Here is a 57530-nt window from a genome sequence, read left to right on the forward strand (position 1 = left end):
GAAAGCTTGTTGTCCTGACGCATTCCCATCTTCCTTTCAGCTCAGCATATTCTCGTATCTTACAATGATACGAAAGATTGACAACGGCGAATATCACGTGCTTTTATAGGTTACATGAAATAACCGGCGTTCTCTTGGGCGCTGAAAACCCATTGCACCATGACCTCGTAAGGAATAATGATGACTCCCGTATCGGCTTCAGATCTCTCGGTATGCCTGATGATCGCGCTGGCGTCGGCCAGTATTTCCATGACCCTGACACAAACCGAACTCTTCACGGCGCTGCGGGCCTGGGCGGCGCGCAAAAATGCCCTGCTGGGCCATTTGTTCCAATGCTTTTACTGCATGAGCCACTGGGTGGTGATTGCAGGAATGCTGGTTTACCGCCCGGCGCTGTTGCACAGCGGCATCGGCCCGATCGATTGGGTGATGACCGCCTTCATCGTGCTCACCGTCACCACCTTTATCAACGGCCTGCTGTTTAAAGTATTTCAGGCGGCTGTGCGCACTCATGTGATGAAACACGAGGCGCAGCACATGTTGAATTCGCATGAGCAGTGATGAGGCCGCGCATGAACCAGAACACCAATGACATTTTCAACGGCGAATTCTCCCGCCGGTATGACGCCGGCAACGCGCGCTTCAATACGATTAGTGACAATCTTCACTTTTTGATTGTGCTGCTATTGAAGGATTTGCCCGTCAATGCTCACATCCTGTGTGTTGGCGTAGGAACCGGTACCGAGATGATCCATTTGGCCCGCCAGAACCCGAGCTGGCGTTTCACCGGCGTGGATCCTTCCGCCGACATGCTGGCGGTGTGCGCTGCCAAGCTACGGCAGGCGGAGATTGGCGAACGCTGCACGTTGGTGGAGGGCTATCTGCAGGATCTGCCGAGCGTGCCAGATTACGACGCCGTACTGTGTCTGCTAGTGACCCATTTTATTCTCGATGACGCGCGTGGCGACCTCTATCGCCATATGGCGTCACGGTTAAATACCGCAGGCCGGGTGGTGATTGCGGAAATTTCCGGTGATACGACGGCGGCGGATTTTGACCAGCACCTGGCCAGCTGGGCCGCCATGCAGTCTCTTGACGGTCAAACTCCGCGCACGCCGGTTGAGCTCCGAGCCCAGTTGCAGCAACGGCTGTTGCTGCTGCCGCCGGAACGCACCGAACGGTTGATCGCCGAAGCCGGATTTTCTCCGCCGCAGCGTTTCTTCCAGTCGTTGCTGATCCACGCTTGGACGGCCCGTAAATCGGCATAAAAAAACCCCGCCTAAGCGGGGTTTTTCGCGATCTTTTCCAGGCGAACCTTAGAACGGAATATCGTCGTCGAAATCCATTGGCGGTTCGTTGCTGGTCGCCGGAGCGCTGTTCTGCGCCGGGCGAGACTGCTGCTGGCCGCCGCTGAACTGGTTGCCGCCCTGTGGCTGCTGAGGCTGGCCCCAACCGCCCTGGCCGCCGGCAGATTGACCGGCCGGTGCGCCGCCGCCCTGACGGCCGCCCAGCATCTGCATGGTACCGCCAACGTTAACCACGATCTCGGTGGTGTAGCGATCCTGGCCGCTCTGATCCTGCCATTTACGCGTCTGCAGGGAGCCTTCGATGTAGACCTGAGAGCCTTTACGCAGGTATTCGCCCGCCACTTCGGCCAGTTTGCCGAACAGCACGACGCGGTGCCACTCGGTCTTTTCTTTCTGTTCGCCGGTCGCCTTGTCACGCCAGCTTTCGGAGGTCGCCAGGGTAATGTTGGCCACTGCGCCGCCGTTCGGCATGTAACGGACTTCTGGATCCTGACCCAGATTCCCGACCAGAATTACTTTGTTTACGCCTCTGCTGGCCATGAGCACTTCTCCCGATGATTGATTTCTACACAGTATAAACGCGTCAGTTTACCACGCTGAGTACGAAACCACACCCGTGTTGATAAGTGCGAATTGCATTCCAGAATTGTCTTTTCGATCGACCTTGTTGCATTCTCATACTGGATATTCATTCAGGTTTTTTTGTGTCATAATTATGCGTTTCGACCTGGCTGTGCCGGTTTTTTGCGAGATCCATCACAAAATCCCCCGCAAAAATCGCGACAGGCGCGGTGTATCATCAAGACGGGAAGTGTAAATGGACAATATCGAAGTTCGTGGTGCTCGAACCCATAATCTGAAAAACATCAACCTGATCATCCCGCGTGACAAACTGATCGTCGTCACCGGCCTGTCCGGTTCCGGCAAGTCTTCGCTGGCTTTCGATACGCTGTACGCCGAAGGGCAGCGGCGCTATGTCGAATCACTCTCCGCCTATGCGCGCCAGTTCCTGTCGCTGATGGAAAAACCGGACGTCGACCATATTGAAGGCCTGTCGCCGGCGATCTCCATCGAGCAGAAATCCACCTCGCACAACCCGCGGTCCACGGTCGGCACCATCACCGAGATCCACGACTACCTGCGCCTGCTGTTCGCCCGCGTCGGCGAGCCACGCTGCCCGGATCACCATGTGCCGCTGGCGGCGCAAACCGTCAGCCAAATGGTCGATAACGTGCTGAGCCAGCCGGAAGGCAAGCGCCTGATGCTGCTGGCGCCGGTAGTGAAAGATCGCAAGGGCGAGCACACCAAAACGCTGGAAAACCTGGCCGCCCAAGGCTATATCCGCGCGCGCATCGACGGTGAAGTGTGCGATCTGTCCGATCCGCCGAAGCTGGAGCTGCAGAAAAAACACACCATCGAAGTGGTGGTCGATCGCTTCAAGGTGCGCGACGACATGGCGCAACGCCTGGCCGAATCGTTCGAAACTGCGCTGGAGCTGTCCGGCGGCACCGCGGTGGTGGCGGACATGGACGACGAAAAAGCGGACGAGTTGCTGTTCTCCGCCAACTTCGCCTGCCCGATCTGCGGCTACAGCATGCGCGAGCTGGAACCGCGCCTGTTTTCCTTCAACAACCCGGCCGGTGCCTGCCCGACCTGCGATGGCCTGGGCGTGCAGCAGTTCTTCGATCCGGAGCGCGTGGTGCAAAACCCCGAGCTGTCGCTGGCCGGCGGCGCGATCCGCGGCTGGGATCGCCGCAACTTCTACTATTTCCAGATGCTGCGTTCACTGGCGGAGCACTATGAGTTCGACGTCGAAGCGCCGTTCAACACCCTGAGCGCCGACGTACAGAAGGCGGTGCTGAGCGGCTCTGGCAAAGAGTCGATCGAATTCAAATACATCAACGATCGCGGTGACACCACCGTGCGCCGCCATCCGTTCGAAGGCGTGCTGCACAACATGGAGCGCCGCTATAAAGAGACCGAATCCAGCGCGGTGCGCGAAGAGCTGGCGAAGTTCATCAGCAACCGCCCTTGCGCCTCGTGTCACGGCACCCGTCTGCGTGAAGAAGCGCGCAACGTGTTCGTCGAAGACACCACGCTGCCGGAAATCTCCGATCTGAGCATCGGCCATGCGATGACCTTCTTCCAGAACATGAAGCTCAGCGGCCAGCGCGCCAAGATCGCCGAGAAAGTGCTGAAAGAGATCGGCGATCGCCTGAAATTCCTGGTGAACGTCGGCCTGAACTACCTGTCGTTGTCCCGTTCGGCGGAAACGCTCTCCGGCGGTGAAGCGCAGCGTATTCGTTTGGCCAGCCAGATTGGCGCCGGCCTGGTGGGCGTGATGTACGTGCTGGATGAGCCGTCGATCGGCCTGCACCAGCGCGATAACGAACGCCTGCTGGAAACGCTGATCCACCTGCGCAACCTCGGCAACACAGTGATCGTGGTGGAGCATGACGAAGACGCCATCCGCGCCGCCGACCACGTGATCGACATCGGCCCCGGCGCCGGCGTGCACGGCGGCCAGGTGGTGGCAGAAGGCACCGTCGACGACATCATGGCGCAGCCGGAATCGCTGACCGGCCAGTTCCTCAGCGGCAAGCGCGAGATCGCCATTCCCGCGCAGCGTGTGCCGGCCGATCCGACCAAAGTGTTGAAGCTGAGCGGCGCGCGCGGCAACAACCTGAAGGACGTGACGCTGACGCTGCCGGTCGGTCTGTTTACCTGCATCACCGGCGTGTCCGGCTCCGGCAAATCGACGCTGATCAACGATACGCTGTTCCCGATCGCCCAGCGCCAGCTTAACGGCGCCACCATCGCCGAGCCGGCGCCGTTCCGCGAAGTGACCGGCCTGGAACATTTCGACAAGGTGATCGACATCGATCAGAGCCCGATCGGCCGTACGCCACGCTCCAACCCGGCCACCTACACCGGTATCTTCACCCCGGTGCGCGAGCTGTTCGCCGGCGTGCCGGAATCGCGCAGCCGCGGTTATACGCCGGGCCGCTTCAGCTTCAACGTCAAGGGTGGGCGCTGTGAAGCCTGCCAGGGCGACGGGGTGATCAAGGTCGAAATGCACTTCTTGCCGGACATCTACGTGCCGTGCGACCAGTGCAAGGGCAAGCGTTATAACCGCGAAACGCTGGAAGTGAAGTACAAGGGCAAGAGCATCCACGAAGTGCTGGAGATGACCATCGAAGAAGCGCGTGAGTTCTTCGACGCGGTGCCGGCGCTGGCGCGCAAGCTGCAAACCCTGATGGATGTCGGCCTGTCCTACATCCGCCTCGGCCAGTCGGCCACCACGCTCTCCGGCGGGGAGGCGCAGCGCGTCAAGCTGGCGCGCGAGCTGTCGAAACGCGGCACCGGCCAGACGCTGTATATCCTCGACGAACCGACTACCGGCCTGCACTTCGCCGATATCCAACAACTGTTGGCGGTGCTGCATCAGCTGCGCGATCAGGGCAATACCATCGTGGTCATCGAGCATAACCTGGACGTGATCAAGACCGCCGACTGGATCGTCGATCTGGGGCCGGAAGGCGGCAGCGGCGGCGGCGAGATCCTGGTCGCCGGCACGCCGGAAACCGTGGCCGAGTGTGAGAAATCGCACACCGCGCGCTTCCTGAAACCGCTGTTGAACAAGTAATATCGCCAACGTGCGGGCCGTCGTTCAGGCGACCCGCACGCTGACCCGTTTCATTGCAATCAAACAGAAACGGGCAAGATTTCGACATTTTCAGGCATTTCCCTCCGCACTCACCGCTTTTATCATCAATGTTCCCTCGGCGGCCGCCCTGTCTGATTCAGGCCGCATCTTACCGGCACTCCGCTGCCGGCCAAGCGTTGTCCCCCTACATTGATAACTGGAGCGACCATGAACATTACCCATGCCTATGCCGCGCATGATGCGAAGTCTGCGCTGGTGCCTTTCGATTACCCACCGCGCGCCCTGCGCGACCACGATGTGCAAATTCAGGTGTTGTTCTGCGGTGTCTGCCATTCGGACCTGCATCAGGCTCGCAACGAATGGAGCAATACGATTTACCCGGTGGTACCAGGCCATGAAATCGTCGGGCGCGTCAGCGCCGTCGGCGGCCATGTCTCGCGTTACCGGGTCGGCGATCTGGTCGGCGTCGGTTGCATGGTGGATTCCTGCCGCAGCTGCCCGAGCTGCGATGAGGGGCTGGAACAGTATTGCGAGAACGGCTTTACCGGCACCTATAACGGCCAGGATCGCCAGACCGGCGCCGTAACCTACGGCGGCTACTCCACCAATCTGGTGGTGGATCAGGACTTCGTGCTGCGCGTGCCGGAAAACCTCGATCCGGCCGGGGTCGCGCCGCTGCTGTGCGCCGGCATCACCACCTATTCGCCGCTGCGCCAGTGGGGTGCGGGGCCAGGCAAAAAGGTCGGCATCGTCGGCCTCGGCGGGCTGGGGCACATGGGCGTCAAACTGGCGCGGGCGATGGGCGCGCACGTGGTGCTGTTCACCACCTCGCCGTCGAAAATCGAAGACGCCAAGCGCCTCGGCGCCCATGAAGTGGTGATTTCGCGCAACCCGGATGAGATGGCGCAGCACGTTAATAGCTTCGACTTCATCCTCAACACGGTAGCGGCTCAGCACGATCTGAACCCGTTCCTCAACTTGCTGCGCCGCGACGGCACCCTGACGCTGGTCGGCGCGCCGGAGCACGATCATCCGTCGCCGCAGGTGTTCAACCTGATCATGAAGCGCCGCCGCATCGCCGGTTCGCTGATCGGTGGCATCGCGGAAACGCAAGAGATGCTGGACTTCTGCGGCCAACACGGCATCACGTCCGATATCGAGCTGATCCCGATGCAGCAAATTAATGAGGCCTATGAGCGCATGCTGAAAAGCGACGTGAAGTACCGCTTCGTGGTGGATATCGACTCGCTGCGAGCCTGATGACGGCGGGCGCCCGGCGGCGCCCGTTTTTTTTATAGCTGCTTGATGACCCTGGCCGGATTGCCGCCCACCACGCAGTTGGCCGGCACGTCTTTGGTCACTACCGCGCCGGAGGCCACGACCGCATTATCGCCGATGGTCACGCCCGGATTGATCACCGCACGCCCGCCGATCCACACGTTGTTGCCAATCTTGACCGGCTTGCCGAACTCCGCGCCGCCGACGCGGGTCTCAGCGTCCAGCGGATGGGTCGCGGTGTAAATATGCACGCCCGGTGCCAGCAGGCAGTTGTCGCCGATATGCACCTCGCACACGTCGAGGATCACGCAGTCGAAATTGGCGTAGAAGTTCTTGCCGAGATAGATGTTATACCCGTAGTCGCAGCGGAAGGTCGGCTCGATGGTGCCGCCCTGATAGCCGCCCAGCAGCTCACCCAGCCACTGTTTGCGCAGCTCACCCTCTTCCGGCGAGGAGTGGTTATAGCGATGCGTCAACTGGCGCGCGCGCCGACGTTCGCTGCGCAGCAGGTCATCGCCGGCGTCGTACAGTTCCCCGGCGATCATCTTGCGCTTTTCTTCGCTGATGGCCATGTCGGCCTCCTTAATCTTATCCGCGTTTCTTGAATGCCCAAGCGTAGCCGCTTTTGCCTGGCGACAAAAAGGGAACGTTCCCAATTTAAAACCGCGATCACGATTTAACACGGGAAAACAGGAGAAAAACGGGCGCCGCCGCCCGGCTATCAGGCGCGCAGTTCCTGGCGCACGTGTTCGGGCAGGCCTTCCACCACCAGCTGATAGGAGCTGTCGATCAGCGTATAAAACTGCGAGTTCGGCAGGTTGCCGTCGAGAAACACCGTATTCCAGTGCGCCTTGTTCAGGCCGTCGCAGGCGACGATCTCCGGGTGGTGCTCGCGCAGGCTTTCCGCCAGCTCCGGGCTGGACTTGATTGCCAGCGCCGGCCGCCCTTCGACCTCGCACACCATCGCGAACATCACGTCGCCCACCTTGATCTGGCTGGCCTGCCACTGGTTCTGGTCGCTCTGCTCCGCGCCCGGCTTCGCCATGCAGTACTCCAGCAATGCGCTGTTATTCATTGGGTTATTCCCCCTGTAATGTGGCCACAATACGGCGTGCTCCGCCGTGGATGCGGTGCTCCCCCAGCCAGATGCCCTGCCATGTGCCCAACATCAGCCGCCCGTGCCTGACGGGCAGCGTCAAGGAAGCGCCCAGCAGCGAGGATTTGATGTGCGCCGGCATGTCGTCCGGCCCTTCGTAGTCATGTTGATAGGGTGCGTTTTCCGGCACCTGGCGCAGGAAATGCTGCTCCATATCGGCTCGCACCGTGGGATCGCAGTTCTCGTTGAGCGTCAGCGAGGCCGAGGTATGCTGCAGCAACAGATGCAGCAGGCCGGTTTGCAGGCGGTGTAAGTGGGTTAACTGGTTGACGATCTCGTCGGTAACCAGATGAAAGCCACGCGCTTTTGCGCTGAGGATTAGCGTTTGCTGATGCCACATGAGTGAGCGCCCCTCAATCAGTATATTCTCTCTCCGGTTTGCGGCAACTTCGGCGGCGCGCCGGCAATAAAAAAGGAGCGATATCGCTATCGCTCCCCGATGAACGTCCGTTCAGACTAACAGGCGTTACTGCACCGCGGCAAACGCCTCGGCCACCTGACGCACATTGTTGTGGTTCAGGCCGGCCACGCACATGCGGCCGCTATGGATCAGATAGACGCCGAACTCTTCACGCAGACGATCGACCTGCGCCGCGCTGAAGCCGGTGTAGCTGAACATGCCGCGCTGAGCCAGCAGGTAATCGAAGTTGCGCTGCGGCAGCGCGCTCTTCAGGGTGTCCACCAGCACGTGACGCATCTCGAGAATACGGGTGCGCATGCTCTCCACTTCGTCCAGCCACTGGGTTTTCAGCTGGGCGTCGTTCAGCACCTTGGCCACCAGCTGCGCGCCGAAGTTCGGCGGGCTCGAGTAGTTGCGGCGCACGGTGGCCTTCAGTTGGCCCAGCACGCGCCCGGCCGCCTCTTCGCTTTCGCACACCACCGACAGGCCGCCGACGCGCTCGCCGTACAGCGAGAAGATCTTCGAGAACGAGTTGCTCACCAGGCACGGCAGGCCGGCCGCCGCGATGGCGCGAATGGCGTAGGCGTCTTGCTCCATGCCGCCGCCGAAACCCTGATAGGCGATATCGAGGAACGGAATGATTTCACGCTCGGCGATCACATTGACCACCTCATCCCACTGGGCAGGGGTCAGGTCGGAACCGGTCGGGTTGTGGCAGCACGGATGCAGCAGCGCGATGCTGTGCTTCGGCAGCTGTTTCAGCGCAGCGAGCATGGCGTCGAACTTCACGCCCAGGCTTTCGCTGTCGAAATACGGATAGGTATTCACCTTGAAACCGGCGCCGCTGAAGATGGCGACGTGGTTTTCCCAGGTCGGATCGCTGACCCACACCTGCGAATCCGGGAAGTAGCTTTTCAGGAAGTCGGCGCCCACTTTCAACGCGCCGGAACCACCGACGGTCTGAATGGTGGCGATGCGCCCCTGCTGCAGCATCGGATGCTGCGCGCCGAACAGCAGCTGCTGGATGGCGGAACGATAGGGTTGCAGCCCTTCCATCGGCAGGTATACCGAGGCGCCGTGCTCGACGCTGTTCAACTGCGCTTGCGCCGCGGCGACCGCCCGCATCTGGGGGATGATGCCCTGCGCATCGTAGTACAGGCCGATACTCAGGTTCACCTTGTGCGCGCGCGGGTCTTGTTTGAATTTTTCCATCAGCGACAGAATGGGATCGCCGGCATAGGCGTCAACGTTCTGGAACACGGGGTTTTTCTCCTGGTTTATTTATTGTGGTTTAGGCACAGCGTTACGTTCCTAATATAGACGGAAAAGCGCATTCGGTTTCAGCTTTCTCGCGTCACCGGCAACAAACCGTTTTCCTTGATGCGATTGAGCACCACCGCCGTTTTGATATGCGCCACGCTTTTGTGCGGCGACAGCGTCTGGCTGATGAATTCGCTCAGCGCCGGCAGGTCAGCCACCGCCACTTTCAGCAGGTAATCGGCGTCGCCGGTGGTCTTGTAAGCGTCAAGGATCGCGTCCACGTCCTCCAGCATCTGATGAAAGCTGTCGATCTGCTCCTGCGCGTGCGTGATCAGGCTGACTTCAATCAGCCCCACCAGCCCCAGGCCGACCGCCTCCGGCGCCAGCCGCGCGTGGTAGCCGCGGATCAGCTGCGCCTGCTCCAGGCTGATGCGCCGCCGCGAACATTGGGAGGCCGAGAGCCCGACCAGCTCGCTCAGCTCCTGATTGGTCAGACGGCCGTTGGCCTGTAACAGCGTCAGGATTTTCATATCAAAATCGTCAATGTTGTACATAGCCACCTGTAAACTGTGTTAATAAATGTTGACGTTACAGCCTACCAGTTTTTTTACCGTTGCCGACGTCACACCCTGGCGCTTGAATCGCGTACAGCAGCAACGCCCGGCGTTTTCGCCGGTAAGCGGCATAAAAAACGGCTAACTCATGCAGACAAACGACAATTAACGGCGAAGTAACGCATAAAACCACGAATGTATAAAAAGGACGCCAGATGAAAAAGCTACTCCCCCTCGCGCTGCTGCTCGCCGCCGGCAGCGCCAGCGCGCAATCCCACCTGGACAAAGTGCTGCAGCAAAAGACCCTGGAGGTCTGCACCACCGGCGACTACAAACCCTATACCTTCCTCAAGGAAGACGGCAGCTATGAAGGCATCGACATCGACATGGCGCAATCGCTGGCCAAGAGCCTGGGCGCCAACGTGAAGTGGGTGAAAACCAGCTGGAAAACCCTGACGCCGGACTTCGCCTCCGGCAAGTGCGACATCGCGATGGGCGGCATCTCCGTCACGCTGGAGCGGCAAAAACAGGTGTTCTTCGCTGACAAGCTGGATACCGACGGCAAAATCCCGCTGGTGCGCTGCACCGACGTGAAGAAATACCGCACTATCGAACAGATCAACAAGCCGTCGGTGCGTCTGTTGGAACCGGCGGGCGGCACCAACGAAGCCTTCGTGCACGCCTATCTGCCGAAGGCCAAACTCACGCTGACGCACGACAACATGAGCATTTTCCAGCAGCTGGTGGATCGCAAGGCGGACGTGATGATCACCGACGCCTCCGAGGCGCTGTACCAGCAGAAGCGCTATCCGAAGCTGTGCGCGGTGAATCCGACCAAACCGATGCAGTACGGCGAGAAGGCTTACATGCTGCCGCGCGACGATCTGAGCTGGAAACTGTATGTGGATCAGTGGCTGCACCTGGCCAAGGCGACCGGCGAGTATCAGAAGGTTATCGACAAGTGGTTGGCGGTAAAGAAGTAACCCGCTGAGAAACGGGGCCGACGCGCGTCGGCCCCTGCGGCGCATCAGTCGCCGATGTATTCCATCGCCACACGCTGCGTGAGCTTGGTGATCAGTTCGTAAGCGCTGATGCCGGTGCAGGCGGCGATGCGTTCGACCGGCAGCGCCTGGCCCCACAGCACCGCTTCATCCCCCACCTTATCGGCGGCGTCCGGCCCGAGATCGACCGAAATCATGTCCATCGACACCCGGCCGACGATCGGCACTTCGCGGCCGTTGATCAGGATTGGCGTACCGGTCGGCGCGCTGCGCGGGTAACCGTCGCCGTATCCCATCGCCACCACGCCCAGCCGGGTATCGCGCGGGCTGACCCAGGTGCCGCCGTAGCCGACCGCTTCGCCGGCCTTGTGCTCGCGCACCGCGATCAGGCTGGATTTCAGGGTCATCGCCGGCTGCAGACCATGCTCGGCGCCGCTGCCGTTATCCAGCGGCGACACGCCGTACAGAATGATGCCGGGGCGCACCCACTCGTTGTGGGCGTCCGGCCACAGCAGCGTGCCACCGGAGGCGGCGACCGAGCGCTGGCCCGGTTTACCGCGCGCGAACTGCTCAAAGCAGGCGATCTGTTTCAACGTGGTGTCGGACTCCGGTTCATCGGCGCGGCTGAAGTGGCTCATGATATTGACCGGCTGCGCCACGTTGCGGCAGGCGCACAGGCGCTGATAAAACGCCTCCGCGTGTTCGGGGCGCACCCCCAGCCGATGCATGCCGGTATCGAGCTTCATCCACACCGGCACCGGGCGCGCCAGCTCGGCCTGCTCCAGCGCTTCGAGCTGTTCGATGCAGTGCACCGCGGTTTCGATGTTGTTCGCCACCAGCACCGGCAGATCTTCGGCACTGAAGAAGCCTTCCAGCAGCAGGATCGGTTTGACGATGCCGCCGGAACGCAGCATCAGCGCCTCGTCGATGCGCGCCACGCCGTAGCAGTCGGCGTCTTGCAGGGTGTGTGCTGTTTCCAGCAGGCCATGTCCATAAGCGTTTGCTTTCACAACGGCAATCAGGCGGCTTTGTGGCGCCTGGCGGCGCACCTGTTGCAGATTATGTCGCAGAGCGCGGCGGTCGATTACAGCGGTTGCCGCTTTCATTTCAGTTCCTTAGCTGATTATTCGTCATCGTATTGTGGCCCCGCGTAGTTGTCGAAACGCGACCACTGGCCGTTAAAGGTAAGGCGCACGGTACCGATCGGGCCGTTACGCTGCTTACCGATAATAATTTCCGCGATCCCTTTCAGATCGCTGTTCTCGTGATACACCTCATCACGATAGATGAACATAATCAGGTCGGCGTCCTGCTCGATAGAGCCGGATTCACGCAGGTCGGAGTTAACCGGGCGTTTGTCGGCGCGCTGCTCCAGGCTTCGGTTCAGCTGCGACAGCGCCACCACCGGCACCTGCAGCTCTTTCGCCAGCGCCTTCAGCGAGCGCGAAATCTCGGCGATCTCCAGCGTACGGTTGTCGGACAGGGCCGGCACGCGCATCAGCTGCAGGTAGTCGATCATGATCAGGCTAAGCCCGTCGTGCTCGCGGAAAATGCGCCGCGCGCGCGAGCGCACTTCGGTCGGCGTCAGGCCGGAGGAATCGTCGATGTACATGTTGCGCTTCTCCAGCAGGATACCCATGGTGCTGGAAATGCGCGCCCAGTCCTCGTCGTCGAGCTGGCCGGTACGGATGCGCGTCTGATCCACGCGCGACAGCGACGCCAGCATACGCATCATGATCTGCTCGCCGGGCATCTCCAGGCTGAAGATCAGCACCGGTTTTTCCTGGGTCATCGCGGCGTTTTCGCACAGGTTCATGGCGAAGGTGGTTTTCCCCATCGATGGACGGGCGGCGACGATGATCAGATCGGACTTTTGCATGCCCGCGGTTTTCTTGTTGAGGTCCTGATAGCCGGTATCGACCCCGGTCACGCCGTCGTGCGGCTGCTGATACAGCTGTTCGATGCGCGATACGGTGTCTTCCAGGATGCGTTCGATGCCCTTCGGGCCTTCGTCTTTGCTGGCGCGGTTCTCGGCGATTTGGAATACGCGGGATTCCGCCAGATCGAGCAGGTCTTCGCTGCTGCGCCCCTGCGGATCGTAGCCGGCGTCGGCGATTTCGTTAGCCACCGAGATCATTTCGCGCACCACCGCGCGCTCGCGCACGATGTCGGCGTAGGCGCCGATGTTGGCGGCGCTCGGGGTGTTTTTCGACAGCTCGGCCAGGTAGGCGAAGCCGCCGACCGAGTCCAGTTCACCCTTCTGCTCGAGCGATTCGGACAGGGTGATGAGGTCGATAGGCTTGCTCATCTCCAGCAGACGCTGCATCTCGGTAAAGATCAGGCGATGTGGGCGGCTGAAGAAGTCGTTGGCGACCACGCGCTCCGCCACGTTGTCCCAGCGCTCGTTATCCAGCATCAAACCGCCCAACACCGACTGCTCGGCCTCCAGCGAGTGCGGCGGCATCTTCAGCCCTTCCATCTGACGATCTCTGGAACGCTCTCTGGTTTCGTCCGCGTTTGTTTTGTTGGTTGGTTTTTTTCCTGCCATGAAACGTAGTCTTTATCCGGTTGCGAATGAAGGATCTTGACGCGAGAGTATACGTGATTTTTGCGTCATAACCGATGCAAAAAAGGTATTGAATCCCGCACGGGTGAACTGGATCTCCGATACTAAAAAGAATAGGGTGAAATCAGACACCCAAACGAGGTAACGATATGGCCAAGCGCATTCAATTCTCCGCCACCGGCGGGCCGGAAGTCTTGCAATACGTTGATTTTACACCGCTCGATCCCGCCGCCGGCGAAGTGCAGGTCGAGAACAAAGCGATCGGCATCAACTACATCGACACCTATGTGCGCAGCGGGCTGTACGCGCCGGCGAGCCTGCCGAGCGGCCTCGGCACCGAGGCGGCCGGCGTGGTGGTCAAGGTTGGCGCCGGCGTCAGCGCGATCAAACCGGGCGACCGGGTGGTGTATGCGCAGTCGTCGCTCGGCGCCTACAGCGAGATCCACAACGTGCCGGAAGAGAAAGTGGCGCTGCTGCCGCACAACCTGAGCTTTGAGCAAGGCGCCGCTTCTTTCCTCAAAGGGCTGACGGTGCACTATCTGCTGCGCCAGACCCACGACGTGCAGCCGGGTGAAGTGTTCCTGTTCCATGCCGCCGCCGGTGGGGTTGGGCTTATCGCCTGCCAATGGGCCAAAGCGCTGGGCGCGCGCCTGATCGGCAGCGTCGGTTCCGACGAGAAGGCGGCGCTGGCGAAGCAGGCCGGCGCCTGGGCCACCATCAACTACCATAAAGAGGATATCGCCCAGCGGGTGGCAGAACTGACGCACGGCGAGAAGGTCGGCGTGGTGTACGATTCGGTGGGGCAAAGCACCTGGCAGGCCTCGCTCAACAGCCTGAAACGGCGCGGCCTGATGGTCAGCTTCGGCAACGCCTCCGGCCCGGTGACCGGCGTCGATCTGGCGCTGCTGAATCAGAAGGGCTCGCTGTACGTCACCCGCCCTTCCCTCAACGGCTACATCACCAACCGCGCCGAGCTGCAGTACGCCAGCAACGAGCTGTTCTCGCTGATCGGCAGCGGCGCCATTCGGGTGGAGGTGAAAGACGAGCAGAAATTCGCGCTGGCCGACGCCCAGCGGGCACACCAGGTGCTGGAAAGCCGCAGCACCAGTGGCTCCAGCCTGCTGATCCCCTGATAGCGGCAAAAGAAAAGGGCTCCTTACGGAGCCCTTTCTGTTACTGCGTTTTGTAGGGGTAGAGCAGAGTCCGCCAGAGACAGGGGGTTGCTTCAGCAACACGAATTTTGATTGTCTCTCACGGTGATGAAATCGGTCGCATCACTGCATCGACCCACATCCTAACAGCCCCGTGCGGCAAAAAACACGCTTTATGTGCCACATCGCCGGGTAAAACTGCCAAGCTGTGATCGCTGCCGCATTAGCGTGGCGGGCAGTTATGCAAGTTTCATCGCGACTGACTGATTATTCAGCAAAAAATCAGTAACGCCTGGCCTGCGGTTTCTGCATCGACCGGTAAATCCATACCCCGACCACCGCCAAAATCAGCCACGGCAGCAGCTTAATCACCACCGCGAACAACCCGCCCAACAGCATGAACGCCGCCGCCACCAACAACGCGGCGAAGATCCCCAGCAGCGAGATGCCGGTCACCATCAGCATCACCACAAAGCCAATGAGAAAGAAGATTTCCAACATGATTGCTCCTTTGCAATACAACGTATCTGCAGAGTGGATTACAAGAAGCGTGCCAGAATGGCGGAAGGGCTAACCTATTGAAAAAATAGAACAGGCATCCGGTAACGTACCGAATGCCTGGCGAAAAACACTAACTATTGGTCAAATTTTTTGCGGGTTACGCCATTTCGACGCGCGGCTGACGCACCAGCGCCAGCGCCTGCTCCACCACCCGCGCATCGGCGCCCGGCTTGTGGGCGTTCTCGCTCAGGTGGCGACGCCACTGGCGCGCGCCCGGCACGCCCTGGAACAAACCGAGGATGTGACGGGTGATGTGGCCGAGATAGGTGCCGTTGGACAGCTCGCGCTCGATATACGGATACAGCGCTTCGACGATCGCCACGCTGTCCGGCACCGCGGTCTGCGCGCCGAACAGTTCGCTGTCGACCCGCGCCAGGATACCCGGATTCTGATACGCCTCGCGCCCCATCATCACACCGTCCAGATGCTGCAGATGCTGCCGCGCCTCTTCCAGCGTTTTCACCCCGCCGTTAATGGCGATGGTCAGCGCCGGGAAATCCCGCTTCAGCTGATAAACGCGCGGGTAGTCCAGCGGCGGCACTTCGCGGTTCTCTTTCGGGCTGAGGCCGGAGAGCCAGGCTTTGCGCGCGTGGATGGTGAACATGTCGCACTCGCCGCGCCCGGCGACGGTCTGGATAAAGTCGCACAGGAAGGCGTAGCTGTCCTGATCGTCGATGCCGATGCGGGTCTTCACCGTCACCGGTATCGATACGACGTCGCGCATTGCCTTGATGCAGTCGGCGACCAGCGCCGCCTGGCCCATCAGACAGGCGCCGAACATGCCGTTTTGCACGCGATCGGACGGGCAGCCGACGTTGAGGTTAATCTCGTCATAACCGCGCTGCTCCGCCAGTTTGGCGCAGTGCGCCAGCGCGGCCGGATCGCTGCCGCCCAGCTGCAGCGCCACCGGATGCTCTTCTTCGCTGTAGGCCAGATAGTCGCCCTTGCCGTGGATGATCGCGCCGGTGGTCACCATTTCGGTGTACAGCAGCGTTTCCTTGGTCAGCAGGCGGTGGAAGTAACGGCAATGACGATCGGTCCAGTCGAGCATCGGCGCGATGGAGAAACGATTGGCGGCGTAGGTTGGGGCGTGGTTGTCTTTCGTCATGCTGAGTTACTGGCTACCTGAGTCTGTCTGGGTTCAACGAACGGCGCGCGGCCGCAAACGGCTATTATAACGACAATCGGCGCCGTTGGGAAAACCCGCTTGCCGCCGGCAAAAATAAGCGGAGACAAGGCGAATAAACCCACTCGTTCAGGTGTTATCTCATTACGGGCGCGCACGGCGCCTCTGCCTTGAGGACACAACCATGAACAGCTTCATTAAACGCCTGCTGGCATCGGCCATTGCCGGCTGCCTGCTGTTTTCCGGCGCGGCGCTGGCGATGGGCGGCGACGGCAGCAGCCAAACCCCGCCGACCTGCCCGAAAGGCCAGGTCTACGACAGCAAAACTCAGACCTGCATGGTGGATAAAAGCGGCAAGGTCGACGACGTCGACCGCACTCACTACGCCTATGCGCTGGCGAAAAGCGGCCGCTATCAGGAAGCGCTCGATATGCTCAACACGCTGAAAGATCCCAACACCGCCGTTGCGCTGAACTATCGCGGCTACGCCACGCGCAAACTTGGCCGCACCGATGAGGGTATCGGCTATTATTTAAAATCAGTAGCCCTCGATCCGAAATACCCTAAAGTGCGCGAGTACCTGGGGGAAGCCTACATGCTGAAAGGCCGACCCGATCTGGCGCGCCAGCAGCTGCAGGTGATCCAGTCGCTGTGCGGCACCAAATGCGAGGAGTACCGCGATTTGGCGGCGGCCATCGACCGCCACCCGGAATCTTGATCCGACGCGCCTGCGGAGGTGACTATCAGCGGCGATGCGATACGCGATGAACTCGGCCACTATCTCTCCCGCCTGTGGCGCTATGCGCTGGTGCTCTCGCACCGGCGGGATGTCGCCGACGATCTGGTGCAGGCCACCTGCCTGCGTGCGCTGGAGCGCGCCGCGCAATTCACCCCCGGTTCGCACCTGGATCGCTGGCTGTTTTCCATCCTGCACTCCATCTGGCTCAATGAAGTTCGCGCCCAACATCTTCGCCAGGGGCAAGGCTGCATGGCGGCGGAAGAGCTGGGCGATGCGGACAACGGCGAACAGCCGGTCTGGCTCCATGAAGTGATGCGGCGCGTCAGCCGGCTGCCGACGGCCCAGCCAACGCGCTGTTTCTGGTGTATATCGAAGGGCTATCCTATCGGGAGGCCGCGAAAGTGCTGGCGGTGCCAATCGGCACCGTCATGAGCCGCCTGGCGGCCGCACGCTTGGCGTTGGCCGATGACCGCTCGTTGGCAAACGACGGCCCGCACCGCAAAGAGAGCCATCCCGCCCCCCTTGCCTCCTGCTCGTCGATAACGCCCTATTCCAACGAGCGGATAACCCGGCATGGCTGCCCCAGCGCCAGCACGTTGGCCGGGATGTCGCCGGTGACGATGCTGCCCGCGCCGATGGTCGTGCCGTCGCCGATGGTCACTCCCGGCAGGATCACTACGTTGCCGCCGATCCAGACGTTGTTGCCAATGGACACCGGCTGCGCCGAGGTGCGGAAAGGGAAATCCGGATCGCCGGTGAAGCGCTCTGCGGCCTTCAGCGGGTGGCTCGGCGTATAGATTTGCACGTTGGGGCCGATCAGCGTGTTGTCGCCGATGGTGATGGTATTACAATCGAGGAACACCGCATTGACGTTGATAAAACAGTTTTTACCGATGCGGACATGCTGCCCGTAGTCGCACCAGAATGGCGTTTCAATCCAACTCGCCTTCCCCCAGGCGCCAAACAGCTCGCCGAGCAGGCGGTTTTTCTCGTCCGCCTGATGCGAGTCCAGCGCCCCCAAGCTTTTGGTCAACGCCCTCGCCCGATGGTACAGGGCGATCAGTTCTTCATCGCGGCTGTTGTACTCCAGGCCGCTTAACAGCTTCTCTCTTTCCGTCATCACACAGGGCTCCTGCTCATCACGCGGGTGAAAGGCGTTATACCGCTCTCGTCCCCCGCTCTCCAGCGCTAAAACCGGCAACGTTGATTTGCCGCCCGACGGAGGGGAAAGTTGTGATGCAACTCTCTTTTCGCGCGATCGACGCGCCTTTCCCTGCGCTATCCTCAGGGGAAAAGGGGGCAACTCTCGGCGATTCGCCGTAATCATGGTAAAATCGGCTTTTTTACGTACCGGGATATTTGCGATGAACTCAACCACCCAGGAAAAGCTGCTGGCGCAGGCTGAACGCCTCTGCCAGCAACGCAATGTGCGATTGACGCCGCAACGGCTGGAAGTGCTGCGTCTGATGACTCAGCAACCCGGTGCAATCAGCGCATATGACCTGCTCGATCTGCTGCGCGTCGCCGAACCGCAGGCCAAGCCGCCGACGGTCTACCGCGCGCTGGATTTTCTGCTGGAGCAAGGGTTTATCCATAGAGTGGAATCGGCCAACAGCTACGTGCTGTGCCACCATTTCGAACAGCCGATGCATACATCCGCGCTGTTTATCTGCGACCGCTGCGGCCAGGTGACCGAACGCACCACCGAAGGCGTGGAGGAAACGCTGCAGAAGCTGGCGCAGGAAGCCGGATTTGCACTGCGGCACAGCGTGGTGGAAGCGCACGGTCTGTGCGCCGGTTGCGTTGAAGTTGAGGCTTGTGACAGCAAGCATGACTGCGCCGAACACGATCACAGCATCGCCATCAAGAAGAAGTAAGACGAAGTCAGGTACTTCCCTGTACCTGCAGCCGGGGCGCCAAAGGATGGAGCGACGCCGGCCTGCGCTGTTGCCGGCCGCCGTCAGTGGCGGCCCTGCGTGTTACCAGCGGTGTTTGGTGTGATCTTCCCAGGCTTTCACCTCTTTCTCGGCCGCCTCTTTCTGGTAACCGTAGCGCTCCTGGATTTTACCGACTAGCTGTTCGCGTTTCCCTTCGATGACCGTCAGATCGTCATCGGTCAGCTTGCCCCATTTTTCCTTCACTTTGCCTTTCAGCTGCTTCCAGTTACCGTCGGCTTGATCTTTATTCATAGTCTCTCCGTTAACCTGTGGTGAATCAGTGATCCCTGTCGCCGGCCGGGGTTAAACAGAAATTTTTCTGGTTGATACTCCCTTCACCTTAAGAAGCACCGCTCCCCTTCATTCACCAGCCACATGATTCATTCTAGTTAAACATGGAAATAAAAAAGCCAAACATCAGAATAAAAAACCATTAAAAAGAAAAATAAACACAAAAAACGCTAACAAACAACGAACTAAACCGGAAATATTCAGGCTGGAAACATGTAAGCAAACATGAATAAAAACATAAGATAAATTAATAATTAACCCAACAAAGCGTCCGGTCTAACGTGCAGCAAACCAGCTGCCGCGCACCTGATGACGGTGCCAAATCCAACCCAGCGCCACGCCACGCAACGTCAGAAACACCGCCAGCGCCAGCCAGAGCCCGTGGTTGCCTAGCAGCGGCACGCTGAACAGCGTCAGACCATATCCTGCCGCGGCCACCGCCATACTGTTACGCATCTCGGCGCCGCGCGTGGCACCGATAAACATGCCGTCCAGCAAATAGCACCACACCCCGACCAGCGGCAGAATAACCTGCCACGGTAAATAGTGGGCGGCCAACGCGCGCAGCTCCGGCAAGGAGGTCAACGCCGCCACGATCTGCTGGCCGGTAACGGCATACGCCAGGCCGAAAGCCAACGCGACCAGCCCAGCCTGCCTGCAGGCCGCGTGCCACACCTTACGCAGTTGGCTGCCGTCCCGGGCGCCGTAGGCGTGGCCGGAATGGGCCTCCACCGCATAAGCGAAGCCGTCGAGCGCATAGGCGGTAAACGTCAGCAGGTTCATCAACACCGCGTTAACCGCCACCACATCGCTCCCCAGGCGAGCGCCGAAAATGGTCAGCGACGCAAAACACAGCTGCAGCAGCAATGAGCGCAACATGATGTCGCGATTGAGCGCCAGCAGGCGGCGCAGATCGCCACGCCAGGCCTGACGCAGCATCGCCAGGGTAATACCGCGCAGACGCATCACTCGCCACGCCAGCCACAGGCCGAGCAATAGCGTGGCATATTCGGCGATGGCGGTGGCCGCCGCCGCCCCTCGTACGTTCCAGCCCAGGCCCATCACCAGCCAGATATCCAGCACGATGTTCAGCAGGTTGCCGACGATCAGCAGGATCACCGGCGCACGCACGTACTGCACGCCGAGCAGCCAGCCCAGCAGCACCAGGTTGGCCAGCGCCGCCGGCGCGCTCAACCAGCGGATCTCAAGAAAACGCCGCGCCTGCTCCAGCACCTCGCCATCGCCGCCGACGATCCGCAGCGCCAGTTCGATCAGCGGGTAACGCAACAGGACGATCGCCCCCCCGGCCAACAGCGCCAGCAGCAGCGGTTGCATAAAGGCGCGCGCCAGCGCCTGCGGGTTTTTCGCTCCCAGCGCCTGCGCCGCGAGGCCGGTGGTGCTCATGCGCAGGAACAGCAGCAGCATGAACAGGAAGCTGGTCGCCACCGCGCCGATCGCCACGCCTCCCAAATAGATCGGGCTGTCGAGGTGGCCGATCACCGCGGTGTCCACCAGCCCGAGCAGCGGCACGGTGATATTGGAGAAAATCATCGGCAGGGCGAGGCGCCACAGGGCTTTATCGGTGTCGCTGGTGAAGGCGGAAATCAGGCGCATGATGGGATGTTCCTGTGACAGAGTGACGAAGGGCGAAGTCAGAAACAAAAACGCCCCAAAACAGGGGCGATTGATACAGGGAGCGGCGGTGATGGCGCGGCGATTAAATCCAGTCGCCGTTGCGGATCACGCCGACCGCCAGCCCTTCGATCGTGAAATTCTGCTGGCGCAGATCGACCACGATCGGTTGGAATTCATTGTTCTCCGGCAGCAGCTCAACCACGTTACCGTGCTTTTTCAAGCGCTTGACCGTCACTTCGTCTTCGATGCGCGCGACCACGACCTGGCCGTTGCGCACGTCTTGCGTTTTGTGCACCGCCAGCAGATCGCCGTCCAGAATGCCGATGTCGCGCATCGACATGCCGTTCACCCGCAACAGGAAATCGGCGCTCGGTTTAAACAGGGAAGGATCCACCTGGTAGTGCCCTTCGATGTGCTGCTGCGCCAGCAGCGGTTCGCCGGCGGCGACGCGACCGATCAGCGGCAGCCCTTCTTCTTCTTCCATCAACAGGCGGATACCGCGCGACGCACCGGAGACGATTTCGATCACGCCTTTGCGTGCCAGCGCCTTCAGGTGCTCTTCGGCGGCGTTAGGCGAACGGAACCCCAGACGCATCGCGATCTCGGCACGCGTTGGCGGCATGCCCGTTTGCGAAATATGATCGCGAATCAGATCGTAGACCTCTTGCTGTCTGGTAGTTAGTGCTTTCATTCCGCCCCCTGTTTGTTTATACAGTCTTGCTGTGAGTATATACAGGTAAGCGCGGATTGGGAACCGAAGAATAAATAAAAATCAGTCAGTAGGCGACTTTCGTCAGCCAAAATGCTGCCACAAGACCGTACCCCAAACGAACAGCGCCAGCACGATCGCCAGCGACACCGCCGCCGATCCCATGTCCTTGGCCCGCCCGGACAGCTCATGGTGTTCGCTGCCGATGCGATCCACCACCGCCTCGATCGCGCTGTTCAGGATCTCGACGATCATCACCAGCGCCACCGATCCGATCAATAAAATGCGCGCTATCGCACCCACGTCCAGCCAGACAGCCAGTATGATAGCCAGGAGGGTCACCACCAGTTCCTGGCGGAACGCCGCCTCGTGTTGCCAGGCGGCGGAAAGCCCTTTATAAGAATAGCCGGCGGCCTTGATGATGCGGGTCAATCCGGTTGCTTGGTTTGCCATGTTTTCGTGCCTTTCTCAGAGGTCGGTCATAATAAAAAGAGTCTAGAACAGTCCGCGCTGACGGCTCTCGGTTTTCGAACACCACAGATCTGCTACCCGGTTTCTGGTATGCTTGCGGCGCATTGCTAACAAGAGGCTTCACGTTGTTATGTCAGGTTGGCGTAAAATTTATTATAAAATATTGAATTTACCACTTAAATTGTTGGTAAGAAGTAAGGTCATCCCTTCAGATCCGGTTACCGAGCTAGGGTTGGATCCCTCACGGCCGATTTTGTATGTTTTACCTTACAATTCCAAGGCGGATTTGCTGACGCTGCGCACCCAGTGCCTGGCGCAGGATCTGCCCGATCCGCTCAACGCGCTGGAGATCGACGGCACCGTGCTGCCGAGCTACGTGTTCATTCACGACGGCCCGCGCGTGTTCCGCTACTACACCCCGAAAGAAGAGTCGGTAAAGCTGTTCCACGACTATCTGGATCTGCATCGCAGCAATCCGGATCTCGACATTCAGATGCTGCCGGTTTCGGTCATGTTCGGCCGTTCGCCGGGCCGCGAAGGTCACGGCACGCCACACCTGCGTCTGTTGAACGGCGTGCAGAAATTCTTCGCCGTACTGTGGCTCGGCCGCGACAGCTTCGTGCGTTTCTCCAACACCGTTTCGCTGCGCCGCATGGCCACCGAGCACGGCACGGATAAAACCATCGCGCAGAAACTGGCGCGCGTGGCGCGCATGCACTTCTCGCGTCAGCGCCTGGCCGCGGTAGGCCCGAGCCTGCCGGCCCGTCAGGACCTGTTCAACAAGCTGTTGGCGTCCAAAGCGATCGAAAAAGCGGTCGAGGACGAAGCGCGCAGCAAGAAGATCTCGCACGAGAAGGCCCAACAGAACGCCATCGCGCTGATGGAAGAGATCGCCGCCGATTTCTCCTACGAAACCGTGCGCCTGTCCGACCGCGTGCTGAGCTGGACCTGGAACCGGCTGTATCAAGGCATCAACGTCACCAACGCCGAACGCGTGCGCCAGCTGGCGCAGGACGGCCACGAGATCGTCTACGTGCCCTGCCACCGCAGCCACATGGACTATCTGCTGCTGTCCTACGTGCTGTATCACCAGGGCCTGGTGCCGCCGCACATCGCTGCGGGCATCAACCTCAACTTCTGGCCGGCCGGCCCGATCTTCCGTCGCCTGGGCGCGTTCTTCATCCGCCGCACCTTTAAAGGCAACAAGCTGTACTCGACGGTGTTCCGCGAATACCTCGGCGAGCTGTTCACTCGCGGTTACTCGGTGGAATACTTCGTGGAAGGCGGCCGTTCCCGCACCGGGCGTCTGCTGGAGCCGAAGACCGGCACCCTGTCGATGACCATTCAGGCGATGCTGCGCGGCGGTGCCCGTCCGATCACGCTGGTGCCGATCTACATCGGCTACGAGCACGTGATGGAAGTGGGTACCTACGCCAAAGAGCTGCGCGGCGCCACCAAGGAAAAAGAGAGCCTGCTGCAGATGCTGCGCGGCCTGCGCAAGCTGCGTAACCTGGGCCAGGGTTACGTCAACTTCGGCGAACCGCTGCCGTTGACAGCTTACCTCAACCAGCACGTGCCGCAGTGGCGCGAGTCGATCGATCCGATCGAAGCTCAGCGCCCAAGCTGGTTGACGCCGACGGTCAACGATCTCGCCGGCCAGATCATGGTGCGCATCAACAACGCCGCCGCGGCCAACGCCATGAACCTGTGTTCCACCGCGCTGCTGGCCTCGCGCCAGCGTTCGCTGACCCGCGAACAATTGCTCGAGCAGCTCGAGTGCTACCTGCAGCTGATGCGCAACGCGCCTTACGCCCATGACGTCACCGTACCATCGCAGACGCCGGACGAGCTGCTGGATCACGCGCTGAACATGAACAAGTTCGAGGTGGAAAAGGACAACATCGGCGACATCATCATCCTGCCGCGCGAGCAGGCGGTGCTGATGACCTATTACCGCAACAACATCCACCACCTGCTGGTGTTGCCGTCGCTGATCGCCAGCATCGTCATGCATCATCGCCGGGTATCGCGCGCCGAACTGCTGCGCCAGATTGGCATGATTTACCCGATGCTGAAAGCCGAGCTGTTCCTGCATAACGACAAGGAGCAGCTGCCGGACGTGCTGCGGCCGATGATCGACGAGCTGATCCGTCAACAGCTTATCTGCGACAAAGGCGACGAGCTGGTGCTGAACCCGGCGCGCATTCGCCCGCTGCAGCTGCTGGCCGCCGGGGTGCGCGAAACCCTGCAACGCTACGCCATCACCATGTCGATCCTCAGCGCCAACCCGAGCATCAACCGCGGCGCGCTGGAGAAAGAGAGCCGCATCATGGCGCAGCGTCTGTCGGTGCTGCACGGCATCAACGCGCCGGAGTTCTTCGACAAGGCGGTATTCTCCACCCTGGTGGCGACGCTGCGCGAAGAAGGCTATATCAACGACAGCGGCGATGCGATCCGCGAGCACACCCTCGAGGTGTACAACATGCTGAGCGATCTGATCACGCCGGAAATCAAGCTGACCATCGAAAGCGTCAACATGCCGGAAGAGACCACCATCCTGCCGCAAACCGATGCGGGAGAAGAGCAAGACGAGTGATTTCGCCCGGCGCAGAAACACAAAAGGCACCCCGAGAGGTGCCTTTTTTCTTGCTGCAGGAAACCGTTACGCCGGCAGATAGCTCAGCGCGATGCCGATAAATATCACCAGCCCGACATAATTGTTCTGCAGGAAGGCCTTGAAGCAGGCTTCGCGCTCGCGCCCGGCAATCTGCTTCTGCTGGTGAATGAACAGCGCGCCCGCCAGCAACAGCGACCAGTAAAACGCGCCGCCGAGCTGCGCCAGATAACCGACCCACACCAGCAGCAACAGCGTCGCGAACTGCAACAGCCCGACGATCAGCTTGTCATAACGCCCGAACAGGATAGCGGTGGACTTGATGCCTATTTTCAGATCATCGTCGCGATCGACCATCGCATACAGCGTGTCATAGGCCACCGTCCAGCAGATGTTCGCCAGCAGCAGCAGCCAGCAGCTGAGCGGCAGCGATTCGCTGACCGCCGCATAGCCCATCGGAATGCCCCAGCCGAACGCGGCGCCCAGCACGAACTGCGGCAGGTTGGTCACCCGCTTCATAAACGGATACACCCAGGCCAGCGCCAGCGCCGCCAGCGACAGCCAGATGGTCATCGCGTTCAGCGTCAATACCAGGCAGAACGAAATCAACACCAGCACCACGAACAGCACTTTGGCCTCTTTGGCGCTCACCCGGCCGCTCGGCATCGGCCGCCCGGCGGTGCGTTTCACATAGCCGTCCACCGCGCGATCGGCGTAATCATTCACCACGCAGCCGGCGGCGCGCATCAGGAACACGCCGAGCACGAACACCACCAGAATCGACAGCGGCGGCACGCCTTTCCCGGCCAGCCACAGCGCCCACAGCGTCGGCCACAACAGCAACAGCGTGCCGATCGGTTTATCAATGCGCATCAAATGGCTGTAAGCCCGCCATTTACTTTGAGTCACGCTTCCCTCCAACGTCTTGCTCTCCTCTCTTTATGCGGGGACCGCTGAATACAGCGGCGAAGCCGGTAAAAACAGTTCGGTCAGCAACAGCGGCTTGCCCGCCAGCCGCAGCCGTGAACGACGCGCCCACAGCGCGTCCTGCCGGCCGATATGGATATAGTCGCGCGTCAGCTCGCCGCTGCTGAACAGATAGCGCCCGAGCGGCAGCGTCCCCAGATCCACCAGCGCCTGGTCGGGGCCGGTCAGCGTATGTTCCGGGATCACCGTGCGCCCAAGCAGCCAGGGCTGGTCGTCGCCCAGCAGCACCACTTCGCGCAGCCAGTAGCGCGTGCTGTCGGGCAGGTGGTTCGCCTCGTCGCCCAGCGCCTCGCGCGTGACGAAGCATTCGCGCTGCGGTTCAACGCGCACCTGGGCGCAATGGCGTTCAAATCGGCGGGTCATGGAGCCTAACTCCATCAGCCAGTCGCTGACGGCGGCGGGCGCCGGAGGATCCTGTTCGGACAACCACTCCAGCGGCGGCAGGATGGAATCCCTGATGCCAGACATTGCTTTACTCCTCGCCTGAACCGCGGCCGGTACGGCGCGCCAGACGATACAAACTGTTAACAGGCCCCCATTGTAGCGCAGAAATACGAAAGCGGCAGGCTGATTCGTGGCGAAAACGGCGGTGGCTTCCGCCGGAAAAACCGGGTTCCTGTCATCTTTTTGCCATCCGCGTTCTCTATCTTCGTTCCCCGGCACGATGACGATTCTGTGATCGCCTGCAAAGTTTCATCTTTGTCGCGTTGTTTTATCTACGCGCGTAGATACTCTGACACCGCAGCGTTGAATCGCCATGCGTCCGACATGATTTGTCGGCACACCTTTGTTGCCGGCACCAGGGAAACCATCTTTAACCGCGCCCCTCCAGGCGCAGAACAAAAGAGGATAGCACTGCCATGAGCGAAACAACGCTTGCCACTCCACAGACCGCCGACGCCGCGCTGGCGGCCGATGAACGCCTGGCAACCAAAGAGGGGCGCAGCCAATTTTGGCGCGCCACCTTCTCCTGCTGGCTCGGCACCGCCATGGAATACGTCGATTTCGCGCTGTACGGCCTGGCGGCCGGCATGGTGTTCGGCGACGTGTTCTTCCCCGAGGCCACGCCGCTGGTCGCCCTGCTGGCCAGCTTCGCCACCTACTCCGTCGGCTTCGTCGCGCGGCCGATCGGCGCGCTGGTGTTCGGTTGGATCGGCGATCGCAAAGGCCGCCGCGTGGTGCTGATCACCACCGTGGCGCTGATGGGCCTCTCCACCACGCTGATCGGCCTGATCCCGTCCTATGCGCAAATCGGCGTCTGGGCACCCACCTGCCTGGTGATCCTGCGCTTCGCGCAGGGGTTCGGCGCCGGCGCGGAGCTGTCCGGCGGCGCGGTGATGCTGGCGGAATACGCGCCGGCCAAGCGGCGCGGGCTGGTGGCGTCGATCATCGCCATCGGCTCCAACAGCGGCACCCTGCTGGCGTCGCTGGTGTGGCTGCTGGTGCTGCAGCTCGACAAGGAAGACCTGATGAGCTGGGGCTGGCGCATTCCGTTCCTCGCCAGCATTCTGATCGCCGGCGTGGCGCTGTACCTGCGCCGCCACGTGCGGGAAACGCCGGTCTTCGAGCGCGAGCTGCAGCAAAACCACCAGCGCATGCTGGACGCCGCCCAGGCCGCACCGGATACGCGCAGCTACCTGCAGCGCACCAAGGCGTTCTGGGTGATGCTCGGCCTGCGCATCGGCGAAAACGGCCCTTCCTACCTGTGCCAGGGCTTTATCGTCGGCTACGTCGCCAAGGTGCTGATGGTCGATAAATCGGTGCCGGCGCTGGCGGTGCTGATCGCCTCGCTGTGCGGTTTTCTGGTGATCCCGCTGGCCGGCTGGCTGTCCGATCGCTTCGGCCGCCGCGTCACCTACCGGTGGTTCTGCCTACTGCTGGTGCTGTACGCCTTCCCGGCGTTCTGGCTGCTCGACAGCCGTGAGCCGGCGATCGTCATCTCGGTGATCGTGGTCGGCATGTGCATCGCGTCGCTGGGGATCTTCGGCGTGCAGGCGGCCTATGGCGTCGAACTGTTCGGCGTGAAGAACCGCTACTCCAAAATGGCGTTCGCCAAGGAGCTCGGCTCGATCCTCTCCGGCGGCACCGCGCCGCTGATCGCCACCGCACTGCTGTCCGGTTTCGGTCACTGGTGGCCTGTCGCCTGCTATTTTGTTGTAATGGCGGGCATCGGCTTAATCACCACCTTCTTTGCTCCCGAAACCCGCGGCCGCGATCTCAACCTGCCGCAGGATGCCGCGTAGCGAGAAGGCGAACAGGACCTCAATGTGGATAATCACTCCGCGCGACGCGTTACCCGCGCCGACGTGGCTCGCGTAGCGGGCACCTCCGTCGCCGTAGTCAGCTATGTGATCAACAACGGCCCGCGCCCGGTGGCGGAAGCCACCCGGCTGCGCGTGCTGGCGGCGATCGAGCAGACCGGCTACCGGCCGAACGACATCGCGCGGGCGCTGGCCTCCGGCAGCACACAAACCTACGGGCTGGTGGTGCCGGATATTTCCAACCCGTTCTTCGCCACCCTGGCGCGGGCACTGCAGCAGGAAGCCTTCAGCCGCGGCCGTGTGCTGCTGCTAGGCGACGCCGGCGACGATCGTCAGCGCGAGTATGAACTTATCAACAACCTGCTGCGCCGCCAGGTCGACGGCCTGCTGTACACCAGCGTCGATCGCCATCCGTGGTTCGATCTGATCCGCGCTTCCGGCACGCCCTGCGTAATGATAGACACCATCGACAGCCAGGCCGGCGTCTGCGCCATTCGCGTCGACGAGCGCGACGCCGCCTGCCAGGCAACCCGCCATCTGCTGCAACACGGCTACCGCGATATCGGCATTTTTATCGGCCCGCTGACCATGCTCAACGCGCAGGATCGCCTGAACGGCTGGCGCGATGCGCTGCTGGAGGCGGGCATCGCGCCACGCGACGAGTGGATTTTCGAGGTGCCCTACACCCGCCAAGGCGGTTACCAGGCCACCCAGCGCCTGGTGCAAGGCCCACGCCCGCGCGCCGTTTTCACCTCTAACGAGCAACAGGCGCTCGGCTGCCTGTCGGCGTTGGCGGAGCATGGGCTGCGCGCGCCGGACGATCTGGCGCTGATCTGTTTTAACGGCACGCAGCAATCCGAATTCAGCGTGCCGCCGCTCAGCGCGGTCGAGCAGCCGATCGACGCCATGGCCAAGCGGGCCATCGCCATGCTGGCCGCCGGTGCCGCGCCCGCCGAGCTGCATGAATTCGCTTTTCAACTGCGCATCCGCCGCTCCTGCGGCTGTTAGCGGTTTTTCAGGACACCTTATATGCGTTTAATCATTGATTGCGATCCCGGCAATGGCGTCCCCGGCGCCAACGTCGACGACGGGCTGGCGCTGGCCCTGGCGCTGGCGGCCAAACCGCAGCTGCAGCTGGAGCTGATCAGCATCGTGGCCGGCAACACCCCGCGCGAAGTGGGCTTCGCCGTCGCCACCGATCTGCTGGCGCAAAGCGGCTACCAGGTGCCGGTCGCCCTCGGCGCGGCGCGCGCCCTGAGTGAGCCGCCGGAGCCGTGGCGCGCGCATCTGGACCGCCCGATCGCCGATCCCAAGCTGGCAGCGCTGTGGCGCGACTTGCCCGCGCCCTCACTCGCCAACGCGCCCGCACCGGACGCCGCCATCGCCATCGGCGAGCTGATCTGCCGCCATCCCGGCGAGATCACGCTGGCGGCGATCGGCCCGCTGACCAACGTTGCGCACGCCATGCAGCTTTACCCGCAGATGGCGCAGGCGGTGAAAGAGATCGTGATCATGGGTGGCGTATTCAACGTCGATGGGTACATCAAGGACACCAATTTCGGTTTGGATCCGGAAGCGGCGCGGCTGGTGTTGAACAGCGGCGCCACTATCACGCTGGCACCGCTGGACGTCACCACCCAGACCATGCTGACCCAGGCGGATCTGGCCACGTTGACCCAGCCGGATACCCCGCTGTGCCGCTATTTGCGCGCCACCACGCAGCCGTGGATTGACTATTCGCGCCATACGCGGCGCCTGCCGGGCTGCTGGATCCATGATGCGCTGGTGATCGCCTGGCTGTTGGAACCGCAGCTGGTCACGACCGAAATGTTCCATGTGGATGTGGCGCTGGAAGGGGCGTTGACGCGCGGCAGCTCACGCCGCTGGCGGCCGGACAGCCTGCGCCTGACGGTCGGCATGCAGGCGCCGCAGGGCAAGCCGGTGCGCATCATGCAGCAGGTGGACAACACCCGTCTACTGGCGTTGATCGGCGCAACGCTGGCGCGCGGATGAAAAAAGGTGCGCCAAGGCGCACCAATCATCGAGCCAGCATCGGCAGCGCCGGGTGTTACCCCTTGCCTTTAACGCTGCTGATAAACGTTTTACGCGCGGTGGTCGAGCCCAGTTTCTCGGCCTCATTCATCAGTTTCAGCGCCTTGTCGATATCGCCCGCCTTCACCGCCTGCTTGATGCCATTATTGAAGTAGCTTTCGGTATCGTTGAGCATCGGCTCCGTCGGTTTCTCCGGCATCGGTGCCGGTGCCGCCATAGCAGCCGGTGCGGTCGAGCCCACCACCACCGGCGCCACGGTCGGCGCAGGCTGCAGCATGCCGATCATCACGTTGCCGGTGCCCTGTTCCGCGGTCACCTTGAGCTTCAGGGTGCCGGTCGTCGCGTGGCCGGCGATTGGATCCGGGATATCCGGCACCGCGTTGCCCACGCCCTGCGCATAGGCCTTGGCCGGATTGGTCAACTGCGTGGTTTTCGCCAAGTCCTGCCGAGTGGTGTACACCAGCAGGTAAATCTGTTTTTGACCAAGCGCCGGCGTCAGTTTCAACGTGCCTTCGAGGCGATCGGAGGACATTGCTCCCGGCGGCTGGTAAGGGAAATAGCTGCTCGGGTAATACGCCGCCGGGCGCAGATGCTCGTCCAGCACCAGCACGCTCGGCGCGTACAGCGAATTGTTTTTAGCGAGGCTGCTCAGCGTCACTTCCAGCGAGCCGCGATCGGCCGGCAGCGTATAGGCGGCGATCGCCCCCTGGATCTCGCCCTGATTGAGCTGCGGGCTGACGGCGTCGAGCTTCACTTCTTGCGACACCGGCGGCTGCAGCGGCTGCCACGGCAGGCTTTGCAGCGTGGCGGCGCTGATGGCCGGCGCGACGGAAACGTTAGCCGGCGTCTCGGCGTTGGCCGCCAGAGGCGCGCCGACGGTCAGCGCCAGCGACAGGCAGAGTGACAGCAGATTCTTTTTCATCGTTATATCCTCTTTCAGCGCCGCGGCGGATCAGGCAAGAGATCCGGCCGCGGCGAATGCGGTTGGGGGAGAGCCGGCGGCCCTCCCCGTCCTGTCGTCGTTACCACCAAATTTCCATCTGGGCGCCGAAGGTGACTTCGTCATCCTTGCCGCGGCTGAAGGTATGCATGCTGGTGTCGTTGTAAGCGGTGCCGGCGTTATACCCGGTGTCATCGCCGGTGGCGTAGCCCCACTTCTCATCCCACTTGGCGTAGGTGGCGAACAGGCGGATGGCCGGACGCGACCAGATGCTGTTGCCCGCCTGCCATTGCTGCGCCAGGGTCACTTTATACTGGCCGTTGCGATCGCCGGTGCGCTGGGATTTGACGTTGTCATAGCCCGCCTCCAGCAAGGTGCTCATGATCGGCGTCCATTTGTACATCGGGCGCACGCCCACGGTGTACCAGGTGGTGCCGTTGTTGTTGTCGCGGTCGATGTCCTGGAACATGGCGACGTACATCAGTGCCCACTGATCGTTGAAGTCGATGGCGCCGTGATCCAACACGCGGATCATCTTGCCGTTGTTATCAATGGTGGCGCCTTCGTTGCGGCCGTTGTTCTGCGAGGTCATCGAGTCGGTGGCGTACTGCAGCACGAACTTGTTGTAACCGTTCAGGATACTCTGCGTGTGTTCGGCGGTGAACATCCAGCCGTCTTTGCTGGCGCCGTCGGCCAGGCGGTAGTTATCCTGCGCATTGGCGCGGCCGTAGTCCACGCCCAGCTCCAGGGTGCCGCCCGGGTTCAGCTCCAGCCCGGCCAAGCGCACGTCGAAGGTGTCGTTGACGGTTGGACGCTGTTTCCATTCGTTATCCAGGTAGCCGTAAGAGCCGCCGGACTCCGAGTTGCGGGTCACGGCAGCGGACAGCTTGCCGAAGCCCAGATCGATGTTTTCCAGACCGGCGCCCGGGCCGGAGATATCCCAGTAGTAGAAGTCGATCATGTGAACGTCATGACGCTGATAGAAGCGCTTACCGGCCCACAGCGTGGAGCCCGGCAGCCACTCGATCAGGTTTTTACCCTGCACGTTGACTTCGCGGAAGCCCGGGGTCACATCTTCCCAGTCGGAACGCTGCGAGACCGAATAGGCCAGGTTAGTGTCGAAATAGAAGCTCTTGTCGCCTTCTTTCCACACTTCCTGCCCCAGTTTCAGTTCGGCGTAGGTTTCGCATTCGTTGCCGAGACGGTATTTACTCGCGGCGCCGGTGGCCTTGAAGCACTGTTGCTCACCGCCGCTGCCGGTCCAGCCGATGCCGGAACGGGCATAACCGTGGAAATCCACGGCCAGCGCCTGAGTAGAGAGAACACCGGCGGCGACAGCCAGTGCCAGAGGAAGTTTGCGCAGAGTAGTCATCATTATTCTCCTGTTATACCGACTTTGATGCTTTAAACGCCCGGCTCCTGGTGCAGCCGTTTACATGCCGTACCGTCTTCACGGAACAGGTGGCAGCGGTGAGGCGGCAGGCCGATGGCGAATGTGGCACCTTCTTCTACCAGCACCACGTCATTCTGGCGGTACACCAGGTTTTGACGGATGGCCGGGATTTGGATGTGGATTTGCGTCTCGTTGCCGAGCTGCTCCACCACCTGTACGTCGCCGGTAAGCCGCACTTCTGAGGCTTCGCCGGGCAGCAGATGTTCAGGGCGAATGCCCAGTGACAGGTTGGCGCCGGGTTGAACGCCCGCGCCTTCCACCGGCAGCCAGACCAGCTGGCGGTTGGGCAGTTCGACCTGCACCTGTTGCGGCTCCGCCGCGGTCACCTTGACCGGCAGGAAGTTCATCTTCGGCGAGCCGATAAACCCGGCGACGAAGCGGTTGGCCGGGTAGTGATACAGTTCCAGCGGCTTGCCGACCTGCGCCACGCGACCGGCATCGAGCACCACGATCTTGTCGGCCAGCGTCATCGCTTCGACCTGATCGTGGGTGACGTAAATCATGGTGCGCTGCAGGCGCTTGTGCAGACGGGAGATCTCGATGCGCATCTGCACCCGCAGCGCGGCGTCGAGGTTGGACAGCGGTTCGTCAAGCAGGAATACGTCCGGCTCGGCCACCAGCGTGCGGCCGATCGCCACGCGCTGACGCTGCCCGCCGGACAGCGCCTTCGGCCGCCGGTCGAGCAGGTGCGCCAGTTGCAGCACCTCGGAGACCTGGTTCACCCGTTGATTGATTTCCGCTTTCTTGGCGCCGGCCAGCTTCAGGCCGAACGACATGTTGTCCGCCACCGACAGGTGCGGATACAGCGCATAGGATTGGAACACCATGCCGATGCCGCGCTCGGAAGGCGGCACCTCATTCATACGTTTCTCGCCGATCAGCAGCTCGCCGGAGGTGATGTCCTCCAGCCCGGCGATCATGCGCAGCAGCGTCGATTTACCGCAGCCCGAAGGCCCGACAAACACCACAAACTCGCCGTCTTCGATGGTCAGATTGACGTCTTTGGAAATCACGGCCTCACCGAAGGCCTTATAAACGCTGCGCAGTGTCACGCTAGCCATGCGTTACTCCCCTGCTTTCGCAGTTAACATGTCGTGTGAAAATGGCGGAGGCAAAGCCCGCCAAAACCCATTGATGACCCTCTTGCTGCGCGCCGTGCTGCCATGCCAACGGCAAGGTCGCCTCAGACGGCGCGGCCGCCTGAGTATAAGGCTGCAGGTTTATCAGCGCTTCAAGGCATTGATCCTGATGGGTAATAAGTAAGCGCACCACGCCATCGCGCTGGCTGACTTCGTTCAGTTCGCCATGCTGGATGAGCGGCGAACGACGCAGGGCCAACAGCGCCTGGCAGTAACGTAAGGTGGAGTGGCTGTCGTGCTGTTGGCGGCTGATGGCCAATGCGCGGTGTTCGATCGCCACCTGTTGATACCAGCTGATTTCGCCGGCGGTGACCTGTTCGGGGGCTTCGTGCCACGGCATCGGCGTTTGCGCGCCGCGCGGATCTTGCAGGCCGGCGGCATGCGGCAGCCCCAGCTCCTCGCCCTGATACAGGCAGATTGGCGCCGGTAGCATCGCCAGCAGCGTCAGAAAGGCGGCGGCGGAACGCAGGTCGCCCTGCCCCCAGCGGCTGACCACCCGGGGCTGATCGGCGTCCCCGGTGCTCCACAGGCTGTCCGCCAATGTGGTACGACGGGCGTGCAGCACCGCCACCAGCTTCTCCGCGCTGAACGGCATCACGTCCAGCGCCAGCGCACCGTGGGCGAACCGCCGCGGCGCGACGGCATTGCGAACGCGGTTGGCTTCATCGCCGTACCACAGCGTCAGCCCTTCGCCCGTCACCGTCGCCTCGGCCCCCGGCGCCAGCGTCTGCGGCAGCAACAGGCCGTCGATCGACAGCGCTTTCAGATACGGCAGCGCCGCCAGCATGCCGTGCGCGTCGCCCACGCCGTCCCCGTTTCCGTCACGGAAACTGGCCGGATGGATCCGGTACAGGGTGGGCTGAGTAGCGATAGGCGTTGACGACATAAATCCGGTATCCCTGCTGCGCGTAGCGTTGAAAATCAATGGGCCGATAGTGCGGGAGTCGCCGGAAAGGGTAATCATCCGTAACAAGATTTTTCATGGGGGAGGAGGCGGGAGGATGAGAGAACGACCGCAGCGATGAGAAGTTCCGCGCTTAAGGCAAATCTGTGATCCGGCTGGCAAAAATTGCCCCCCTATTTTGTGCCTGACGCCACAGAATAGAGCGCAACGTTAACTGGATCACACTCCTCATCTCAGGGGCGTAGAGGGGGGGAGGATGAGAATATGTCGCGTTGTGACCCACTATTACCGCGAAACGTCTCTCCTTGATTTATGTGCCCACAAAAAGAAGGACTGGATTATGACTCGCAGCATTACCCTCGCCCGCACGCTGGCGCTCTCGGCACTGGCCACCCTGGTGCTCTCTTCTTCCGCCTTCGCCAAGATCGAGGAAGGCAAACTGGTTATCTGGATCAACGGTGACAAGGGCTATAACGGCCTGGCCGAAGTCGGCAAGAAATTCGAAAAAGACACCGGCATCAAGGTCACCGTCGAGCACCCGGACAAGCTGGAAGAAAAATACCCGCAAGTGGCCGCCACCGGCGACGGCCCTGACATCATCTTCTGGGCCCACGACCGCTTCGGCGGCTATGCGCAGTCCGGCCTGCTGGCCGAAATCCACCCGTCCAAAGCCTTCCAGGACAAGCTGTTCCCGTTCACCTGGGACGCCGTGCGCTATGACGGCAAGCTGATCGGCTACCCGATCGCCGTCGAGGCGCTGTCGCTGATTTATAACAAAGACCTGGTCAAACAGCCGCCGAAGACCTGGGAAGAAATCCCGGCGCTGGACAAACAGCTGCGCGCCAACGGCAAGAGCGCCATCATGTGGAACCTGCAGGAACCCTACTTCACCTGGCCTATCATCGCCGCCGACGGCGGTTATGCCTTCAAGTATGAAAACGGCAAATACAACATCAAGGATGTCGGCGTCGCCAATGCCGGTTCGCAGGCCGGTCTGCAGTTCATCGTCGATCTGGTGAAAAACAAACACATCAATGCCGATACCGACTACTCGATCGCCGAAGCCGCGTTCAACAAAGGCCAGACCGCGATGACCATCAACGGGCCGTGGGCCTGGAACAACATCGAGCAGAGCAAAATCAACTACGGCGTGACGCTGCTGCCGACCTTCAAAGGCAAGCCGTCCAAGCCGTTCGTCGGCGTGCTGACCGCCGGCATCAACGCCGCCAGCCCGAATAAAGAGCTGGCGACCGAGTTCCTCGAGAACTACCTGCTGACCAACGAAGGGCTGGCGGACGTCAACAAAGACAAACCGCTGGGCGCGGTGGCGCTGAAGTCCTATCAGGAAGCGCTGGCCAAAGATCCGAAGATAGCGGCCACCATGCAGAACTCGCAAAACGGGGAAATCATGCCGAACATCCCGCAGATGAGCGCCTTCTGGTACGCCGAACGCAGCGCGGTGATCAACGCCGTCAGCGGCCGTCAGACGGTGAAAGCCGCGCTGGACGACGTGCAGACCCGTATCACCAAGTAACGACGTCGTGCGGGGTGCCACGGTGCCCCGCCGTTGCTTCACAGAAAGGAACGCCCTATGCAATTCGCTCACGCCGGGACGCCCGCGCGTAAAAAATCGAAGTGGTGGCAAAGCGACGCGCTGAAATGGCTGGTGGTCGGCCTGTTCAGCCTGGTGACCTGCTACCTGATTGTGTTGATGTATGCACAGGGTGAATACCTGTTCGCCATCCTGACGCTGATCCTGGTCAGCGCCGGGCTTTACGTCTTCGCCAACCGCCGCGCCTACGCCTGGCGCTATGTGTATCCCGGCGTCGCCGGCATGGGGCTGTTCGTCCTGTTCCCGCTGATTTGCACCATCGCCATCGCTTTCACCAACTACAGCAGCACCAACCAGCTGACTTTTGAACGCGCGCAATCGGTGCTGATGCAGCGCCAGTTCCAGAGCGGCCAAACCTTTACCTTTGGCCTCTACCCGGCGGAAAACCAGCAGTGGCGCCTGCAGCTGACGCCACCGGACAGTGAACAGCCGCTGATCTCCGAGCCTTTCCGCCTCGACGCCGCCGCGCCGCAAACCCTGAAACTGACGGCGCAGAACGCCGCGCCGCAGGGCGAACGCGCCACGCTGCGGGTGATTACCCAGAACCGGCAGGCGCTGAGCCAGCTGGTGGCGCAACTGCCCGACGGCGGGGAATTGCGCATGAGCTCCCTGCGCCAGTTCTCCGGCACCCGCCCGCTGTATGCGCTGGACAAAGACGGCAGCACGCTGACCAACAACCAGACCCAGGTACGCTACCGGCCAAACGGCGACATCGGCTTCTATCAGGCGATCAACGCCGACGGCGGCTGGGCGCAGGAAACCCTGAGCCCGGGTTATACCGTCACCACCGGCTGGAAAAACTTCCTGCGGGTGCTGCAGGACGAGGGCATCAAGAAACCGTTCGTGTCGATCTTCATCTGGACCATCGTGTTCTCGGTGATGACGGTGATCCTCACCGTGGCGGTCGGCATGGTGCTGGCCTGCGTGGTGCAGTGGGAGGCGCTGAAAGGCAAGGCGATCTACCGCGTGCTGCTGATCCTGCCCTATGCGGTGCCGTCATTCATCTCGATCCTGATCTTCAAAGGCTTGTTCAACCAAAGCTTCGGCGAGATCAACATGATGCTCAGCCATCTATTCGGCATCAAACCGGCCTGGTTCAGCGATCCGCTCACCGCCAAGAGCATGATCCTGATCGTCAACACCTGGCTCGGCTACCCCTACATGATGATCCTGTGCATGGGGCTGCTGAAGGCGATCCCGGACGATCTGTACGAAGCCTCGGCGATGGACGGCGCCAACCCGTGGCAAAACTTCTTCCGCATCACCTTACCGCTGCTGATCAAGCCGCTGACGCCGCTGATGATCGCCAGCTTCGCCTTCAACTTTAACAACTTCGTGCTGATCCAGCTGCTGACCAACGGCGGCCCGGACATGATCGGCACCACCACGCCGGCCGGCTATACCGATCTGCTGGTCAGCTACACCTACCGCATCGCCTTCGAAGGCGGCGGCGGGCAAGACTTCGGGCTGGCGGCCGCCATCGCCACGCTGATCTTCCTGTTGGTGGGCGCGCTGGCGATCCTGAATTTGAAAGCCAGCAAGATGAACTTCGATTAGGGAGAATAACGATGGCCATGGTTCAACCCAAGTCCCAGCGCCTGCGCCTGTGGATCACCCATATTTTGATGCTGTGCTTTATCGCCCTGATCATGTTCCCGCTGCTGATGGTGGTCGCCATCTCGCTGCGCGCCGGCAACTTCGCCACCGGCAGCCTGATACCGGAAACCCTCTCCTGGGATCACTGGCGGCTGGCGCTCGGCTTCAGCGTCACCCACGCCGACGGCAGCGTGACGCCGCCGCCGTTCCCGGTGCTGCTGTGGCTGTGGAACTCCATCAAGATCGCGGCGATCACCGCCATCGGCATCGTGACGCTGTCCACCACCTGTGCCTACGCCTTCGCCCGCATGCGTTTTCGCGGCAAGAGCACGTTGCTGAAAAGCATGCTGATCTTCCAGATGTTCCCGGCAGTGTTGTCGCTGGTGGCGCTGTACGCCCTGTTCGATCGCCTGGGCCAGTACATTCCGTTTATCGGCCTGAACACCCACGGCGGCGTGATCTTCGCCTACATGGGCGGCATCGCGCTGCACGTCTGGACCATCAAGGGCTATTTCGAAACCATCGACAACTCGCTGGAAGAAGCGGCAGCGCTGGACGGCGCCACGCCGTGGCAGGCATTCCGTCTGGTGCTGCTGCCGCTGTCGGTACCGATTCTGGCGGTGGTGTTCATTCTGTCGTTTATCGCCGCCATCACCGAAGTGCCGGTCGCGTCGCTGCTGCTGCGCGATGTGAACAGCTACACGCTGGCGGTGGGGATGCAGCAATATCTCAACCCGCAGAACTATCTGTGGGGCGACTTCGCCGCCGCCGCGGTGCTGTCAGCGATACCGATTACCGCCGTGTTCCTGCTGGCGCAGCGTTGGCTGGTGGGCGGCCTGACGGCCGGCGGCGTGAAGGGGTAATTTGTGCCACTGCAGTGCGTTTGATGTTTTTCCGCGATAGCGGTAATCCTGTGTCTTTGGCGGCCTTTGGCCGCCATTTTTATCGCTACTCCCGTTTCAGCCGGTCGGTATTGGCCAGATAGAGCGTCACCACCAGCACCAATATCGCCGCGGCGTAGATCAGGGTATCGATGGGGTTTTTGTGGTCCACGATAATCAAACGAATAATCGCGGTAATGCCAATGTAAATAAAATAGCGCAACGGGAAATGATAACCCGACTCAAAATACTTGACGATCAAGGCGATAAATTCAAAGTACAGGAAATAAATCACGATACCTTCAATCAACAGGTAAGAAGACGACTCTTCGCTGTTGATAAATAACACCTTCGCCAGATGGATGGTTTCCTTGACCAGAAACACCACCAGAATTGCCGCCAGCAGCAACAAGCCCACGTTCAGCACTCGCTGCAGTCCTTTCGCTATCATTATCGAACGCGACGTTTTTGCCATAAAACCTCTCTCTGAATACCGCTTATATGATTCAACCGTGCCAATATAGGCATTGTCTTAAAAATTATGCCCCGCGCGAAAGCACTTTAAACCCCATTTAATTCATAAAGTTATAATAAGATGTTTCTGGCTTATAGATTTGTAGCAAATCGAAATGTCAACTATCATGGGTCACAGAGATCTTTACATAAAACCAATAACCTCGAATTAACAAGGGAATTCTTTATGCGCGCTAAACTTAACGGACTGGTCGCTGCGGGCCTGTTTACCTGTGCATTGTCCGGCCACGCCGCCGGCCTGGTAGCCCCTGACAACGATCTGCGTAACGATCTCGCCTGGTTGTCTGACCGCGGCGTTATCAACGTCAGCCTGTCCACCTGGCCGCTGAGTCAAGAAGAGATCAGTTCCGTTATCGCGCAGGCCAAGCCGGTGACCAACACCGAGAAAAACGTCATTGACCGCGTACAACGTCGTGTCGATGCCCTGAAAGCCAACATCCGCGTCAGCGGTTACGCGTCGACCGATAAACCCGGCACCCCGCAGGGCTTCGGCCAAAACGAGTACGCCGACGATCGCCTGACCATCGGCGCCGGCGCCAACGGCGAGTTCTGGGACGTGCGTCTGCAGGGCTCGGTGGAAGGCGATCAGCGCGTCAGCGACGGTTCCAAATTCAATATGAACGGCTCCTACGGCGCGGTGAAAATCTGGAATCAGTGGCTCTCCTTCGGCGAGGTTTCCCAGTGGTGGGGCCCGGGTTACGACGGCAGCCTGATCCGCTCCGACGCCGCGCGCCCGGTGGCCGGCTTTATGTTGCAGCGCGCCGACCAATCCCCGTTTGAAACCCCGTGGCTGTCGTGGATCGGCCGCTGGCAATATCAATTGTCCGCCGGCCAGCTGTCGCAGTACGCTGCCGTGCCGGATACCAAACTGTTCGGCGGTCGCCTGACCATGATGCCGACCGACTTCCTGGAGCTGGGCGCTTCACGCGTCATGATGTGGGGCGGTGATGGCCGTCCGCACTCCTGGCGTTCCTTCTGGGATGGTGTAACCGGTAACGACAACACCGGCGATCCGAAAAACGATCCGGGCAACCAGTTGGGCGGTTTTGACTTCAAACTCAAGCTGCAGCCGCTCATCGGTCTGCCGGTCAGCCTGTATGGCCAAATCACCGGCGAAGATGAAGCCGGCATGTTACCTTCGCATAATGCCTATATGTTGGGGCTTGAAGGCCATCCGGAATGGGGCCCGACCACCATCAACTGGCATATCGAAGGTTCTGATACCCGTTCTAACGGCAACGCCAACAACGTGATGTACAACCACTACGTCTATCGGGGCGGTTACTACCAGCAAGGTTATCCACTGGGTCATGCGATGGGCGGCGACGGCCAAATGCTGTCCGGTCGCGTGGAAATGGTGCTGGACGATGGCCAACGTTGGAGTACCCGACTGGTGTACGCCAAAGTGAACCCGAACAACCAAACTATCAACCGGGCGTTCCCGCGTTCCGATACGCTGAAAGGCATTCAGCTCGGCTGGGGTTACACCTTCCCGTCTCAGGTTAAATTCGATACCAGCCTGTGGTACACCGACAACGATCACAGCACCGCCGATGACGTGGGCGCGGGCGTCAGCTTCGAAGTGCCAATCAATCTGTAACTTTCGCAGACGTAAAAAAACCCGCCGCGGCGGGTTTTTTATTGGCTTCAGCTCAGGCGCTTAGCGCCATTCCTTGAAGCGGTTGATCAGCGCATTGGTCGAGCTGTCGTGACTGCTGATTTTCTCGCTGCCCGCCAGCTCCGGCAGGATGCGGTTAGCCAGCTGTTTGCCCAGCTCCACGCCCCACTGATCGAAGGTGAAGATGTTCAGGATCGCGCCCTGAGTAAAGATCTTGTGCTCGTACAGCGCGATCAGGCTGCCCAGGCTGAACGGGGTGATTTCACGCAGCAGGATCGAGTTGGTCGGACGGTTGCCTTCAAACACTTTGAACGGCGCCACGTGTTTAACCTGCTCAGGGGTTTTACCCTGCGCCGCGAACTCCGCCTCCACCACTTCCAGCGACTTGCCGAACGCCAGGGCCTCGGTCTGCGCGAAGAAGTTGGACAGCAGTTTGGCGTGGTGATCGCCCAGCGGGTTATGGCTGATGGCCGGCGCGATGAAATCGCACGGCACCAGCTTGGTGCCCTGGTGGATCAACTGGTAGAACGCATGCTGGCCGTTGGTGCCCGGCTCGCCCCAGATGATAGGGCCGGTCTGGTAATCCACCGGATTGCCGTTGCGGTCGACGTACTTGCCGTTGGATTCCATGTTGCCCTGCTGGAAGTAAGCGGCAAAACGGTGCATGTACTGATCGTACGGCAGAATGGCTTCGGTTTCGGCGCCGAAGAAGTTGTTGTACCAAATACCGATCAGCGCCAGCAGCACCGGCAGGTTTTTCTCCGCCGGCGTTTCGGCGAAGTGCTTATCCATGGCGTGCGCGCCGCTCAGCAGCTGCTCGAAGTTGTCGTAACCGATGGACAGCGCAATCGACAGACCGATCGCCGACCACAGGGAGTAACGGCCCCCTACCCAGTCCCAGAACTCGAACATGTTGTCGGTATCGATGCCGAACTCGGCCACCGCTTTGCCGTTGGTGGACAACGCAGCGAAGTGCTTGGCCACGTGCTGTTGATCGGCGGCGCTGCTCAGGAACCAGTCGCGCGCGCTGTGGGCGTTGGTCATGGTTTCCTGAGTAGTGAAGGTTTTGGACGCCACCAGGAACAGCGTAGTTTCCGGATTCAGCGGCTGCAGCGTTTCGGCGATGTGGGTACCGTCAACGTTGGAGACGAAGTGCATGTTCAGGTGGTTTTTATACGGGCGCAGCGCTTCGGTCACCATGTAAGGGCCGAGATCCGAACCGCCGATGCCGATGTTCACCACGTCGGTAATCGGCTTGCCGGTGTAGCCTTTCCACTCGCCGCCGATGACGCGCGCGCAGAACTGTTTGATCTTGGCCAGCACCGCGTTCACTTCCGGCATCACGTCTTTGCCGTCGACCAGGATCGGGCTGTTGCTGCGGTTGCGCAGGGCAATATGCAGCACCGCGCGATCTTCGGTGCGGTTGATCTTTTCACCGGCGAACATCGATTTGATGGCGCCTTGCAGATCGGTTTCTTTCGCCAGCGCCTGCAGCTTCTCCAGGGTTTCCTGCGTGATGCGATTCTTGGAATAGTCCACCAACATTTGATCGTTGAAGGTCGCGGAGAACCGGGAGAAACGATCGCTGTCCTCGGCGAACAGGTCGGCGATCCGTACGTCTTTCATCTGTGCATAATGTTGCTGCAGGGCTTGCCAAGCAGCGGTTTGACTAGGATTGATATTTTTCATAGCAACACTCTTAGGCTTGAGAATAAAAATGACGCGTTTGTCCGATTGTAGCCTGTTCGACTGTGATTATGATCGCTTTTCTTGCGATAGGCGCTAACTGTCAACGCATTGCCGCCTCGTTTCAGCTTTCACTCTATACTTTTGGCTAACGGCCTGTTATCGGGGTTGCCGAATTGTCATCAGGCTGTGTCATCGTTACTTATTTCGTCATTTGAAAGGGATCTCGCTTATGGAATTATCCGCCCCGCTTATGTTGGTGCTTATCGGCCTGGCGTCGCTGCTGGCGCAGTGGCTGGCCTGGCTGCTGCGTCTGCCGGCCATTTTGCCGCTGCTGCTGTTCGGCATCGTGCTCGGCCCGACGGTGCATCTGGTGCAGCCGGATCTGCTGTTCGGCGATCTGCTGTTTCCACTGGTGTCGCTGTCGGTGGCGATCATCCTGTTCGAGGGGGCGCTGACGCTGCGCTTCGAGGAGATACGCGGCCTCGGCGGCGTGGTGCGTAATCTGGTCACCGTCGGCATGCTGGTCACCTTTCTGGTCATCAGCCTCGCCAGCTGGTGGTTGCTGGATTTCCCGCCGGAGCTGGCGGCGCTGATCGGCGCGGTGACGGTGGTGACCGGGCCGACGGTGATCGCTCCGCTGATGCGCGTGGTGCGACCGAACGCCAACATTAACCAGGTGTTGCGTTGGGAAGGGATCGTCATCGATCCGGTTGGCGCCATCTTCACCCTGCTGGTGTTCGAGTTCATCGTACTGAAGCAGAATGCGGAGTCCTATACCCACCTGTTTTGGACGCTGGGCGTCACCGCCACCGTCGGCCTGATCGCCGGCGCGCTGTTCGGCTACCTGCTCGGCCTGGCGCTGCGCCGCGTCTGGCTGCCACGCTACCTGCAGAACCTGGCGGTGCTGGCGATCATGCTGACCGCCTTCGGCGTTTCCAACGCCATCGCCGACGAATCCGGCCTGTTGACCGTCACGGTGATGGGCATCTGGCTGGCCAACATGCGCGACGTCGATACCAGCGATATTCTGGCGTTCAAAGAAGAACTGTCGGCGATCCTGATCTCGGCGCTGTTCATCATTCTGGCGGCGCGGCTCGACATCCAGGCGCTGTGGAACATGGGCTGGCCGCTGCTGCTGCTGCTGCTGGCGGTGCAGTTTATCGCCCGGCCGCTGTGCATCGCGGTCTCGACCTGGCGCTCTTCCCTGCATTGGCGCGATCGGCTGCTGCTGTGCTGGATCGCCCCGCGCGGCATCGTGGCCGCGGCGGTCAGCTCGCTGTTCGCGCTGACGCTGCAGCGCAGCGGCTATCAGGGCGCCGACCGGCTGGTGACCGTGGTGTTCGCCATCATCATCGGTACCGTGGTGTTGCAAAGCCTGACCAGCGGCATGATGGCGCGCTGGCTGCGGGTGCAGCAGCAAAAGCCGCGCGGCGTACTGATCGTCGGCGCCAACAGCGTGGCGCGCATGCTGGCGCAGGCGCTGATCAAGCTGAACGTGCCGGTGATCGTCACCGACAGCAGTTGGGAATACTACCGTCAGGCGCGTATGGACGGCATTCCGGCCTATTATGGCCACGCCTACTCCGAACACGCCGAGAACTACCTCGATCTGAGCAATATCGCCCAGGTGTTGGCGCTGTCGCCCAATCGCCACCAGAACGCGCTGGCGGTCTACCACTTCGGCCATCTCTTCGGCGAGGATCACGTGTTTGCCATCCGTTCGGGGGCGCCGCTGAAAGGGCGCGGCGCCAGCGCGGAAAGTTCGCGTTTCCGCCGGCATGAAATTTTATTTAATCAGGAAGCCACCTACGGCCGCCTGAGCAGCCTGCTCGCCAGGGGGGCCACCATCAAAGCGACCAAATTGAACGAAAATTTCGGTTGGCTGGAGTATTTGGAGAAACATCAGGGCGTTATCCCGCTATTCAGCCAAAAGGAAGACGGTTCTCTGCAACCGATTGGCGCCGGTTCCACGCCCGCGATGCCCTGTACGCTTATCGCGCTGGTACAAGATGAAAATCCCTCACCGTCCGTACGTTGACAGAATGGCAATAACCGGCTATTCCTAACAGCCTACTTGCGCACCCGGTGCGCAAGCCAGAAGAGGCGCGTCGCCCAGGTAGAGTGTCAGAGGAGCCGTTTCTCCGTTGACGGCACCCGAGGGGGAGCGACGCCGAGGTACGATAATGGCCGGCCATTATCGTATCGACTACAGGGGCTGAATCCCCTGGGTTGTCACCAGGGGATCGCCCACAGGGCGATCGACAAGGTGGGGCGCTTCTGGGTGTATCGTAGCCTGACCTCTACGCCTGCCCCCTGTTTACCGCTCTCCCCTTGTGCCAAGGCTATGGAATTACAGTGCCCCCAAACGGGCATCCCTGACACGAGGTTTCTACATGAACCAAGCAGTACCCCAGAATTCCACCGTGGTAGCCAAGTTCGGCGGCACCAGCGTCGCCGACTTTGAAGCCATGAACCGCAGCGCCGACGTCGTGCTGGCCAACCCGCAGGTCCGCCTGGTGGTGTTGTCCGCCTCGGCGGGCGTCACCAACCTGTTGGTCGCCCTGGCCGAAGGCTGCGAGGCCGACAAGCGCAACTACCAGCTTGATGAAATTCGTCGCATCCAGTACGCCATCCTCGATCGCCTCGCGGCGCCTGCGGTGATCCGCGACGAGATAGACCGCCTGCTGGAAAACATCGCCATGCTGTCGGAGGCCGCGTCGCTGGCCACCTCGACGGCGTTGACCGACGAGCTGGTCAGCCATGGGGAGCTGATGTCCACCCTGCTGTTCGTGGAAATCCTGCGCGCCCGCAACGTGCAGGCCGAATGGTTCGACGTGCGTAAAGTGATGCGCACCGACGATCACTTTGGCCGCGCCGTGCCGGACAGCGCCGCGCTCAGCGAACTGGCCCGATCGCAGTTGCAGCCACGCCTGCAGGAAGCGCTGGTGGTCACCCAGGGCTTTATCGGCAGCGAGCCGAAAGGCCGCACTACCACGCTCGGCCGCGGCGGCAGCGACTATACCGCCGCGCTGCTCGGCGAGGCGCTCGGCGCTGGCCGGGTAGATATCTGGACCGACGTGCCGGGCATCTACACCACCGATCCTCGGGTGGTGCCGGCGGCCAAGCGCATCGACAAAATCGGTTTCGAAGAGGCGGCGGAAATGGCCACCTTCGGCGCCAAAGTGCTGCATCCGGCCACCCTGCTGCCGGCGGTGCGCAGCGACATTCCAGTGTTCGTCGGCTCTAGCAAGGATCCGGCGGCCGGCGGCACGCTGGTGTGCAACACCACCGAGAATCCGCCGCTGTTCCGCGCGCTGGCGCTGCGCCGCAAGCAAACGCTGCTGACGCTGCACAGCCTGAACATGCTGCACGCGCGCGGTTTCCTGGCCGAGGTGTTCAACATCCTGGCGCGCCATAATGTCTCCGTCGATCTGATCACCACTTCGGAAGTCAGCATCGCGCTGACCATGGACACCACCGGCGCCACCTCCGTCGGCGGCAGCCTGCTGACCACCTCACTGCTGACCGAACTGTCGTCGCTGTGCCGGGTGGAAGTGGAAGAAAACCTGGCGCTGGTGGCGATCATCGGTAACCAGCTGTCGCGCGCCTGCGGCGTGGGCAAAGAGGTGTTCGGCGTGCTCGATCCGTTCAATATCCGCCTGATCTGCTACGGTGCCAGCAGCTATAACCTGTGCTTCCTGGTGCCGGGCGAAGAAGCCGAACAGGTGGTGCGTACCCTGCATCACAACCTGTTCGAATAAGTCATTATCCCTGATTGCGGGCGCAGCATGCTGCGCCCCTGCGTCTAAAAAATCCGTTCAAAACCTGCAGGGGTTCAGCCTGTTGAACCCGCAAAAAACACAACCACACCCATCGTTCTCAATCTGGCTAAGGAAAACCTGCATGTTGGCTCTACTCACGCGTCTCTTCCCCCTGTGGGCGATACTGCTGTCCGTCGCCGCCTATTACACGCCGACCACCTTTACCGGCATCGGCCCCTACGTCAGCCCGCTGCTGATGCTGATCATGTTCGCCATGGGCGTCACGCTGCGACTGGACGACTTCAAACGCGTGCTGGCGCGCCCCGGCCCGGTGGCGGCCGGCATCTTCCTGCACTATCTGATCATGCCGCTGGCGGCCTGGATCCTGGCGATGCTGTTTCGCATGCCGCCGGATCTGTCCGCCGGCATGGTGCTGGTGGGCAGCGTGGCCAGCGGCACCGCCTCCAACGTGATGATCTATCTGGCCAAGGGCGACGTGGCGCTGTCGGTGACCATCTCGGCGGTCTCAACGCTGGTGGGGGTGTTCGCCACGCCGCTGCTGACCCGCCTGTACGTCGACGCCGAGATCAGCGTCGATATCATGGGCATGCTGTTAAGCATTCTGCAGATCGTGGTGATCCCGATCGGCCTGGGCCTGATCGTCCACCATACCCTGACCAAAACGGTGAAGCGCATCGAGCCGCTGCTGCCGGCGCTGTCGATGGTGTGCATTCTGGCCATCATCAGCGCGGTGGTGGCGGGCAGCCAAAGCCATATCGCCTCGGTCGGTCTGGTGGTGATCGTCGCGGTGATCCTGCACAACGGCATCGGCCTGCTGAGCGGCTACTGGGGCGGCAAACTGTTCGGCTTCGACGAGTCCACCTGCCGCACGCTGGCGATCGAAGTCGGGATGCAGAACTCCGGGCTGGCCGCCACGTTGGGCAAAATCTACTTCTCGCCGCTGGCCGCGCTGCCGGGCGCGCTGTTCTCGGTCTGGCACAACCTCTCCGGTTCGCTGCTGGCAGGGTATTGGTCCGGCCGCCCTATCAAGAAAAAATAAACCGCCTGTCGGGACGCAAACAATTGCGTCCTGTTTCTTCCCTGCGAAATTTCGTATTTCCCACTGGTCGGATTGTCATAATTTCCCTCATCCCCTATCATCCGTGAAAAATAAAAATTCAGATTCTTCCTATCCATGCCGATAATGTTGGCAAGAGGAAGAGACGTTCTACTTTTTTTAATTAATTAAGTCGCCAGGGTTGCCCGCCAAAAAAGAAGCAGCCTAATTATTATTTAGATATATACCCACCGTCTTATTTGCTGCGGCAAATCAAGATACCTCGCAATGTGCATGTCGCTCATTATTTCGGGCCGGCCCTCGGCCGCCCGTGGTTAACCTCATGGATTGGGCTGGCTGCCCCGGCGGCCTCTCATAATGGATTACAATGATAAAAAAAATCACCGCCTTGACGCTGTTGGTCAGCACGGCCCTTTCCGCCGAAACCCTGCCGGATGCCCACATGATGCGGGATATGTCGATGGGCGAGTCGCGCCGCGCGCTGCAAGACAGCACGCGTGAAGTCAACCAGTTGATTGAGCAACGCCGTTACCAGCAGCTGAAGCAGCAACGCCTGCTGGCGGAGCCGGAGCCGACCGCGCCCGCCCTGCCGCAGTCCGCGCAGTGCCTGCCGATCGCCGGCGTTTATCTACAGGGCATCACCCTGCTCTCGCCGAGCGATTTATCCGCCCTGAGCGCGTTGCCGGAACAGTGCATCAGCAGCAACGATATCAATCGCCTGACCCGTGAATTAACGCGTCTTTATGTGAAAAAGGGCTATATCACCGCGCGCGTGCAAATTGTTCGCCCTAATTCACAAGGAGAATTGGGGTTAAGCGTCACCGAAGGATTTATCGAGAAAATAGAAGGCGGCGATCGCTGGGTCAACAGCCGTTTATTATTTCCGGGGCTGGAAGGCAAGCCGTTGAAATTAACCGATATCGACCAGGGATTGGATCAGGCTAACCGTTTGCAATCGAATACCACCAAGCTGGATATATTGCCCGGCCATCAGGTTGGCGGTTCGGTCATTCGTTTGCGCAATCAGCATGCCAAGCCCTGGCTGATTACCGCCGGCACGGATAATTACGGCCAAAAAAGCACCGGCCAGTGGCTGGCACGTGCCACCGCCACGCTGGACAGCCCGTTCGGCCTGTCGGACTTCGTCAGCCTGAACGCCAACAGCACGCTGGAAAACCCGGCTCACCGCTATAATCGCGCCTATACCCTGCTCTATTCGCTGCCGTACGGCGCGTTCACCTTCAGCGGATTCGCCAGCTTCTCGTCCTATGAGAACCACCAGCAGCTGCCGCACAACGTGGTCAAACTGCACGGCCAGACCCAACAGTACGGTCTGCGCAGCGACTACGTGTTTTACCGCGATCACGATCAGATAGACAGCCTGAGCGGACAGCTGACCTACAAGCGCATCGATAACTACTTCGAAAGCGTGCGCCTCGAGGTCAGCAGCCCCACGCTGACCCTGGCCGAGCTGAGCGCCAGCCACCTGCAGATTCTGCCCAACGGGGTGTTCAGCGCCAACCTCAGCGTCGAACAGGGCCTGCCATGGCTGGGCGCCGATCGCCACCCGAGCTCGGTGCACCTCGACAGCCAGTTCACCAAAGGCAAGCTGTTCGCCAACCTCAGCCAGCGTCTCAAGCTGGGTGACGCCACCTATCAGCTCAACAACCTGTTCTATGGCCAGTACAGCCGCGACCCGCTGCCCGGCGTGGAGTGGCTGAGCCTCACCGATCGCAGCGCCGTACGCGGCTTCAGCCGCAGTACCCAGTCCGGCGACAACGGCTGGTATCTGCAGAATACGCTGTCGCGCAGCTTCAATTTAGGCGCCGCCACGCTGACGCCGCGCCTTGGCGCCGACGTCGGCCGCATTTTGCCGCGTCAGGATAACTCGGGCTGGCGCAGCAGCGCCGGGCTGAGCAGCGGCGCCACGTTACGCTATCGCCAGGCGCTGGTCGATCTGGAGGTCAGCCGCGGCTGGATCTTGTCGAACCACGCCACGCCCGAGGATCCCGTTCAGGTGCTGGCGCGCTTTTCTTACACCTTTTAATCAGCAGTTTTGCAGGACCCCACGGCAATATACGGAGATACATGGATGAAAAATAATAACTTCAGACTTTCGGCGGCAGGCAAACTGGCCGCCGCGCTGGCGATAATTCTCGCCGCTTCCGCCGGCGCCTACGCCGGAGAGATCGTCGCGGCCAACGGCGCCAACGGCCCCGGCGTTTCCACCGCCGCGACCGGCGCCCAGGTGGTCGACATCGTCGCACCGAATGGCAGCGGGCTGTCGCATAACCAATACCAGGACTTCAACGTCAACCAACCCGGCGCGGTGCTGAACAACTCCCGCGAGGCGGGGCTGTCGCAGCTGGCCGGGCAACTGGGTGCCAACCCGAATCTGGGCGGACGCGAAGCCAGTGTGATCCTCAATGAAGTGATCGGCCGCAACCCGTCGCTGCTGCACGGCCAGCAAGAGATCTTCGGCATGGCGGCCGACTACGTGCTGGCCAACCCGAACGGCATCAGCTGCCAGGGCTGCGGGTTCATCAACACCAGCCGCTCCTCGCTGGTGGTCGGCAACCCGCTGGTGGAAAACGGCCTGTTGCAGGGCTACAGCACCCTGGGCAACCGCAATACCCTGAGCCTCAGCGGCATCCTGAACGCCAGCGGCGTGCTGGATCTGATCGCACCGAAGATAGACAGCCGCGGCGACGTGATCGTACAAGACTTCACCCACCGCAACGGCAAAGTGACGCCGGCGGCGATCAACGCCATCAGCGGCCTTAACCGCGTGGCGCGCGACGGCAAGGTGCTGGCCAGCGAACAGCCGACGACCGCGCTGGACAGCTACTACCTCGGCAGCATGCAGGCCGGGCGCATCAACATCATCAACACCGCGCAAGGCAGCGGCGTGAAGCTGGCCGGCACGCTGGCTGCCGGCGACGAACTCAAGGTGAAAGCCTACGATATTCGCAGCGAAAGCCGCATTGAAGATGCCAGCAGCAACAAAAACGGCGGCGATAACTATCAAAATTACCGTGGCGGCATCTACGTCAACGATCGCAGCAGCAGCCAGAAGCTGACCCGCACCGAGCTGAAAGGCAAGAACATCAGCCTGGTGGCGGATAACCACGCGCACCTCACCGCCACCGATATTCGCGGCGAAGACATCACCCTGCAGGGCGGCAAGCTGACGCTCGACGGCCAGCAGTTGAAGCAAACTCAAGGTCACACCGACGACCGCTGGTTCTATTCCTGGCAATACGACGTCACCCGCGAACGCGAGCAACTGCAGCAGGCGGGCAGCACCGTCGCCGCCAGCGGCAACGCCAAACTCGTCAGTACTCGGGAAGACGTGACGCTGCTGGGTGCCAACGTCAGCGCCGACCGGGCGTTGAGCGTCAAAGCAGCGCGCGATGTGCACCTCGCCGGGCTGGTGGAGAAAGATAAGTCCAGCGAACGCGGCTATCAGCGCAACCACACCTCCAGCCTGCGCACCGGCAGTTGGAGCAGCAGCGACGAAAGCGAAAGCCTGAAGGCCAGTGAACTGCGCAGCCAGGGCGAACTGACGGTGAAAGCTGGCCGCAATGTCTCGACTCAGGGTGCCAAGGTCCACGCCCAGCGCGATCTGACGATCGACGCAGATAACCAAATCCAGGTCGGGGTGCAGAAAACCGCCAACGCCAAAGCGGTGCGCGATGACAAAACCTCCTGGGGCGGCATCGGCGGCGGCGACAACAAGAACAACAGCAATCGCCGCGAAGTCAGCCACGCTTCCGAATTGACCAGCGGCGGCACCCTGCGCCTGAACGGTCAGCAAGGCGTCACCATTACCGGCAGCAAGGCGCGCGGCCAGAAAGGCGGCGAAGTCACCGCCACCCACGGCGGCCTGCGCATCGACAACGCGCTGAGCACCACCGTGGACAAAATCGACGCGCGTACCGGCACCGCCTTCAACATCACCAGCAGTTCGCACAAGGCCGATAACAGTTATCAGAGCAGCACCGCCAGCGAGCTGAAGTCCGACACCAACCTGAAGCTGGTCAGCCGTAAGGATACCGACGTGATCGGCAGCCAGGTCGCCAGCGGCGGCGAGCTGAGCGTCACCTCGCAGACCGGCAACATCAACGTCAAGGCCGCCGAGCAGCAGCAGAACATCGACGAGCAGAAAACTGCGCTCACCGTCAACGGCTACGCCAAAGAAGCCGGCGACAAGCAATACCGCGCCGGTTTACGCATCGAACACACCCGCGACAGCGAGAAAACCACCCGCACCGAGAACCGCGGCGCCACCCTCAGCGGCGGCAGCGTGAAACTCGACGCGGATAAGGACGTGACCTTCAGCGGATCCAAATTGGTCGCCGACAAAGGCGACGCCAGCGTCAGCGGCAATAAGGTTTCGTTCCTGGCGGCGGACGACAAAACCACCTCGAATACCGAGCAGACCAAGGTCGGCGGTGGTTTCTACTACACCGGCGGCATCGACAAGCTCGGCAGCGGTGTGGAGGCCGGCTACGAGAACAGCAAAACACAGGCGCAGAGCAGCAAGGCCGTCACCTCCGGCAGCGACGTCAAAGGCAACCTGACTGTCAACGCCCGTGACAAGCTGACCCAGCAAGGTGCGCAGCACAGCGTCGGCGGCACCTATCAAGAAAACGCCGCGGACGTCGATCACCTGGCCGCTGCCGACACCACCAGCAGCACCACCACCAAAACCGACGTCGGCGTGAACATCGGTGCCAACGTCGATTACAGCGCCGTGACCCGTCCGGTCGAGCGTGCGGTCGGCAAGGCGGCCAAGCTGGACGCCACGGGCGTCATCAACGACATCGGCGGCATCGGCGCGCCTAACGTCGGCCTGGATATCGGCGCACAGGGCGGCAGCAGCGAAAAACGCAGCAGCAGCTCGCAGGCGGTCGTCAGCTCGGTGAAAGCCGGCAGCATCGACATCAACGCCAAAGGCAAAGTGCGCGATCAGGGCACGCAATATCAAGCCAACAAAGGCGCGGTCACGCTGACGGCGGACAGCCACCGCAGCGAAGCTGCGACAAATCGTCAGGAAGAGCAGAGCCGCGATACCCGCGGCAGCGCCGGCGTGCGCGTCTACACCTCCACCGGCAGCGATCTGACCGTGGACGCCAAGGGCGAAGGCGGCACCCAGCGCAGCAACAGCAGCGCCAGCCAGGCGGTGACCGGCTCGATCGACGCGGCCAACGGCATCAACGTCAACGTGAAAAAAGACGCGGTCTATCAGGGCACCGCGCTGAACGGCGGCAGCGGTAAAACCGCCGTCAACGCCGGCGGCGATATCCGCCTTGATCAGGCCAGCGACAAGCAGAGCGAAAGCCACAGCGGCTTTAACGTCAAAGCCTCCGCCAAGGGCGGTTTCACCGCCGACAGTAAAAACTTCGGCGCCGGGTTCGGCGGCGGCACCCACAACGGCGAAAGCAGCAGCAGCACCGCGCAGGTCGGCAACGTCAGTGGCCAACAGGGCGTTGAGCTGAAGGCGGGCCGCGATCTGACGCTGCAGGGCACCAACGTCAAGAGCCAGGGCGACGTCAGCCTGAGCGCGGGTAACAAGGTCGCACTGCAGGCGGCGGAATCGACCCAAACGCGTAAGGAAAGCAAGCTGTCCGGCAATATCGATCTGGGCGCCGGCAGCAGCGACAGCAAGGAAAAAACCGGCGGCAACCTCTCCGTCGGCGGCGCCTTCGACATCGCCAAGGTGAATGAGTCCGCGACCGAGCGCCAGGGCGCCACTATCGCCTCAGACGGCAAAGTCACCCTGTCCGCCAACGGCAAAGGCGATGACGCGCTGCATCTGCAGGGCGCCAAGGTCAGCGGCGGCAGCGCCGCGCTCGAGGCGAAAAACGGCGGTATCCTGCTGGAGTCCGCCAAGAACGAGCAGCACAAGGACAACTGGAGCCTGGGCATCAAAGCCAACGCCAAAGGCGGCCAAACCTTCAACAAGGACGCCGGCGGCAAGGTCGACCCGAACACTGGCAAAGATACCCACACGCTGGGCGCCGGTCTGAAGGTCGGCGTGGAACAGCAGGATAAAACCATCCACGCCAACACCGGCATCACCGCGGGCGACGTGGCGATCAACAGCGGCAAAGACACCCGTCTCGCCGGCGCGCGTGTCGATGCCGACAGCGTACAAGGCAAGGTGGGCGGCAATCTGCACGTTGAAAGCCGCAAAGACGTTGAGAACGGTGTGAAGGTCGATGTGGATGCCGGCCTGAGCCACAGCAACGATCCGGGCAGCAGCATCACCTCCAAGCTGTCGAAGGTCGGCACACCGCGTTACGCCGGTAAGGTGAAAGAGAAACTGGAGGCCGGAGTGAACAAAGTGGCCGACGCCACCACCGACAAGTACAACAGCGTGGCGCGTCGCCTCGATCCGCAGCAGGACACCACCGGCGCGGTCAGCTTCAGCAAGGCCGACGGCAAAGTCACGCTGCCGGCAACGCCGACCGGCGAAAAACCGCAAGGCCCGCTGTGGGATCGCGGCGCACGCACCGTCGGCGGCGCGGTGAAAGACAGCATCACCGGGCCGGCCGGTCGCCAGGGGCACCTCAAGGTCAATGCCGACGTGGTGAACAACAACGCGGTCGGCGAGCAATCGGCGATCGCCGGTAAGAACGGCGTGGCGCTGCAGGTCGGCGGCCAAACCCAACTGACCGGCGGCGAGATCCGCAGCCAGCAAGGCAAGGTGGAACTGGGCGGTAGCCAGGTCAGCCAGCAGGACGTCAACGGCCAACGCTATCAGGGCGGCGGCCGCGTCGATGCGGCGGCCACGGTTGGCGGCCTGGCCGCCGGTGCGGCGAAACAGGGCGTTGACGGCAACGTGCCGTTCGTCAGCGGCCATGCCTCAACAAAACAGGCGGATGCCAAAGCCGGCGTGTTCAGCGGCAAATAACGCGCCTTTCCTGCACAACGCCCCCGGTTAAAACCGGGGGCGTTTTTTTACAGCGTGCTCGGGGTGTCTTCCCAGTCGCGATCGTCGTCCTTGGCATCCTGGTCCAACACGTTGTAAGCCACCGCGCAGAACAGCGAGTTCAGGCGCTTCATGTCCCCCAACAATCCCAAATGCAACGAACTGGTCTCGATGCTCTGCACGTTTTGCTGGTGCAAACGATCGACGTGCGCGTGCGCGTAGCGGCGATCCAGAATGCGGAAGCGGTGCTTGGAACGGCGCAGGCGTTTGGCGCTGGTGACGTCGCCGGACAGGAACACCGACAGCCCCAGGCGCAGGTTGCCGATCAGCCGTTCGTGCAGCCCGTCCAGCTCCGCCAACCCTTCCGCCGAGAAGGCGCGGCGCGCGGCGTGCGACTTGGCGCCCACGTCGCCGGCCATGCGCTCGATGATGTCGCCCGCCTGTTCCAGGTTGAGCGCCATTTCGATGATCTCCGCCCAGCGGCGCGAGTCTTCCTCGCCCAGATCTTCCTTCTGGATCTGCGCCAGATACAGCTTGATGGCGGTGTACAGCACGTCGACGTCATCGTCGAGGCGCCGCACCTCTTTATCAACCCCCTGCTTACCGTGCAGCACTTCACGTTGCAGGATCATCATGTGTTCCACCACGTCGCCCATGCGCAGCGTTTCACGCGCCGCATTGGCCAGCGCCAGCGTCGGCGTGTCCAGCGCGCTGGCGTCCAGATGGCGCGGTCGCATGCGCGGATCGTCGGCCGCTTCGTCGACAATCAACCGCTCGCACAGCGTCGCCATCGGCCCGGCCAGTGGGATCATCACCAGGCAGCGGATCAGGTTGTAGAACACATGGAAATAGATCACCAGCTCTTCGCTGCCGCCCGGCAGCTGAGCCATCAAATCCGCCAGATAGGAGACGAACGGCAGCACCAGTATGCAGCCCACCAGCTTGAACAGCAGGCTGCCGAGCGCTACGCGCCGCCCGGCGGCGTTCTGCCCGCTGGCGTTGATCATCGCCAGCAGGCCGCTGCCGAGGTTGGCGCCGATCACCAGACAGAGCGCCACCTTCAGCGAAATCACGCCGGTGGCGGTCAGGGTGGCGGTCAGCAGCACCGCCGCCAGGCTGGAATAGCTGACGATGGCGAACAGCGCGCCGGTCAGGGCGTCCAGCATCACGTCGCCGGTCAGCGACGAGAACAGCACTTTCACCCCGGCCGCCTGGGTGATCGGCGTGGCGGCGGCGACGATCAGCTCCAGCGCCAGCACGATCAGCCCAAGGCCGATCAGGACGCGTCCGATCTGGCCGATCCGCATTTGCTTGCGGCTGAGGAACAGGAAGACGCCGACCAGGATCAGCAGCGGCGACAGCCAGGAAAGATCGAAGGTCAGCACGCGCGCCATCAGCGCGGTGCCGACGTCGGCGCCCAGCATGATCACCAGCGCAGGCGCCAGCCCCACCAGCCCCTGCGCGACGAAAGAGGTCACCAGCAGCGCGGTGGCGTTGCTGCTTTGCACCAGCGCGGTCACGCCGATGCCGGAAACGAACGCCAGCGGTTTTTTCTCAACGCTGTCGCTCAACACGCGCCGCAGATTGGCGCCGTAAACCCGCATGATCCCGGTGCGCACGATGTGGGTGCCCCACACCAACAGCGCCACGGACGAAAGCAGGTGAAGAAGGGTCAGCACGGAAGATACGCTCCATTAACGCCCGGCCAAAGGAGGCTGATACCCGATGCTTGTCACGCGACGCAGAGAGGCGAGCCAAAGGATGACGGGTACAGTGCGCGGTCCCGCCTGCCGGGCGTGGGTCTGGCAGGACAGCGGGCGGGCGGCAGACCGCAGAAGAGAAGGGTTAATGCGGCGGCGGGAAGGCCCCGGCGCCGCGCTGCGAAGTCATGCAACTTCCCGCAATACAACAGGTTCCAAGTGTAGCCCAATTTCCGCGCCGTCGGGCCGCAGGTCGGCCACCGAACGGTTGAGCACGTCAACCAGCAATTCTATCTCGCAAACCTGAATCCGATACCGTACCACATTCCCGAGCAAACTGTGACCCAGGATCACCCCACCGATCCCCTGCCCGGCCGGTAACAGGCCGATGGACTCAGGGCGGATCGCCACCTTGCCGGCATAGCTGCGCCCGGTCAGTTGGGCGGCCTGTTCGGCGGTCAACAGGTTATAGTTGCCGATAAATCCGGCGGCGAAGGCGTCCGCCGGCTGGGTATACAGGGTTTCCGCGTCGCCGCTCTGCACGATCTGCCCCTTGTTCATCAGCACGATGCGATCCGACAGGGTCAGCGCCTCTTCCTGATCGTGGGTGACGAAGATCGCCGTCAGGTTCAGCTCGCGCTGAATGCGCCGGATCTGCTCGCGCAGGTGTTTGCGAATACGCGCATCCAGCGCCGACAGCGGTTCGTCGAGCAGCAGCAGACGCGGGCGAGTGACCAGCGATCGCGCCAGCGCCACGCGCTGACACTGGCCGCCCGACAGCTGATGCGGATAGCGCTTTGCCAGATCGCTCAGCTCCACCAGCGCCAGTACCTCCTGCACCCGCTGGCCGATCTGCCCGGCCGCCAGCTTCTGCATTTTCAGGCCGAATGCCACGTTGCCTTCCACCGTCATATTGGGGAACAGCGCATAACTTTGGAACACCATGCCGATGCCGCGCTTTTGCGGCGCCAGCGGTACCAGATCCTGGCCCTGCAATAAAATTTGCCCGCTGTCGACCGGGGTCAGGCCGGCCAGGCAGCGCAGCAGCGTCGATTTGCCGCAGCCGCTCGGCCCCAGCAGGGTGACGAACTCCCCCTCTTCGGCGGTGAAATCGATATCCTGAAACACCTGGGTCTGGCCATAGTGTTTGTTCAGGCGGGTGACGTTGAGATAAGCCATCGGGTTAGCCCTTGTTTTTATTCAGCAGGTTCGCCAGCCAGGTGACGAGCAGCACCACGGCGAAATAGGAGATGACCAGCGCGCTGGTGAAATGCCCGCTGCCGTTGCGCATATTAAACAGGTAGACCTGCAGCGTTTCATACTGGCTGCCCACCAACAGGTTGGCGAACACGAACTCACCGATCAGGAACGAGAATGACAGTAACACGGCGATCGTTCCGCCCTTGCGCAGGTTCGGCAGCACCACCCACAGCGCCGCCTGCCAGGTACTGGCGCCGAGCAGGTGGGCGGCGTCCATCAGATCGCGCAGGTTGATCGCCTGCATGTTGTTGCTGATGGCGCGGTAGATAAACGGCAGCGCGATGGTGAAATAGCAGCCGACTAAAATCCAGGGGGTGCCGAGCAGCGGCAGCGGATCGGCGGCGAACAGCTGCATCAGCCCCACCGCCGACACCACCGGCGGCACGGCGAACGGCAGCAGGATCAGCACGTTCATCACCGCGTCTAGCTTGGGAAAATAGTAAGCAATCACAAACATCGCCGGCAGGATCACCACCACCGACAGCAGCAGCGTGCCGAAGCAGATCAGCAGCGAATGCCACAGCGCCTGCAAAAAGCGCGGGTCGCTCCACAGCGCCGTCAGCCACTTCAGGGTAAAACCGTCCGGTAAAATGGTGGCGCCCCACTGGGTGGCCAGCGCATAAATCAGCGTCGCCGCCAGCGGCAGCAGCAGGATCAGCAGCAGCAGGCCGGTCACCGTGCGATGATAGAGGCGTTCAGCACGCG

At 61.3% G+C, this 57530-nt stretch carries 48 protein-coding genes, 1 pseudogene and 1 riboswitch (2 of these 50 running past the window's edge); of the genes and pseudogenes, 22 read left to right on the top strand and 27 right to left on the bottom strand.

The annotated features are described in order from the left end of the window. On the bottom strand, positions 1-23 hold the 5' end (the start) of the coding sequence (locus tag ACJ8IL_RS09005; RefSeq protein WP_060434693.1) for an Rrf2 family transcriptional regulator. It extends 454 nt beyond the left edge of the window; the window shows 23 of its 477 coding nt (coding positions 1-23); its start codon is at positions 21-23; the stop codon falls past the left edge of the window. A gap of 157 nt (positions 24-180) precedes the next feature. Here ACJ8IL_RS09005 and ACJ8IL_RS09010 point away from each other — a divergent pair, with 157 nt between their 5' ends. Next, positions 181-561: a hypothetical protein gene (locus ACJ8IL_RS09010; RefSeq protein WP_060434695.1), complete on the top strand. Its 381-nt coding sequence runs from the start codon at positions 181-183 to the stop codon at positions 559-561. A gap of 11 nt (positions 562-572) precedes the next feature. Then, a complete protein-coding gene (locus ACJ8IL_RS09015) occupies positions 573-1268 on the top strand; it encodes a class I SAM-dependent methyltransferase (protein WP_060434750.1) in 696 nt (231 codons plus the stop codon). 48 nt (positions 1269-1316) lie between these two features. Here ACJ8IL_RS09015 and ssb1 read toward each other — a convergent pair whose 3' ends face one another. Beyond that, positions 1317-1847 (bottom strand): single-stranded DNA-binding protein SSB1, encoded by a 531-nt coding sequence (gene ssb1 / locus ACJ8IL_RS09020; protein ID WP_004936793.1) that lies wholly within the window; start codon positions 1845-1847, stop codon positions 1317-1319. A gap of 277 nt (positions 1848-2124) precedes the next feature. Between ssb1 and uvrA the strand changes: the two genes are divergently transcribed. Both uvrA and ACJ8IL_RS09030 read left to right on the top strand, forming a co-directional pair. Then, positions 2125-4953 (top strand): excinuclease ABC subunit UvrA, encoded by a 2829-nt coding sequence (gene uvrA, locus ACJ8IL_RS09025; protein WP_147823175.1) that lies wholly within the window; start codon positions 2125-2127, stop codon positions 4951-4953. A 228-nt stretch (positions 4954-5181) separates the two neighbouring features. Then, the gene (locus ACJ8IL_RS09030) at positions 5182-6234 is read left to right on the top strand and encodes an NAD(P)-dependent alcohol dehydrogenase (RefSeq protein WP_043139692.1); all 1053 of its coding nucleotides are present in this window, start codon (positions 5182-5184) and stop codon (positions 6232-6234) included. Between the two features lie 32 nt (positions 6235-6266). Here ACJ8IL_RS09030 and maa read toward each other — a convergent pair whose 3' ends face one another. The 5 genes from maa to ACJ8IL_RS09055 form a co-directional block, all read right to left on the bottom strand. Further along, the gene (maa, locus tag ACJ8IL_RS09035) at positions 6267-6824 is read right to left on the bottom strand and encodes a maltose O-acetyltransferase (RefSeq protein ID WP_261127492.1); all 558 of its coding nucleotides are present in this window, start codon (positions 6822-6824) and stop codon (positions 6267-6269) included. A gap of 149 nt (positions 6825-6973) precedes the next feature. Then, positions 6974-7327 carry an MmcQ/YjbR family DNA-binding protein gene (locus ACJ8IL_RS09040; RefSeq protein WP_025304442.1) on the bottom strand — a complete coding sequence of 118 codons (354 nt, stop codon included), beginning with the start codon at positions 7325-7327 and terminating at the stop codon, positions 6974-6976. 4 nt (positions 7328-7331) lie between these two features. Continuing rightward, positions 7332-7748: a secondary thiamine-phosphate synthase enzyme YjbQ gene (locus ACJ8IL_RS09045; protein WP_004936779.1), complete on the bottom strand. Its 417-nt coding sequence runs from the start codon at positions 7746-7748 to the stop codon at positions 7332-7334. A gap of 126 nt (positions 7749-7874) precedes the next feature. Beyond that, the gene (locus ACJ8IL_RS09050; protein WP_261127491.1) at positions 7875-9068 is read right to left on the bottom strand and encodes an amino acid aminotransferase; all 1194 of its coding nucleotides are present in this window, start codon (positions 9066-9068) and stop codon (positions 7875-7877) included. 80 nt (positions 9069-9148) lie between these two features. Continuing rightward, on the bottom strand, positions 9149-9622 hold the full coding sequence (locus ACJ8IL_RS09055) for an Lrp/AsnC family transcriptional regulator (RefSeq protein WP_025304444.1): 474 nt from the start codon (positions 9620-9622) through the stop codon (positions 9149-9151). A 215-nt stretch (positions 9623-9837) separates the two neighbouring features. Here ACJ8IL_RS09055 and ACJ8IL_RS09060 point away from each other — a divergent pair, with 215 nt between their 5' ends. Further along, positions 9838-10605, top strand: coding sequence for a transporter substrate-binding domain-containing protein (locus ACJ8IL_RS09060; protein ID WP_049204325.1), 768 nt, complete (start codon positions 9838-9840; stop codon positions 10603-10605). A 44-nt stretch (positions 10606-10649) separates the two neighbouring features. Here ACJ8IL_RS09060 and alr read toward each other — a convergent pair whose 3' ends face one another. Then, positions 10650-11729, bottom strand: a complete 1080-nt coding sequence (gene alr, locus ACJ8IL_RS09065) for an alanine racemase (RefSeq protein ID WP_049204323.1) — start codon at positions 11727-11729, stop codon at positions 10650-10652. 17 nt (positions 11730-11746) lie between these two features. Then, positions 11747-13171, bottom strand: a complete 1425-nt coding sequence (gene dnaB, locus ACJ8IL_RS09070) for a replicative DNA helicase (RefSeq protein ID WP_025160134.1) — start codon at positions 13169-13171, stop codon at positions 11747-11749. A 167-nt stretch (positions 13172-13338) separates the two neighbouring features. Here dnaB and ACJ8IL_RS09075 point away from each other — a divergent pair, with 167 nt between their 5' ends. Beyond that, positions 13339-14322, top strand: a complete 984-nt coding sequence (locus tag ACJ8IL_RS09075; RefSeq protein ID WP_147823171.1) for a quinone oxidoreductase — start codon at positions 13339-13341, stop codon at positions 14320-14322. A 300-nt stretch (positions 14323-14622) separates the two neighbouring features. Here the strand turns inward: ACJ8IL_RS09075 and pspG are convergent, their stop codons facing one another. Then, positions 14623-14841 carry an envelope stress response protein PspG gene (gene pspG, locus ACJ8IL_RS09080; protein WP_025304448.1) on the bottom strand — a complete coding sequence of 73 codons (219 nt, stop codon included), beginning with the start codon at positions 14839-14841 and terminating at the stop codon, positions 14623-14625. A gap of 157 nt (positions 14842-14998) precedes the next feature. After that, entirely contained in the window at positions 14999-16009 is a 1011-nt protein-coding gene (gene dusA, locus ACJ8IL_RS09085) for a tRNA dihydrouridine(20/20a) synthase DusA (RefSeq protein ID WP_042785464.1), read from the bottom strand. A gap of 202 nt (positions 16010-16211) precedes the next feature. Between dusA and ACJ8IL_RS09090 the strand changes: the two genes are divergently transcribed. Further along, complete coding sequence (locus ACJ8IL_RS09090; RefSeq protein WP_197770346.1) at positions 16212-16745, top strand: tetratricopeptide repeat protein; 534 nt, start codon at positions 16212-16214, stop codon at positions 16743-16745. An 18-nt stretch (positions 16746-16763) separates the two neighbouring features. Beyond that, positions 16764-17309 (top strand): annotated as a pseudogene (locus ACJ8IL_RS09095) (RNA polymerase sigma factor). 4 nt (positions 17310-17313) lie between these two features. Here the strand turns inward: ACJ8IL_RS09095 and ACJ8IL_RS09100 are convergent. Next, entirely contained in the window at positions 17314-17886 is a 573-nt protein-coding gene (locus tag ACJ8IL_RS09100; RefSeq protein ID WP_025304451.1) for a sugar O-acetyltransferase, read from the bottom strand. Positions 17887-18130: 244 nt separating this feature from the next. Between ACJ8IL_RS09100 and zur the strand changes: the two genes are divergently transcribed. After that, positions 18131-18643 (top strand): zinc uptake transcriptional repressor Zur, encoded by a 513-nt coding sequence (gene zur, locus ACJ8IL_RS09105; RefSeq protein ID WP_015379223.1) that lies wholly within the window; start codon positions 18131-18133, stop codon positions 18641-18643. A gap of 102 nt (positions 18644-18745) precedes the next feature. Here zur and ACJ8IL_RS09110 read toward each other — a convergent pair whose 3' ends face one another. The 4 genes from ACJ8IL_RS09110 to ACJ8IL_RS09125 form a co-directional block, all read right to left on the bottom strand. Further along, the gene (locus ACJ8IL_RS09110; protein WP_004936743.1) at positions 18746-18955 is read right to left on the bottom strand and encodes a CsbD family protein; all 210 of its coding nucleotides are present in this window, start codon (positions 18953-18955) and stop codon (positions 18746-18748) included. A 315-nt stretch (positions 18956-19270) separates the two neighbouring features. After that, positions 19271-20608, bottom strand: a complete 1338-nt coding sequence (gene dinF, locus ACJ8IL_RS09115; RefSeq protein ID WP_025304452.1) for an MATE family efflux transporter DinF — start codon at positions 20606-20608, stop codon at positions 19271-19273. Between the two features lie 103 nt (positions 20609-20711). Then, positions 20712-21320 carry a transcriptional repressor LexA gene (gene lexA / locus ACJ8IL_RS09120; RefSeq protein WP_025160136.1) on the bottom strand — a complete coding sequence of 203 codons (609 nt, stop codon included), beginning with the start codon at positions 21318-21320 and terminating at the stop codon, positions 20712-20714. A gap of 102 nt (positions 21321-21422) precedes the next feature. Further along, positions 21423-21791: a diacylglycerol kinase gene (locus ACJ8IL_RS09125; protein ID WP_015379225.1), complete on the bottom strand. Its 369-nt coding sequence runs from the start codon at positions 21789-21791 to the stop codon at positions 21423-21425. A 148-nt stretch (positions 21792-21939) separates the two neighbouring features. Here ACJ8IL_RS09125 and plsB point away from each other — a divergent pair, with 148 nt between their 5' ends. Then, complete coding sequence (gene plsB / locus ACJ8IL_RS09130; RefSeq protein ID WP_197791239.1) at positions 21940-24405, top strand: glycerol-3-phosphate 1-O-acyltransferase PlsB; 2466 nt, start codon at positions 21940-21942, stop codon at positions 24403-24405. Between the two features lie 66 nt (positions 24406-24471). On the opposite strand, the gene ubiA is transcribed toward plsB, so the two are convergent. Both ubiA and ubiC read right to left on the bottom strand, forming a co-directional pair. Beyond that, the gene (ubiA, locus tag ACJ8IL_RS09135) at positions 24472-25344 is read right to left on the bottom strand and encodes a 4-hydroxybenzoate octaprenyltransferase (RefSeq protein ID WP_261127489.1); all 873 of its coding nucleotides are present in this window, start codon (positions 25342-25344) and stop codon (positions 24472-24474) included. 18 nt (positions 25345-25362) lie between these two features. Next, positions 25363-25878, bottom strand: coding sequence for a chorismate lyase (gene ubiC, locus ACJ8IL_RS09140; protein WP_261127488.1), 516 nt, complete (start codon positions 25876-25878; stop codon positions 25363-25365). Positions 25879-26270: 392 nt separating this feature from the next. Between ubiC and ACJ8IL_RS09145 the strand changes: the two genes are divergently transcribed. From ACJ8IL_RS09145 to ACJ8IL_RS09155, 3 genes are read left to right on the top strand one after another with little or no spacing between them, the layout of a single operon-like run. Continuing rightward, positions 26271-27653, top strand: a complete 1383-nt coding sequence (locus tag ACJ8IL_RS09145; RefSeq protein WP_060425154.1) for an MFS transporter — start codon at positions 26271-26273, stop codon at positions 27651-27653. Between the two features lie 24 nt (positions 27654-27677). Beyond that, positions 27678-28679 carry a LacI family DNA-binding transcriptional regulator gene (locus tag ACJ8IL_RS09150; protein WP_060425151.1) on the top strand — a complete coding sequence of 334 codons (1002 nt, stop codon included), beginning with the start codon at positions 27678-27680 and terminating at the stop codon, positions 28677-28679. 21 nt (positions 28680-28700) lie between these two features. Next, positions 28701-29684 carry a nucleoside hydrolase gene (locus ACJ8IL_RS09155; protein ID WP_342117245.1) on the top strand — a complete coding sequence of 328 codons (984 nt, stop codon included), beginning with the start codon at positions 28701-28703 and terminating at the stop codon, positions 29682-29684. A 55-nt stretch (positions 29685-29739) separates the two neighbouring features. On the opposite strand, the gene malM is transcribed toward ACJ8IL_RS09155, so the two are convergent. The 4 genes from malM to ACJ8IL_RS09175 all read right to left on the bottom strand — a co-directional run bounded on the left by malM (position 29740) and on the right by ACJ8IL_RS09175 (position 34141). Beyond that, complete coding sequence (malM, locus tag ACJ8IL_RS09160; RefSeq protein ID WP_197811466.1) at positions 29740-30645, bottom strand: maltose operon protein MalM; 906 nt, start codon at positions 30643-30645, stop codon at positions 29740-29742. A 100-nt stretch (positions 30646-30745) separates the two neighbouring features. Next, complete coding sequence (locus ACJ8IL_RS09165) at positions 30746-32035, bottom strand: maltoporin (protein ID WP_025304461.1); 1290 nt, start codon at positions 32033-32035, stop codon at positions 30746-30748. A 32-nt stretch (positions 32036-32067) separates the two neighbouring features. Continuing rightward, complete coding sequence (malK, locus tag ACJ8IL_RS09170; RefSeq protein WP_025304462.1) at positions 32068-33177, bottom strand: maltose/maltodextrin ABC transporter ATP-binding protein MalK; 1110 nt, start codon at positions 33175-33177, stop codon at positions 32068-32070. Further along, positions 33170-34141 (bottom strand): alpha-amylase family glycosyl hydrolase, encoded by a 972-nt coding sequence (locus tag ACJ8IL_RS09175; RefSeq protein ID WP_060434752.1) that lies wholly within the window; start codon positions 34139-34141, stop codon positions 33170-33172. Before ACJ8IL_RS09175 ends, malK begins: the two co-directional genes overlap by 8 nt. Positions 34142-34499: 358 nt before the next feature. Between ACJ8IL_RS09175 and malE the strand changes: the two genes are divergently transcribed. From malE to malG, 3 genes are read left to right on the top strand one after another with little or no spacing between them, the layout of a single operon-like run. Further along, positions 34500-35693 carry a maltose/maltodextrin ABC transporter substrate-binding protein MalE gene (malE, locus tag ACJ8IL_RS09180; protein ID WP_025304464.1) on the top strand — a complete coding sequence of 398 codons (1194 nt, stop codon included), beginning with the start codon at positions 34500-34502 and terminating at the stop codon, positions 35691-35693. Positions 35694-35750: 57 nt separating this feature from the next. Further along, the gene (malF, locus tag ACJ8IL_RS09185; RefSeq protein WP_099816665.1) at positions 35751-37328 is read left to right on the top strand and encodes a maltose ABC transporter permease MalF; all 1578 of its coding nucleotides are present in this window, start codon (positions 35751-35753) and stop codon (positions 37326-37328) included. An 11-nt stretch (positions 37329-37339) separates the two neighbouring features. After that, complete coding sequence (gene malG, locus ACJ8IL_RS09190) at positions 37340-38230, top strand: maltose ABC transporter permease MalG (RefSeq protein ID WP_025304466.1); 891 nt, start codon at positions 37340-37342, stop codon at positions 38228-38230. 85 nt (positions 38231-38315) lie between these two features. Here malG and psiE read toward each other — a convergent pair whose 3' ends face one another. Beyond that, positions 38316-38723 carry a phosphate-starvation-inducible protein PsiE gene (gene psiE / locus ACJ8IL_RS09195; protein WP_015379238.1) on the bottom strand — a complete coding sequence of 136 codons (408 nt, stop codon included), beginning with the start codon at positions 38721-38723 and terminating at the stop codon, positions 38316-38318. A gap of 225 nt (positions 38724-38948) precedes the next feature. Between psiE and ACJ8IL_RS09200 the strand changes: the two genes are divergently transcribed. After that, entirely contained in the window at positions 38949-40382 is a 1434-nt protein-coding gene (locus ACJ8IL_RS09200; RefSeq protein WP_197811468.1) for a capsule assembly Wzi family protein, read from the top strand. 60 nt (positions 40383-40442) lie between these two features. Here the strand turns inward: ACJ8IL_RS09200 and pgi are convergent, their stop codons facing one another. Beyond that, positions 40443-42089, bottom strand: a complete 1647-nt coding sequence (gene pgi / locus ACJ8IL_RS09205) for a glucose-6-phosphate isomerase (protein WP_004936690.1) — start codon at positions 42087-42089, stop codon at positions 40443-40445. A 229-nt stretch (positions 42090-42318) separates the two neighbouring features. Between pgi and ACJ8IL_RS09210 the strand changes: the two genes are divergently transcribed. The 5 genes from ACJ8IL_RS09210 to ACJ8IL_RS09230 all read left to right on the top strand — a co-directional run bounded on the left by ACJ8IL_RS09210 (position 42319) and on the right by ACJ8IL_RS09230 (position 53847). Then, positions 42319-44127: a cation:proton antiporter gene (locus ACJ8IL_RS09210; RefSeq protein ID WP_197811469.1), complete on the top strand. Its 1809-nt coding sequence runs from the start codon at positions 42319-42321 to the stop codon at positions 44125-44127. A 52-nt stretch (positions 44128-44179) separates the two neighbouring features. Beyond that, positions 44180-44374, top strand: a riboswitch (Lysine riboswitch). Between the two features lie 108 nt (positions 44375-44482). Continuing rightward, on the top strand, positions 44483-45850 hold the full coding sequence (lysC, locus tag ACJ8IL_RS09215) for a lysine-sensitive aspartokinase 3 (RefSeq protein WP_060434723.1): 1368 nt from the start codon (positions 44483-44485) through the stop codon (positions 45848-45850). Positions 45851-45992: 142 nt separating this feature from the next. Then, positions 45993-46910, top strand: a complete 918-nt coding sequence (gene panS / locus ACJ8IL_RS09220; RefSeq protein ID WP_025304471.1) for a ketopantoate/pantoate/pantothenate transporter PanS — start codon at positions 45993-45995, stop codon at positions 46908-46910. 385 nt (positions 46911-47295) lie between these two features. Next, positions 47296-48975 (top strand): ShlB/FhaC/HecB family hemolysin secretion/activation protein, encoded by a 1680-nt coding sequence (locus ACJ8IL_RS09225; RefSeq protein WP_442516508.1) that lies wholly within the window; start codon positions 47296-47298, stop codon positions 48973-48975. 45 nt (positions 48976-49020) lie between these two features. Continuing rightward, complete coding sequence (locus ACJ8IL_RS09230) at positions 49021-53847, top strand: hemagglutinin repeat-containing protein (RefSeq protein WP_442516509.1); 4827 nt, start codon at positions 49021-49023, stop codon at positions 53845-53847. A gap of 47 nt (positions 53848-53894) precedes the next feature. Here the strand turns inward: ACJ8IL_RS09230 and ACJ8IL_RS09235 are convergent, their stop codons facing one another. From ACJ8IL_RS09235 to ACJ8IL_RS09245, 3 genes are all read right to left on the bottom strand, one after another. Then, positions 53895-55544 (bottom strand): Na/Pi cotransporter family protein, encoded by a 1650-nt coding sequence (locus tag ACJ8IL_RS09235; RefSeq protein ID WP_016930295.1) that lies wholly within the window; start codon positions 55542-55544, stop codon positions 53895-53897. A 207-nt stretch (positions 55545-55751) separates the two neighbouring features. Next, the gene (locus ACJ8IL_RS09240) at positions 55752-56744 is read right to left on the bottom strand and encodes an ABC transporter ATP-binding protein (protein WP_043139634.1); all 993 of its coding nucleotides are present in this window, start codon (positions 56742-56744) and stop codon (positions 55752-55754) included. 4 nt (positions 56745-56748) lie between these two features. Continuing rightward, positions 56749-57530: the 3' portion of an ABC transporter permease gene (locus tag ACJ8IL_RS09245; RefSeq protein WP_025304475.1), read on the bottom strand. The gene runs 4 nt beyond the window's last position; only the last 782 of its 786 coding nucleotides appear in the window; the start codon falls outside the window, past its right edge; it ends in the stop codon at positions 56749-56751.

Origin of the sequence: Serratia sp. CY47444 (assembly GCF_052168635.1) — a bacterium.
Taxonomy (GTDB): Bacteria; Pseudomonadota; Gammaproteobacteria; order Enterobacterales; family Enterobacteriaceae; genus Serratia; species Serratia bockelmannii.

Bases quoted from the DNA above. Each gene is read 5' to 3' on its own strand.
- malK (WP_025304462.1), bottom strand. From the start codon at position 33,177: ATGGCTAGCGTGACACTGCGCAGCGTTTATAAGGCCTTCGGTGAGGCC.
- lysC (WP_060434723.1), top strand. From the start codon at position 44,483: ATGAACCAAGCAGTACCCCAGAATTCCACCGTGGTAGCCAAGTTCGGC.
- ACJ8IL_RS09030 (WP_043139692.1), top strand. From the start codon at position 5,182: ATGAACATTACCCATGCCTATGCCGCGCATGATGCGAAGTCTGCGCTG.
- ACJ8IL_RS09100 (WP_025304451.1), bottom strand. From the start codon at position 17,886: ATGACGGAAAGAGAGAAGCTGTTAAGCGGCCTGGAGTACAACAGCCGC.
- pspG (WP_025304448.1), bottom strand. From the start codon at position 14,841: ATGTTGGAAATCTTCTTTCTCATTGGCTTTGTGGTGATGCTGATGGTG.
- uvrA (WP_147823175.1), top strand. From the start codon at position 2,125: ATGGACAATATCGAAGTTCGTGGTGCTCGAACCCATAATCTGAAAAAC.
- ACJ8IL_RS09015 (WP_060434750.1), top strand. From the start codon at position 573: ATGAACCAGAACACCAATGACATTTTCAACGGCGAATTCTCCCGCCGG.
- ACJ8IL_RS09200 (WP_197811468.1), top strand. From the start codon at position 38,949: ATGCGCGCTAAACTTAACGGACTGGTCGCTGCGGGCCTGTTTACCTGT.
- ACJ8IL_RS09110 (WP_004936743.1), bottom strand. From the start codon at position 18,955: ATGAATAAAGATCAAGCCGACGGTAACTGGAAGCAGCTGAAAGGCAAA.
- ubiC (WP_261127488.1), bottom strand. From the start codon at position 25,878: ATGTCTGGCATCAGGGATTCCATCCTGCCGCCGCTGGAGTGGTTGTCC.
- ACJ8IL_RS09155 (WP_342117245.1), top strand. From the start codon at position 28,701: ATGCGTTTAATCATTGATTGCGATCCCGGCAATGGCGTCCCCGGCGCC.
- ACJ8IL_RS09230 (WP_442516509.1), top strand. From the start codon at position 49,021: ATGAAAAATAATAACTTCAGACTTTCGGCGGCAGGCAAACTGGCCGCC.
- ACJ8IL_RS09225 (WP_442516508.1), top strand. From the start codon at position 47,296: ATGATAAAAAAAATCACCGCCTTGACGCTGTTGGTCAGCACGGCCCTT.
- malG (WP_025304466.1), top strand. From the start codon at position 37,340: ATGGCCATGGTTCAACCCAAGTCCCAGCGCCTGCGCCTGTGGATCACC.
- maa (WP_261127492.1), bottom strand. From the start codon at position 6,824: ATGGCCATCAGCGAAGAAAAGCGCAAGATGATCGCCGGGGAACTGTAC.
- dnaB (WP_025160134.1), bottom strand. From the start codon at position 13,171: ATGGCAGGAAAAAAACCAACCAACAAAACAAACGCGGACGAAACCAGA.
- dinF (WP_025304452.1), bottom strand. From the start codon at position 20,608: ATGCGCCTGATTTCCGCCTTCACCAGCGACACCGATAAAGCCCTGTGG.
- ACJ8IL_RS09145 (WP_060425154.1), top strand. From the start codon at position 26,271: ATGAGCGAAACAACGCTTGCCACTCCACAGACCGCCGACGCCGCGCTG.
- ACJ8IL_RS09040 (WP_025304442.1), bottom strand. From the start codon at position 7,327: ATGAATAACAGCGCATTGCTGGAGTACTGCATGGCGAAGCCGGGCGCG.
- dusA (WP_042785464.1), bottom strand. From the start codon at position 16,009: ATGACGAAAGACAACCACGCCCCAACCTACGCCGCCAATCGTTTCTCC.
- malE (WP_025304464.1), top strand. From the start codon at position 34,500: ATGACTCGCAGCATTACCCTCGCCCGCACGCTGGCGCTCTCGGCACTG.
- pgi (WP_004936690.1), bottom strand. From the start codon at position 42,089: ATGAAAAATATCAATCCTAGTCAAACCGCTGCTTGGCAAGCCCTGCAG.
- ACJ8IL_RS09175 (WP_060434752.1), bottom strand. From the start codon at position 34,141: ATGTCGTCAACGCCTATCGCTACTCAGCCCACCCTGTACCGGATCCAT.
- malF (WP_099816665.1), top strand. From the start codon at position 35,751: ATGCAATTCGCTCACGCCGGGACGCCCGCGCGTAAAAAATCGAAGTGG.
- ssb1 (WP_004936793.1), bottom strand. From the start codon at position 1,847: ATGGCCAGCAGAGGCGTAAACAAAGTAATTCTGGTCGGGAATCTGGGT.
- ACJ8IL_RS09165 (WP_025304461.1), bottom strand. From the start codon at position 32,035: ATGACTACTCTGCGCAAACTTCCTCTGGCACTGGCTGTCGCCGCCGGT.
- alr (WP_049204323.1), bottom strand. From the start codon at position 11,729: ATGAAAGCGGCAACCGCTGTAATCGACCGCCGCGCTCTGCGACATAAT.
- plsB (WP_197791239.1), top strand. From the start codon at position 21,940: ATGTCAGGTTGGCGTAAAATTTATTATAAAATATTGAATTTACCACTT.
- ACJ8IL_RS09210 (WP_197811469.1), top strand. From the start codon at position 42,319: ATGGAATTATCCGCCCCGCTTATGTTGGTGCTTATCGGCCTGGCGTCG.
- zur (WP_015379223.1), top strand. From the start codon at position 18,131: ATGAACTCAACCACCCAGGAAAAGCTGCTGGCGCAGGCTGAACGCCTC.
- panS (WP_025304471.1), top strand. From the start codon at position 45,993: ATGTTGGCTCTACTCACGCGTCTCTTCCCCCTGTGGGCGATACTGCTG.
- ACJ8IL_RS09010 (WP_060434695.1), top strand. From the start codon at position 181: ATGACTCCCGTATCGGCTTCAGATCTCTCGGTATGCCTGATGATCGCG.
- ACJ8IL_RS09075 (WP_147823171.1), top strand. From the start codon at position 13,339: ATGGCCAAGCGCATTCAATTCTCCGCCACCGGCGGGCCGGAAGTCTTG.
- malM (WP_197811466.1), bottom strand. From the start codon at position 30,645: ATGAAAAAGAATCTGCTGTCACTCTGCCTGTCGCTGGCGCTGACCGTC.
- ACJ8IL_RS09045 (WP_004936779.1), bottom strand. From the start codon at position 7,748: ATGTGGCATCAGCAAACGCTAATCCTCAGCGCAAAAGCGCGTGGCTTT.
- ACJ8IL_RS09055 (WP_025304444.1), bottom strand. From the start codon at position 9,622: ATGTACAACATTGACGATTTTGATATGAAAATCCTGACGCTGTTACAG.
- ACJ8IL_RS09060 (WP_049204325.1), top strand. From the start codon at position 9,838: ATGAAAAAGCTACTCCCCCTCGCGCTGCTGCTCGCCGCCGGCAGCGCC.
- ACJ8IL_RS09125 (WP_015379225.1), bottom strand. From the start codon at position 21,791: ATGGCAAACCAAGCAACCGGATTGACCCGCATCATCAAGGCCGCCGGC.
- psiE (WP_015379238.1), bottom strand. From the start codon at position 38,723: ATGGCAAAAACGTCGCGTTCGATAATGATAGCGAAAGGACTGCAGCGA.
- ACJ8IL_RS09240 (WP_043139634.1), bottom strand. From the start codon at position 56,744: ATGGCTTATCTCAACGTCACCCGCCTGAACAAACACTATGGCCAGACC.
- ACJ8IL_RS09090 (WP_197770346.1), top strand. From the start codon at position 16,212: ATGAACAGCTTCATTAAACGCCTGCTGGCATCGGCCATTGCCGGCTGC.
- lexA (WP_025160136.1), bottom strand. From the start codon at position 21,320: ATGAAAGCACTAACTACCAGACAGCAAGAGGTCTACGATCTGATTCGC.